Source organism: Streptomyces armeniacus, assembly GCF_003355155.1.
Taxonomy (GTDB): Bacteria; Actinomycetota; Actinomycetes; order Streptomycetales; family Streptomycetaceae; genus Streptomyces; species Streptomyces armeniacus.
This window is the reverse complement of record NZ_CP031320.1, coordinates 1,062,213-1,118,840: the sequence shown is the minus strand read 5'-3', so window position 1 is coordinate 1,118,840 and position 56,628 is coordinate 1,062,213. Positions and strand designations below refer to the sequence as shown.

51 protein-coding genes and 1 pseudogene (1 of these 52 cut by a window edge) are annotated in these 56,628 nt (G+C 72.6%); 37 read left to right on the top strand and 15 right to left on the bottom strand.

Annotation, left to right across the window (positions count from 1 at the left end; translation table 11 throughout):
* Positions 1-39: 39 nt before the first annotated feature.
* The 6 genes from DVA86_RS04790 to DVA86_RS04765 all read left to right on the top strand — a co-directional run bounded on the left by DVA86_RS04790 (position 40) and on the right by DVA86_RS04765 (position 6,534).
* On the top strand, positions 40-1,734 hold the full coding sequence (locus DVA86_RS04790) for an ABC-F family ATP-binding cassette domain-containing protein (RefSeq protein WP_208876065.1): 1,695 nt from the start codon (positions 40-42) through the stop codon (positions 1,732-1,734).
* A gap of 267 nt (positions 1,735-2,001) precedes the next feature.
* The gene (rplM, locus tag DVA86_RS04785) at positions 2,002-2,445 is read left to right on the top strand and encodes a 50S ribosomal protein L13 (protein ID WP_208876064.1); all 444 of its coding nucleotides are present in this window, start codon (positions 2,002-2,004) and stop codon (positions 2,443-2,445) included.
* A gap of 41 nt (positions 2,446-2,486) precedes the next feature.
* Positions 2,487-3,008, top strand: coding sequence for a 30S ribosomal protein S9 (gene rpsI, locus DVA86_RS04780; protein ID WP_208876063.1), 522 nt, complete (start codon positions 2,487-2,489; stop codon positions 3,006-3,008).
* Positions 3,009-3,145: 137 nt separating this feature from the next.
* Positions 3,146-4,504, top strand: coding sequence for a phosphoglucosamine mutase (gene glmM, locus DVA86_RS04775; protein WP_208876060.1), 1,359 nt, complete (start codon positions 3,146-3,148; stop codon positions 4,502-4,504).
* Between the two features lie 201 nt (positions 4,505-4,705).
* The gene (locus tag DVA86_RS04770) at positions 4,706-5,728 is read left to right on the top strand and encodes an ATP-binding cassette domain-containing protein (protein WP_208876059.1); all 1,023 of its coding nucleotides are present in this window, start codon (positions 4,706-4,708) and stop codon (positions 5,726-5,728) included.
* Entirely contained in the window at positions 5,725-6,534 is an 810-nt protein-coding gene (locus tag DVA86_RS04765) for an ABC transporter permease (RefSeq protein WP_208876057.1), read from the top strand. Before DVA86_RS04770 ends, DVA86_RS04765 begins: the two co-directional genes overlap by 4 nt.
* Positions 6,535-6,603: 69 nt before the next feature.
* Here DVA86_RS04765 and coaA read toward each other — a convergent pair whose 3' ends face one another.
* A complete protein-coding gene (coaA, locus tag DVA86_RS04760) occupies positions 6,604-7,575 on the bottom strand; it encodes a type I pantothenate kinase (protein WP_208876053.1) in 972 nt (323 codons plus the stop codon).
* A 201-nt stretch (positions 7,576-7,776) separates the two neighbouring features.
* Here coaA and DVA86_RS04755 point away from each other — a divergent pair, with 201 nt between their 5' ends.
* The 6 genes from DVA86_RS04755 to DVA86_RS04730 all read left to right on the top strand — a co-directional run bounded on the left by DVA86_RS04755 (position 7,777) and on the right by DVA86_RS04730 (position 13,720).
* Positions 7,777-8,022: a hypothetical protein gene (locus DVA86_RS04755; protein WP_208876052.1), complete on the top strand. Its 246-nt coding sequence runs from the start codon at positions 7,777-7,779 to the stop codon at positions 8,020-8,022.
* Positions 8,023-8,068: 46 nt separating this feature from the next.
* The gene (gene glmS / locus DVA86_RS04750; protein WP_208876050.1) at positions 8,069-9,916 is read left to right on the top strand and encodes a glutamine--fructose-6-phosphate transaminase (isomerizing); all 1,848 of its coding nucleotides are present in this window, start codon (positions 8,069-8,071) and stop codon (positions 9,914-9,916) included.
* A 25-nt stretch (positions 9,917-9,941) separates the two neighbouring features.
* Positions 9,942-10,310, top strand: coding sequence for a holo-ACP synthase (locus DVA86_RS04745; RefSeq protein WP_208876049.1), 369 nt, complete (start codon positions 9,942-9,944; stop codon positions 10,308-10,310).
* Positions 10,311-10,521: 211 nt separating this feature from the next.
* A complete protein-coding gene (locus DVA86_RS04740; protein ID WP_208876047.1) occupies positions 10,522-11,736 on the top strand; it encodes a helix-turn-helix domain-containing protein in 1,215 nt (404 codons plus the stop codon).
* 124 nt (positions 11,737-11,860) lie between these two features.
* Positions 11,861-12,328, top strand: coding sequence for an ATP-binding protein (locus tag DVA86_RS04735; RefSeq protein WP_208876045.1), 468 nt, complete (start codon positions 11,861-11,863; stop codon positions 12,326-12,328).
* Positions 12,329-12,601: 273 nt separating this feature from the next.
* Entirely contained in the window at positions 12,602-13,720 is a 1,119-nt protein-coding gene (locus DVA86_RS04730) for a ribosome-inactivating family protein (RefSeq protein WP_208876044.1), read from the top strand.
* A gap of 10 nt (positions 13,721-13,730) precedes the next feature.
* On the opposite strand, the gene DVA86_RS04725 is transcribed toward DVA86_RS04730, so the two are convergent.
* The 4 genes from DVA86_RS04725 to DVA86_RS04710 form a co-directional block, all read right to left on the bottom strand.
* Positions 13,731-15,140, bottom strand: coding sequence for a rhamnulokinase (locus tag DVA86_RS04725; protein WP_208884389.1), 1,410 nt, complete (start codon positions 15,138-15,140; stop codon positions 13,731-13,733).
* Positions 15,141-15,215: 75 nt separating this feature from the next.
* Entirely contained in the window at positions 15,216-17,276 is a 2,061-nt protein-coding gene (locus tag DVA86_RS04720; RefSeq protein WP_208876042.1) for a bifunctional aldolase/short-chain dehydrogenase, read from the bottom strand.
* Between the two features lie 5 nt (positions 17,277-17,281).
* A complete protein-coding gene (gene rhaI, locus DVA86_RS04715) occupies positions 17,282-18,442 on the bottom strand; it encodes an L-rhamnose isomerase (protein WP_208884387.1) in 1,161 nt (386 codons plus the stop codon).
* Positions 18,443-18,593: 151 nt separating this feature from the next.
* Positions 18,594-21,809 carry an alpha-L-rhamnosidase gene (locus DVA86_RS04710; protein ID WP_208876040.1) on the bottom strand — a complete coding sequence of 1,072 codons (3,216 nt, stop codon included), beginning with the start codon at positions 21,807-21,809 and terminating at the stop codon, positions 18,594-18,596.
* A 351-nt stretch (positions 21,810-22,160) separates the two neighbouring features.
* Between DVA86_RS04710 and DVA86_RS04705 the strand changes: the two genes are divergently transcribed.
* From DVA86_RS04705 to DVA86_RS04640, 14 genes are all read left to right on the top strand, one after another.
* Entirely contained in the window at positions 22,161-23,762 is a 1,602-nt protein-coding gene (locus tag DVA86_RS04705; protein ID WP_208876039.1) for a sugar ABC transporter ATP-binding protein, read from the top strand.
* Positions 23,759-24,799 carry an ABC transporter permease gene (locus DVA86_RS04700; RefSeq protein WP_208876038.1) on the top strand — a complete coding sequence of 347 codons (1,041 nt, stop codon included), beginning with the start codon at positions 23,759-23,761 and terminating at the stop codon, positions 24,797-24,799. The genes DVA86_RS04705 and DVA86_RS04700 overlap by 4 nt, the downstream gene beginning before the upstream one ends.
* The gene (locus DVA86_RS04695; RefSeq protein ID WP_208876036.1) at positions 24,796-25,776 is read left to right on the top strand and encodes an ABC transporter permease; all 981 of its coding nucleotides are present in this window, start codon (positions 24,796-24,798) and stop codon (positions 25,774-25,776) included. The genes DVA86_RS04700 and DVA86_RS04695 overlap by 4 nt, the downstream gene beginning before the upstream one ends.
* A gap of 38 nt (positions 25,777-25,814) precedes the next feature.
* The gene (rhaS, locus tag DVA86_RS04690; protein ID WP_208876035.1) at positions 25,815-26,927 is read left to right on the top strand and encodes a rhamnose ABC transporter substrate-binding protein; all 1,113 of its coding nucleotides are present in this window, start codon (positions 25,815-25,817) and stop codon (positions 26,925-26,927) included.
* Positions 26,928-26,960: 33 nt separating this feature from the next.
* Positions 26,961-27,284, top strand: coding sequence for an L-rhamnose mutarotase (locus DVA86_RS04685; RefSeq protein WP_208876033.1), 324 nt, complete (start codon positions 26,961-26,963; stop codon positions 27,282-27,284).
* A 13-nt stretch (positions 27,285-27,297) separates the two neighbouring features.
* The gene (locus DVA86_RS04680) at positions 27,298-28,872 is read left to right on the top strand and encodes an L-fucose/L-arabinose isomerase family protein (protein ID WP_208876032.1); all 1,575 of its coding nucleotides are present in this window, start codon (positions 27,298-27,300) and stop codon (positions 28,870-28,872) included.
* 15 nt (positions 28,873-28,887) lie between these two features.
* Positions 28,888-29,898: a LacI family DNA-binding transcriptional regulator gene (locus tag DVA86_RS04675; RefSeq protein ID WP_208884385.1), complete on the top strand. Its 1,011-nt coding sequence runs from the start codon at positions 28,888-28,890 to the stop codon at positions 29,896-29,898.
* Positions 29,899-30,100: 202 nt separating this feature from the next.
* A complete protein-coding gene (locus DVA86_RS04670; protein WP_208876031.1) occupies positions 30,101-31,042 on the top strand; it encodes a fumarylacetoacetate hydrolase family protein in 942 nt (313 codons plus the stop codon).
* A 90-nt stretch (positions 31,043-31,132) separates the two neighbouring features.
* Positions 31,133-32,581, top strand: coding sequence for an NAD(P)H-hydrate dehydratase (locus DVA86_RS04665; RefSeq protein ID WP_208876029.1), 1,449 nt, complete (start codon positions 31,133-31,135; stop codon positions 32,579-32,581).
* A gap of 326 nt (positions 32,582-32,907) precedes the next feature.
* Positions 32,908-33,924, top strand: a complete 1,017-nt coding sequence (locus DVA86_RS35145; RefSeq protein WP_245996344.1) for a L,D-transpeptidase — start codon at positions 32,908-32,910, stop codon at positions 33,922-33,924.
* Between the two features lie 76 nt (positions 33,925-34,000).
* Entirely contained in the window at positions 34,001-35,296 is a 1,296-nt protein-coding gene (gene alr / locus DVA86_RS04655) for an alanine racemase (RefSeq protein WP_208876024.1), read from the top strand.
* Positions 35,293-36,603, top strand: a complete 1,311-nt coding sequence (locus DVA86_RS04650) for an alpha/beta fold hydrolase (protein WP_208876023.1) — start codon at positions 35,293-35,295, stop codon at positions 36,601-36,603. The genes alr and DVA86_RS04650 overlap by 4 nt, the downstream gene beginning before the upstream one ends.
* Positions 36,604-36,616: 13 nt before the next feature.
* A complete protein-coding gene (tsaE, locus tag DVA86_RS04645; RefSeq protein WP_245997541.1) occupies positions 36,617-37,102 on the top strand; it encodes a tRNA (adenosine(37)-N6)-threonylcarbamoyltransferase complex ATPase subunit type 1 TsaE in 486 nt (161 codons plus the stop codon).
* Positions 37,103-37,245: 143 nt separating this feature from the next.
* Positions 37,246-37,491: a hypothetical protein gene (locus tag DVA86_RS04640; protein ID WP_208876022.1), complete on the top strand. Its 246-nt coding sequence runs from the start codon at positions 37,246-37,248 to the stop codon at positions 37,489-37,491.
* A 71-nt stretch (positions 37,492-37,562) separates the two neighbouring features.
* On the opposite strand, the gene DVA86_RS04635 is transcribed toward DVA86_RS04640, so the two are convergent.
* Positions 37,563-38,126 (bottom strand): hypothetical protein, encoded by a 564-nt coding sequence (locus DVA86_RS04635; RefSeq protein WP_245996343.1) that lies wholly within the window; start codon positions 38,124-38,126, stop codon positions 37,563-37,565.
* 160 nt (positions 38,127-38,286) lie between these two features.
* Here DVA86_RS04635 and tsaB point away from each other — a divergent pair, with 160 nt between their 5' ends.
* The 5 genes from tsaB (at position 38,287) to DVA86_RS04610 (ending at position 41,777) form a co-directional block, all read left to right on the top strand.
* Positions 38,287-38,946, top strand: coding sequence for a tRNA (adenosine(37)-N6)-threonylcarbamoyltransferase complex dimerization subunit type 1 TsaB (tsaB, locus tag DVA86_RS04630; protein ID WP_208876020.1), 660 nt, complete (start codon positions 38,287-38,289; stop codon positions 38,944-38,946).
* 68 nt (positions 38,947-39,014) lie between these two features.
* Entirely contained in the window at positions 39,015-39,584 is a 570-nt protein-coding gene (gene rimI, locus DVA86_RS04625; protein WP_281279354.1) for a ribosomal protein S18-alanine N-acetyltransferase, read from the top strand.
* On the top strand, positions 39,581-40,783 hold the full coding sequence (gene tsaD / locus DVA86_RS04620; RefSeq protein WP_208876018.1) for a tRNA (adenosine(37)-N6)-threonylcarbamoyltransferase complex transferase subunit TsaD: 1,203 nt from the start codon (positions 39,581-39,583) through the stop codon (positions 40,781-40,783). Before rimI ends, tsaD begins: the two co-directional genes overlap by 4 nt.
* Positions 40,780-41,040, top strand: a complete 261-nt coding sequence (locus DVA86_RS04615; RefSeq protein ID WP_208876017.1) for a hypothetical protein — start codon at positions 40,780-40,782, stop codon at positions 41,038-41,040. The genes tsaD and DVA86_RS04615 overlap by 4 nt, the downstream gene beginning before the upstream one ends.
* A 38-nt stretch (positions 41,041-41,078) precedes the next feature.
* Positions 41,079-41,777, top strand: coding sequence for a DsbA family oxidoreductase (locus DVA86_RS04610; protein WP_208876011.1), 699 nt, complete (start codon positions 41,079-41,081; stop codon positions 41,775-41,777).
* 125 nt (positions 41,778-41,902) lie between these two features.
* Here DVA86_RS04610 and DVA86_RS04605 read toward each other — a convergent pair whose 3' ends face one another.
* Complete coding sequence (locus DVA86_RS04605) at positions 41,903-43,213, bottom strand: class I SAM-dependent methyltransferase (protein WP_208876009.1); 1,311 nt, start codon at positions 43,211-43,213, stop codon at positions 41,903-41,905.
* A gap of 90 nt (positions 43,214-43,303) precedes the next feature.
* Between DVA86_RS04605 and DVA86_RS04600 the strand changes: the two genes are divergently transcribed.
* The 4 genes from DVA86_RS04600 (at position 43,304) to DVA86_RS04585 (ending at position 46,960) form a co-directional block, all read left to right on the top strand.
* Complete coding sequence (locus DVA86_RS04600) at positions 43,304-44,338, top strand: polysaccharide deacetylase family protein (protein ID WP_208876008.1); 1,035 nt, start codon at positions 43,304-43,306, stop codon at positions 44,336-44,338.
* A 173-nt stretch (positions 44,339-44,511) separates the two neighbouring features.
* Complete coding sequence (groES, locus tag DVA86_RS04595) at positions 44,512-44,823, top strand: co-chaperone GroES (protein WP_121518526.1); 312 nt, start codon at positions 44,512-44,514, stop codon at positions 44,821-44,823.
* Positions 44,824-44,916: 93 nt separating this feature from the next.
* A complete protein-coding gene (gene groL, locus DVA86_RS04590; RefSeq protein WP_208876006.1) occupies positions 44,917-46,542 on the top strand; it encodes a chaperonin GroEL in 1,626 nt (541 codons plus the stop codon).
* A 217-nt stretch (positions 46,543-46,759) separates the two neighbouring features.
* Positions 46,760-46,960, top strand: a complete 201-nt coding sequence (locus DVA86_RS04585; protein ID WP_208876004.1) for a hypothetical protein — start codon at positions 46,760-46,762, stop codon at positions 46,958-46,960.
* A 57-nt stretch (positions 46,961-47,017) separates the two neighbouring features.
* Here DVA86_RS04585 and DVA86_RS04580 read toward each other — a convergent pair whose 3' ends face one another.
* Both DVA86_RS04580 and DVA86_RS04575 read right to left on the bottom strand, forming a co-directional pair.
* A complete protein-coding gene (locus DVA86_RS04580; protein WP_208876003.1) occupies positions 47,018-47,791 on the bottom strand; it encodes an SDR family NAD(P)-dependent oxidoreductase in 774 nt (257 codons plus the stop codon).
* 54 nt (positions 47,792-47,845) lie between these two features.
* Positions 47,846-48,511, bottom strand: coding sequence for an MOSC domain-containing protein (locus tag DVA86_RS04575; RefSeq protein ID WP_208876002.1), 666 nt, complete (start codon positions 48,509-48,511; stop codon positions 47,846-47,848).
* A gap of 81 nt (positions 48,512-48,592) precedes the next feature.
* Between DVA86_RS04575 and DVA86_RS04570 the strand changes: the two genes are divergently transcribed.
* On the top strand, positions 48,593-49,480 hold the full coding sequence (locus DVA86_RS04570) for a LysR family transcriptional regulator (protein ID WP_208876001.1): 888 nt from the start codon (positions 48,593-48,595) through the stop codon (positions 49,478-49,480).
* Between the two features lie 324 nt (positions 49,481-49,804).
* Here the strand turns inward: DVA86_RS04570 and DVA86_RS04565 are convergent.
* A pseudogene (locus DVA86_RS04565) lies at positions 49,805-50,350 on the bottom strand (TerD family protein); the annotation flags it as partial.
* Positions 50,351-50,593: 243 nt separating this feature from the next.
* Here DVA86_RS04565 and DVA86_RS04560 point away from each other — a divergent pair.
* Complete coding sequence (locus tag DVA86_RS04560; RefSeq protein ID WP_208876000.1) at positions 50,594-51,118, top strand: DUF6643 family protein; 525 nt, start codon at positions 50,594-50,596, stop codon at positions 51,116-51,118.
* Positions 51,119-51,294: 176 nt separating this feature from the next.
* Here DVA86_RS04560 and DVA86_RS04555 read toward each other — a convergent pair whose 3' ends face one another.
* The 5 genes from DVA86_RS04555 to DVA86_RS04535 form a co-directional block, all read right to left on the bottom strand.
* Entirely contained in the window at positions 51,295-51,690 is a 396-nt protein-coding gene (locus tag DVA86_RS04555) for a DUF779 domain-containing protein (protein WP_208875999.1), read from the bottom strand.
* On the bottom strand, positions 51,690-53,213 hold the full coding sequence (gene exaC, locus DVA86_RS04550) for an acetaldehyde dehydrogenase ExaC (RefSeq protein ID WP_208875998.1): 1,524 nt from the start codon (positions 53,211-53,213) through the stop codon (positions 51,690-51,692). The genes DVA86_RS04555 and exaC overlap by 1 nt, the downstream gene beginning before the upstream one ends.
* 63 nt (positions 53,214-53,276) lie before the next feature.
* Entirely contained in the window at positions 53,277-54,575 is a 1,299-nt protein-coding gene (locus DVA86_RS04545) for a GAF domain-containing protein (protein WP_208875997.1), read from the bottom strand.
* Between the two features lie 128 nt (positions 54,576-54,703).
* On the bottom strand, positions 54,704-56,080 hold the full coding sequence (locus DVA86_RS04540) for a family 2B encapsulin nanocompartment shell protein (RefSeq protein ID WP_208875996.1): 1,377 nt from the start codon (positions 56,078-56,080) through the stop codon (positions 54,704-54,706).
* A gap of 100 nt (positions 56,081-56,180) precedes the next feature.
* A protein-coding gene (locus tag DVA86_RS04535) for a family 2B encapsulin nanocompartment shell protein (RefSeq protein WP_208875995.1) crosses the window boundary here: on the bottom strand, positions 56,181-56,628 show its end. It continues 968 nt past the right edge of the window; only the last 448 of its 1,416 coding nucleotides appear in the window; its start codon lies beyond the right edge, outside the window; it ends in the stop codon at positions 56,181-56,183.

Below are 56,628 nucleotides of genomic sequence, written 5' to 3'. Positions count from 1 at the left end.
GTTGGCCGTGCCGCCCGGTCACGGCGACAATCCGGCCCCATGGGACACGTCGAAGCGGCACACCTGGAGTACTTCCTGCCGGACGGCCGTGTGCTGCTCCGCGACGCCTCGTTCCGGGTCGGCGAGAGCACGTCCGTCGCCCTGGTCGGCGCGAACGGCGCGGGCAAGACGACGCTGCTGCGCATCATCTCCGGCGAACTCAGCCCGGAGAACGGCTCGGTGACGGTCAGCGGCGGGCTGGGCGTCATGCGGCAGTTCGTCGGTTCCGTACGGGACCGAGGGGCCTCCCCAAGCCCGCCAGGGCTGAGGGGACAGACGGTGCGGGACCTGCTGGTGTCCGTCGCGCAGCCGCGCATCCGGAAGGCCGCGCGGGAGGTGGACGACGCGGAGCTGGCCATGATGACCCGCGACGACGAGGCGGCCCAGCTCCAGTACGCGCAGGCACTCGCCGACTGGGCCGAGGCGCGCGGGCACGAGGCGGAGACGCTCTGGGACACCTGCACCACGCAGGCGCTCGGGGTGCCGTACGAGCGGGCGCAGTGGCGGCAGGTGCTCACCCTGTCCGGCGGCGAGCAGAAGCGGCTGGTGCTGGAGGCGCTGCTGCGCGGCACGGACGAGGTGCTGCTGCTCGACGAGCCGGACAACTACCTGGACGTGCCCGGCAAGCGCTGGCTGGAGGAGCGGCTGCGCGAGACCCGTAAGACGGTGCTGTTCGTCTCGCACGACCGGGAGCTGCTGGCCTGTTCCGCGGACAAGATCATCAGCGTCGAGCCGGGGCCAGCGGGCAGCGACGTGTGGGTGCACGGCGGCGGCTTCGGCACGTACCACGAGGCGCGCAGGGAGCGCTTCGCGCGGTTCGAGGAGCTGCGGCGCCGCTGGGACGAGCAGCACGTACAGCTGCGGCAGCTCGTCCAGCGGCTCAAGCAGAAGGCGTCGTACAACTCGGACATGGCGTCGCGCTACCGCGCCGCCCAGACCCGGCTGCGCAAGTTCGAGGAGGCCGGCCCGCCGCAGGAGCCGCCGCGCGAGCAGGACATCAGGATGCGGCTGCGCGGCGGGCGCACCGGCGTCCGCGCCGTGACCTGCGCGGGGCTCGAACTGACCGGCCTGATGAAGCCGTTCGACCTCGAGGTCTTCTACGGCGAGCGCGTCGCGGTGCTCGGCTCGAACGGCTCCGGCAAGTCGCACTTCCTGCGCCTGCTGGCGAGCGGCGGCAAGGGCTCGTACGAGGGCGAGAACCCGGAGGAGGACGCCGTGCCGCACACCGGCAGCTGGAAGCTCGGCGCGCGCGTCGTCCCCGGCCACTTCGCGCAGACCCACGCGCACCCGGAGCTGGAGGCCCGTACGCTCCTGGATGTCCTGTGGAAGGACCACGCGAAGGACCGCGGGGCGGCGATGAGCGCGCTGCGCCGGTACGAGCTGACGCGCCAGGCGGAGCAGCCGTTCGGCAAGCTGTCGGGCGGCCAGCAGGCGCGGTTCCAGATCCTGCTGCTGGAGCTGGCCGGCACCACCGCGCTGCTGCTGGACGAGCCGACGGACAACCTGGACCTGGAGAGCGCGGAGGCGCTGCAGGAGGGACTGGAGGCGTACGAGGGCACGGTGCTCGCGGTGACGCACGACCGCTGGTTCGCACGTACGTTTGACCGCTTCCTGATCTTCGGCGCGGACGGCCGCGTACGGGAGGTGGCGGAGCCCGTCTGGGACGAGGGCAGAGTGGCCAGGGACCGGTTTTGACCGCCGTACAGCGCGCCGGGTATCCTGCGGGTTCGTTATGTGTATTGGCTTGCTCATTCTCACGTGAGGGGCCCTTACACCGGCCCACCGGCCGATCACCAGCGATCAGCACTCGGTTGCGTCACCGATGTGCGGTCAGTGCTGCCGTGACCTGCGGGTGGCCTTGTCAGGACCCGTCCCCTCGGTCTTGGCGGGCCTGGGGAGACCCCTCGCCCGTCCTCGGCCCGGGGGTTCCATCACTGTAGAGAAGAAGCGAAGGCTACGACCGTGCGTACGTACAGCCCAAAGCCCGGCGATGTCCAGCGCCAGTGGCACGTCATCGACGCGCAGGACGTCGTCCTGGGCCGTCTGGCCACTCAGGCCGCCACCCTTCTCCGGGGCAAGCACAAGCCGGTGTACGCGCCTCACGTCGACACCGGTGACTTCGTCATCGTCATCAACGCCGACAAGGTGCACCTGTCCGGGAACAAGCGGACGCAGAAGCTGGCCTACCGGCACTCCGGTTACCCCGGCGGTCTGCGTTCCGTCCGGTACGACGAGCTGCTCGACAAGAACCCGCAGAAGGCAGTGGAGAAGGCCGTCAAGGGCATGCTCCCGAAGAACAGCCTGGGCCGTCAGATGCTCTCGAAGCTGAAGGTCTACGCGGGCGACCAGCACCCGCACGCTGCCCAGCAGCCGGTTCCGTTCGAGATCAGCCAGGTCGCGCAGTAAGTCCGGCCACCACCGAAGACGAAGAGAAACCAGGAGAACTCGTGGCCGAGACCACCGCCGAAACCCCCCTCGCTGACGAGACCGTCACCGAGGACGTCCAGGAATACACGACCGAGACCCCCGACGCCCCGGAGGAGTTCACCTCCGAGTCCCTCGCGTCCCGCTTCGGCGACCCGCAGCCGGCCGCCGGCACCGGGCGCCGCAAGAACGCCATCGCCCGCGTCCGCATCGTGCCGGGCAGCGGGAAGTGGAAGATCAACGGCCGCACCCTGGAGGGGTACTTCCCCAACAAGGTGCACCAGCAGGAAGTCAACGAGCCCTTCAAGGTGCTGGAGCTCGACGACCGTTACGACGTCGTCGCCCGTATCGCGGGCGGCGGCATCTCGGGCCAGGCGGGCGCGCTGCGCCTCGGCGTGGCCCGCGCGCTGAACGAGGCGGACGTGGACAACAACCGCGGCCCGCTCAAGAAGGCCGGCTTCCTGACCCGTGACGCCCGCGCCGTCGAGCGTAAGAAGGCCGGTCTGAAGAAGGCCCGCAAGGGCACGCAGTACAGCAAGCGCTGACCCTGGCGCTGGGCCGGCTGCACGCCGATTCTGTGGTGACGCCCCGGTGACACGTTCCGTGTCGCCGGGGCGTTTGCTTTGTACGTTGAGGGAAGCCGGAAACCATCCGGCGCCCGCGCGATTCGGAGGAACGACCAGTGGCACGACTCTTCGGTACGGACGGTGTGCGCGGCGTTGCCAACGGCAGTCTGACGGCCGAGATGACTCTCGGCCTGTCCGTCGCCGCGGCGCACGTGCTCGCCGAGGCGGGAACGTTCGAGGGCCACCGCCCGGTCGCGGTGGTCGGACGGGATCCGCGCGCGTCCGGGGAGTTCCTGGAGGCCGCCGTCGTGGCCGGACTGGCCAGCGCGGGCGTCGACGTGCTGCGGGTGGGCGTGCTGCCGACACCCGCCGTGGCGTACCTGACCGGCGCCCTCGGCGCCGACCTGGGCGTGATGCTCTCGGCCAGCCACAACCCGATGCCGGACAACGGGATCAAGTTCTTCGCACGCGGCGGCCACAAGCTCGCGGACGAGCTCGAGGACCGTATCGAGCAGACGTACCACCAGCACGCCGGCGGCCAGCCCTGGGACCGCCCGACGGGCGCCGGGGTCGGCCGCGTACGCGACTACGACGAGGGCTTCGACAACTACGTGGCCCACCTCGTGGGCGTCCTCCCGAACCGGCTCGACGGCCTCTCCGTGGTCATCGACGGCGCACACGGCGCCGCCTCCCGCGTCTCCCCGGAGGCCTTCGCCCGCGCGGGCGCCGCCGTGACCACGGTCGGCACGGACCCCGACGGGCTGAACATCAACGACGAATGCGGCTCCACGCACCTCGACGCGCTGCGCGCGGCCGTCGTGGAGCACGGCGCCGACCTCGGCGTCGCCCACGACGGCGACGCGGACCGCTGCCTCGCGGTCGACGCCGACGGGAACGAGATCGACGGCGACCAGATCCTCGCCGTACTGGCCGTGGGCCTGCGGGACGCCGGAGGGCTGCGGAAGAACACCGTGGTGGCCACCGTCATGTCGAACCTCGGCTTCAAGCTCGCCATGCGCCGGGAGGGCGTCGAGCTGCTGCAGACGGCCGTCGGCGACCGGTACGTGCTGGAGGAGATGAAGCGTGGCGGGTACTCGCTGGGCGGCGAGCAGTCCGGCCACGTGATCGTGCTGGACCACGCGACGACCGGCGACGGCACGCTCACCGGGCTGATGCTGGCCGCCCGCGTCGCGGCCACCGGCAGGCCGCTCGCGGAGCTGGCGGGCGTGATGGAACGGCTGCCGCAGGTCCTGATCAACGTGCCGGACGTGGACAGGTCCCGCGTCGACACCTCCGCCGAGCTGGCGACGGCCGTCGCCGAGGCGGAACGCGAGCTGGGCGAGACGGGCCGCGTGCTGCTGCGCCCGTCCGGCACGGAGCCGCTGGTACGGGTGATGGTGGAGGCCGCGGAGACGGAACTGGCCCGCTCGGTGGCGGACCGCCTGGCGGACGTGGTGAAGCGGGTGCTGGGGTAACCGGACGTGCCACTCCGGTGGTGTTCCCTTCCGCCGGACCCTCGCCGTCGTGGCTGCGCGCCGCGACGGCGTGTCCTCAAGCGCCGGACGGGCTGAAAAGCCCGGCTGACCGCTCCCTGCGCGGAATGTCAGTGGCTTGCGTCACAGTTGTGGGAGGAGTGAGCACCGACCCGGTCGCTCAGGAATCCAAGGGAACACGCCATGACGTACGCGATCCAGGCAGAGGGCCTGGCCAAAAGGTTCAAGGAGACACACGCGCTGGACGGCGTGGACCTCGCGGCCCGTACCGGCTCGGTGCTGGGGCTGCTGGGGCCGAACGGCGCGGGCAAGACGACCGCCGTCCGCATCTTCGCCACCCTGATCCGCCCGGACGCCGGGCGGGCGACGGTCGCCGGCCACGACGTCGTACGGGAGGCGGGCATCGTCCGCTCGCTCGTCGGGCTGACCGGGCAGTACGCCGCGGTCGACGAGAACCTGACCGGCACCGAGAACCTGCTGCTCATCGGCCGCCTCCTGGGGATACCCCGGCGTGAGGCCAAGGCGCGGGCGGCCGAGCTGCTGGAGCGCTTCCAGCTCAGCGACGCCGCCGGACGCGCGGTGAAGACGTTCTCCGGCGGCATGCGGCGCCGGCTCGACCTGGCGGCGAGCCTCGTCGGGCGGCCGCAGATCCTGTTCCTGGACGAGCCGACCACCGGCCTCGACCCGCACAGCCGCGGCGAGTTGTGGGACATGCTGCGGGGGCTCGTCGCGGAGGGCGTCACGGCGCTGCTGACCACCCAGTATCTGGACGAGGCCGACAAGCTCGCCGACGAGATCGTCGTCATCGACAAGGGCAAGGTCATCGCCGACGGCACACCCGACGAGCTGAAGTCGGCCGTCGGCGGCCAGGTGCTCCAGCTGCGGCCCGTGCACGCCGCCGACCTCGGCACGACCGCCGCGCTGGTGGCGGAGGCCGCGGGGCCGCAGACGCAGATAGAGGGCGAGCTGATCATCGCGCCCGTGAAGGAGCCGGGTCTGCTGCCCGCCGTGGTGCGGCGGCTGGACCGGGAGGGGATCGAGCTGAGCGAGCTGGCGCTGCGCCGGTCCTCGCTGGACGAGGTGTTCCTCGCGCTGACCGGCCACCGGGCCGAGCCGGAGGTCCCGGAGGACGAGACGGCCGCGGACGCCGCTGTCACCCCGGGCGCCGACGAGGGCGCGCTCGCACGGGCGGAGACGCGGTCATGACTGCGGCGACGCTGACCGCATCGCTGACCAAGACCGGCAGGGTGCGGCCGGGCGCCGGGATGCGGCAGACCGGGACGATGGCGTGGCGGTCCCTGGTGTCGGTCAAGCACAATCCGCTGGAGCTGGTCGACTACAGCATCACGCCGATCATGTTCGTGTTCCTGTTCACTTACGTCTTCGGCGGCCAGATGGCCGGTTCTCCCGAGGACTACCTGCAGTACGCGCTGCCGGGCATCATCGTGCAGAACACCCTGTTCATGAGCATGTACACCGCGATGGCGCTCAACAGCGACCTGACGAAGGGCGTCTTCGACCGGCTCCGCAGCCTGCCGATAGCCAGGTCCGCGCCGCTGTTCGGACGCATCACCGCCGACCTGGCGAAGCAGCTGTGGGCGATGCTGCTGATGATCGGCCTGGGCGCGGTGCTGGGCTTCCGGATCACCGGCGGAGTGGGCGGCTTCCTCGGCGCCGCGCTGCTGCTGATGGTGTTCGCGGCGGCGGTGTCGTGGAGCGCGGTGCTGATCGGGATGCTGGCGGGCGATCCGGAGAAGGTGCAGGTCTTCGCGTTCACGCTGATCTTCCCGATCACGTTCACGAGCAGCGCGTTCGTGCGGGTCGAGACAATGCCCGGCTGGCTGCAGGCGTGGGTCGACATCAATCCGGTCACGCACCTCTCCGACGCTTTCCGCGGCCTGCTCGTCGACGGCGGCATAGGTGAGCCCGTGCTGTGGTCGCTGGTGTGGGCGGCGGCGATAGCCGCGGTGTTCATCCCGCTGGCGATGCGGGCGTACCGCGCACGGGCGTGACGGGACGTACGGGCGTGAGTGACGGGACGTACGGGCATGACGCGCGCGGGGCGCGGTGGGGGCGCGGGGTCAGAGCTTGCGCAGTGACAGGCGCTCGACCTTGTGGTCGGGGCCCTTGTGCAGCTGGAGCGTGGCGCGGCCGCGGGTCGGGGCGATGTTCTGCCGCAGGTTCGGCTGGTTGATCGTGCGCCAGGTGTTCCGCGCGTAGTCCAGCGCCTCCTCCTCGGACACCTGCGTGTACTTCCGGAAGTACGACGCCGGGTCCTGGAACGCGGTCGCGCGCAGCTTGCGGAAGCGGTCCAGATACCAGCTGCGGATGTCGTCGGTGCGGGCGTCCACGTAGACGGAGAAGTCGAAGTAGTCGGACAGGGCCAGCCGGGTGCGGCCGTCCTTGCCGGGCAGCGCGGGCTGGAGCACGTTCAGCCCTTCGACGATCAGGATGTCGGGCCGGTCCACCACCAGCCGCTCGCCCGGCACGATGTCGTAGATGAGGTGCGAGTAGACGGGCGCGGACACCTTCGCCTTGCCGGACTTGACGTCCGCGACGAAGCGGATGAGCGCGCGCCGGTCGAACGACTCGGGGAAGCCCTTGCGGGACATCAGGCCGCGGCTGCGCAGCTCCGCGTTCGGCAGCAGGAAGCCGTCCGTGGTGACCAGCTCCACGCGGGGGTGCTCGGGCCACCGGGCGAGCAGCGCCCGCAGCAGACGGGAGACCGTCGACTTGCCCACGGCGACGCTGCCCGCGACGCCGATGACGAAGGGCGTGCCATGCTGGGCGCCGCTGCCGTTCGCGGCATCGCCGAGGAAGGTGTTGAGGGCGCTGCGCAGTCCGTGTGTCGCGCCGACGTACAGGTTGAGCAGGCGGGACAGCGGCAGATACACGTCACGGACCTCGTCGAGGTCTATCACGTCGCCGAGCCCGCGCAGCCGCTCGACCTCGGCGGCGGTCAGCGGCAGCGGCGTACGCTCCCGCAGCGCGCTCCACTCGCTGCGGGACAGATCGACGTACGGCTTCGCTGTCCTGGCGGTCTTCGTCGGCACGGTTCCATTCTGCGCGGACGGCGCGGACGTTCCCTGCCGGGGTGCCGGAAGGGTGTACGCGGGCCCGGGTTCGGGTCTACGTTCCGACGCACTCGTCAACGATCCGACCGACCGTTCCGACCGTTCCGACCGTTCCGACCGTTCCGACTGTTCCGACCGATCCAAGCGTTCCGACCGATCCGACCGATCCATGGGGAGACCGTGGCATCACTGATCGCACGCATCCGGCGGAGACGCCGAAGACCCTCCGCCGCCGCTCCCGCGCGCACCCGCTGCCCCGGCCGTGCGCAGGAGGAGATCGCCGCGGATCTGCCCGACGACGACCTCGGCGATGACCTGTCCGAGTCGCTGGACCTGTACGAGCTGGGCAGCAAGCCGCGGTGCGAGGAGGCCGAGTATCTGGAGCTGATGCAGGACGCGATCGAGCGGATCGCGTACGAGCGGTGACTGGTGCCGTGGTCGCTCCCGGACCGTGCCGTCGTAGGCTGCCCGCATGTGCGGAATCGTCGGTTACGTGGGAGGGCAGTCCGCCCTCGATGTGGTCATCGCCGGGCTGCGGCGGCTGGAGTACCGCGGCTACGACTCGGCCGGGGTCGCCGTGCTCGCCGACGGCGGGCTGGCGGCCGCGAAGAAGGAGGGCAAGCTCTCCAACCTGGAGAAGGAACTCGTCGAGCGCCCGCTGTCGAGCGGCCAGACCGGCATCGGCCACACCCGCTGGGCCACTCACGGCGCCCCCAACGACGCGAACGCGCACCCGCACCTGGACAACTCCGGGCGCGTGGCGGTCGTGCACAACGGCATCATCGAGAACTTCGCCGCCCTGCGTACGGAGTTGGCGGAGCGCGGCCACGAACTCTCCTCGCAGACCGACACCGAGGTCACCGCCCACCTGCTCGCCGAGTGCTACTCCGCGAGCGGCGACCTCGCCGAGGCGATGCGCCAGGTGTGCCGCCGCCTCGACGGCGCCTTCACCCTGGTCGCCGTCTCCGCCGACGACCCGGACGTCGTGGTCGGCGCACGCCGCAACTCGCCGCTGGTCGTCGGCGTCGGCGACGGCGAGAACTTCCTGGCGTCGGACGTCGCCGCGTTCATCGCGCACACCAGGGAGGCGATCGAGCTGGGCCAGGACCAGGTCGTGGAGCTGCGCCGGGACGCGGTCCAGGTGACGGACTTCGACGGCGTACCGGCCGACGTCCGCACGTACCACGTGGACTGGGACGCGTCCGCCGCCGAGAAGGGCGGCTACGACTACTTCATGCTCAAGGAGATCGCCGAGCAGCCGAAGGCCGTCGCGGACACGCTGCTCGGCCGCATCGACGCGAGCGGTTCGCTGACCCTCGACGAGCTCCGGCTGCCCGACTCCGAGCTGCGGGAGATCGACAAGGTGGTGATAGTGGCCTGCGGCACGGCCTATCACGCCGGGATGATCGCGAAGTACGCGATCGAGCACTGGACGCGTATGCCCTGCGAGACGGAGCTGGCCAGCGAGTTCCGCTACCGCGACCCGATCCTCGACACCCGGACGCTGGTCATCGCCGTCAGCCAGTCCGGCGAGACCATGGACACGCTGATGGCGCTGCGGCACGCGCGCGAGCAGGGCGCGAAGGTGCTGGCCATCTGCAACACCAACGGTTCCACGATCCCGCGCGAGTCCGACGCCGTGCTGTACACGCACGCCGGTCCGGAGGTCGCCGTCGCCTCCACCAAGGCGTTCCTCACCCAGCTCGTCGCCTGCTACCTGGTCGCGCTCTATCTCGGCCAGGTGCGCGGCACCAAGTGGGGCGACGAGGTGGGCGCCGTGATCCGGGAGCTCTCCGAGATCGGTACGCAGGTGGAGGAGGTGCTGACCACCATGGAGCCCGTACGGGAGCTGGCGCGCGGGCTCGCCGGCAAGAACACGGTGTTGTTCCTCGGCCGGCACGTCGGCTTCCCCGTGGCGCTGGAAGGCGCCCTCAAGCTCAAGGAACTCGCGTACATGCACGCGGAGGGCTTCGCGGCGGGTGAGCTCAAGCACGGGCCCATCGCGCTGATCGAGGACGACGTGCCGGTGGTCGTGGTCGTGCCGTCGCCCCGCGGGCGGTCCGTGCTGCACGACAAGATCGTCTCCAACATTCAGGAGATCCGGGCACGGGGCGCCCGTACGATCGTGATCGCCGAACGCGGAGACGAGGCGGTGCGTCCGTACGCGGACCACCTCATCGAGGTGCCGCACACCCCGACGCTGCTCCAGCCGCTGGTGGCGACGGTGCCGCTCCAGGTCTTCGCCTGCGAGCTGGCGACGGCCCGCGGAAACGAGGTCGACCAGCCGCGGAACCTGGCCAAGTCGGTGACGGTGGAGTGAGCGGCGGAACGAGGCGGTTCGCGCGGTGATCGTGGGGGTGGGGATCGACGTCGCCGAGATCGACCGGTTCGCGGCGGCGCTGGAGCGTACGCCGCAGCTGGCGGAACGGCTGTTCGTGACCGGGGAGTTGCTGCTGCCCGGCGGGGAGCGGCGCGGTGTCGCCTCGCTGGCCGCGCGGTTCGCGGCCAAGGAAGCCCTGGCGAAGGCGCTCGGCGCGCCGCGGGGGCTGCGCTGGACGGACGCGGAGGTCGTGACGGAGGACTCCGGCCAGCCCGTGCTGCTGGTACGGGGGACGGTGGCCGCGCGGGCCACGGCGCTGGGGGTCCGGCACTGGCACGTGTCGCTCAGCCACGACGCGGGGGTGGCGTCGGCGGTGGTCATCGCGGAGCGGTGACCACTTGAGCCCGTCCGGCGTTTGAGGACGGCCCTCGGCCACGATGGCGGTTCGCCGGGCCACCGGGCTGTCGGCCCACTTGCAGGCCGGTGGCCGGCCCGGTCCGTCCTCAAGCGCCGGGCGGGCTGGAAAAGCACAGGGGATAGCGATGAGCGGAGTGGCGCCCCGGGACGCGGTGCGCCCCGCCCCGGGAGCGGCGTACCGTGGCGGCGTGGCGAACGAAGACCTGGGGAGGATCCTGCGCCGCTTGCGCCGTCTGGCCTCCCTGACGCAAGAGGAGCTGGCCGAGCGCTCCGGCGTGTCCGTCGATGTGGTCCGCCAGCTCGAACAGCGGCGAAAACACTCGGCGCGGCTGCCCACACTGCACGCGTTGGCCAACGGTCTCGGAGTGGAACTGACCACGCTCCTGGGCGACCCGCCCGCGGTCTCCTCCACAGGGGAGAACGACGGACCACGCTTCGTGGCAGTACGCCGCGCCATCATGCCCGTGCTCTGGGGGCCGGTGCCGGGGCCGCCAGGGCCTGATTTCTCGCTGGAGCGTCTCCGTGAGCAGATCGCGGACGGCTGGACGCAGTACCACGCCGCCGAGTTCGACACCGTGATGAAGGCGCTCCCGGACCTTCTCTCGGATGCGCGTACTGCCACGGCTTCGGGCAACGACGACGATCGCAGGGCCGGTTGGGCAGCCCTGGGCAAGGCACTTCAACTCGCGGGACACGTCGCGGTGCGGATGGGCAAGACCGACCTTGCCCTGACGAGTCTGGAGCGTGCCGTCGACGCTGCGGGACGGTCCTCCGACCCACTGCTGCTGCCGATGATCGTCAACTCCACGGCATGGACGTATCAGCGGCAGGGCCGCCTGGAGGACGCGTTGAGCATCGCGCTCCGCGCCACCGAGGACATGGTGAACGCAGGCCGTGACGAGACAGCGGACGGTCTGAAGGTGTGGGGCGCCCTGACCATGAGCGCTGCCACCTCGGCCGCGCGGAGCGGCGACTACGAGCGCGCGGCGGCGATGATGGAGACGGCGGAGAAGGGAGCGGCACGGGTCTCGAAGCTGCCCGACGGTGGCGACAGCCGTATGGTCAGCGTCTTCAGCCCGTCGTCAGTCCGCATCGAACGCGTCCGGCTCGCTGTTCAGTACGGTCACCCGGAGGAGGCCTTGGCGCTGGCCAAGGGCATGCGGCTGAGCAAGGACACCCCGCCGTCCTGGCGGACGTGGCTGCTGCTGGACGTGGCACGCGCCCACACGGACATCGGGGATGCGGCCGGTGCCGTGAAGACTTTGGAGTCCCTGCGCCGGGTGGCGCCGACGTGGATGCAGCACCACACGTTGGCCGTGGCCATCGTGCGCGACTTGTGGGCGCTCCCCAACCATCCGCCGGGACTCCGGCCGTTGGCGGAATTCCTGGGGGTCGGCGAATAGCGTGCTGAAAGTGGGACGTTGCGCCCCTGTATGCGTTTCCTGCATGTCGCTTACATGAGCGGACAGTGCCCTGGTAGCCGCGTGACGGCCCCGGGGCTCGGCCGATCTGAGAAAGCAGACCGACATGCCGCGAACTACGACGCGGGCGCGTCCCACTGGATACCCCGGGTACAGCGAGACCCTGCCGCGAGAGCCGGAGAGCGCCGCCACCGCCCGACGACTGGTGCGCGTCGCGCTGAGTGTCCGGGGACTGGACGACCTTGCCGGGGATGGGGCCGTGATCGTTTCCGAGCTGGTGTCGAACGCGGTCCAGCACGCTCGGCGGCCATGCATCCGAGTCGCGATCGACCATCCTGGCGCGGCGCGGGTGCGCATCGGCGTCATCGACTTCTCGAAGGTGCCTCCGTCGCTTCAGGAGCCGGGCGCCGATGAGGAGAGTGGGCGCGGCCTCGCGCTCGTGGCGCAGCTGGCCGAGGACTGGGGCACCGACGTGCTCCCCTGCGGGAAGCGGGTGTGGGCGCTGTTGTGCGCAAGAGACGACGGGGAACACCGGCGTGCCCGTGAGGCGGCCCCGGTTCGCATTCTTGCCTGAGCCTGTCCGGCGTTTGAGGACGGCCCTCGGCCACGATGGCGGCTCGCCGGGCCACGGGATGTCGGCCCACCCGCGGGCCGGTGGCCCGTCCCGGGCCGTCCTCAATCGCCGGACGGGCCCGGCCGAACGCGGCCTGGTCCCCCGTCAGAGCTACCCCGCAATCGTCCTCTCGCGGGGGATTCTCCCGGGCGTGCCAGTCCGTAGCGTTTGAGCGCCCGCATTCGCGGGCCGACCGCTGTCACGCGCAGTGGCATCTCGACTTGGGGGAAGCACGTGACGCAGAACGCGACAGATGACAGGAGCAGGCTCCGTCGGCGTTGGGCGATTCTCACGGCGTGCGTCGTGGCACTGGCCGTGATCTCCACGACCGTCTACGCGCAGACGAAGCCCGACGACAAGGAGGACGACAAGGCCGCCGTCACGACACACGGCGCCGCCAACAAGCTCCCGGAAGGGGCAAAGAAGAAGGGGAACGAGAAGCGCGGTAAGCACGACCACGGCCACAAGGGCGAGCACCAAGGGGACAAGGACAAGAGTAAGGAGAAGGACAAGGGTAAAGACCAGGGCGAGGGCTCTGGCAACAACCTTGTGGACATTCGCCATGTGACCTGGAACCTGGGCTCCCCAAGCGAGGCCTGGTACGCAGACAACGCGCGTGTCTACGACAGGATGATCAATACGCTGCGCGCAGCGGCCGGTCCCATTTACCGGCAGGACATGCGCATAACGACGCAGGACCGACACCGGTATATCCAGCTCAACATCAACATCGGTGATGCTGGGTCCGTCGGACTGCTCTTCCAGGCACACAACATGTACCTCCTCGGGTGGGTACTTGATGAGCCGTTCACCAGCAACCAGACGCTATTCGCCCTCCGCAACACCGACTTGGGGGATCTCCGGGGTCGGTACGACCGCACCGAGGACACGAGGATAGGCGAAGACTACGGAAGCCTGAACATGACCGCTCCAAGTCGCGAAAGGCTTACGCTCGGCAGGCATGTCTTGATTGATGCCGCCGCGGCCTTGCAGAGTGCGAGGCCTGGATTCTTCGCCCCGGGCAGCGGAATAGACGATTCGGATTTGAGGCGAGCGCTGGGAACCCTTATCGTCGCGACAGCGGAAGCCGCTCGGTTCAGCACTCTCTCCCGGCAGATTACCGATGCGATCGAATCTGGCTCGAATCCACGGCTGACACAGCAGAACAACGAGCTCATCAACAACTGGAACGATGGCTCGCGCTTCGCGCTCGACATCACTCGCAACCACCAGGCGAACCCGGTTCGGCTCGGCAACCACGCAAGCTGGACCCGCACGTTTGCCGAGCTCGCAGCCGTACTCGCACTGGCTCACTACCTTCCGCCTGGGGGTAAGGGCGGGGGCACCAGGTGAACCGCAGGCGTCACCGCAGGCGGGCTTGGGCGGCGGACCAGGCCGAGCGGGGCGGCGTGGACGTCGGGGCGTAGTGGCGCAGGGGGAGCGACGACCGGAGTGTTCCCCGCAGCGACGCGAGGGACCCCCGCAGCGCTCCCGCCGCCCGTGCCTGGACCAGTACGTTCCCCAGCGCCGCCGCCTCCGCCGGGCCCGCGACGACCGGCAGCCCGCAGGCGTCCGCCGTCAGTTGGCACAACAGCTCGTTGCGGGCGCCGCCGCCGACGATGTGGACCGTGTCCACCTCGTGCCCCGTCAGCCGCTGCGCGTCCTCGACCGCCTGCCGGTGTGCCAGCGCCAGGGAGTCGAGCACGCAGCGCGTGAACTCCGCGGGCGTACGCGGCTCGGGCTGCCCCCCGCGGCGGCACGCCGCCGCCAGGCGCGCGGGCATGCAGTCCGGGGCGAGGAACTCCGGGTCGCCCGCGTCCACCACCGACCGCAGCGGGGTGGACCGCGCGGCCTGCCGCAGCAGTTCGTCCAGGCCGGGCCGGTGGCCTTCGGACTCCCAGGTGCGCAGGCACTCCTGGAGGAGCCAGAGCCCCATGATGTTGCGGAGGTAGCGGACGGTGCCGTCGACGCCGAGTTCGTTGGTGAAGTTGGCGCGGCGGCTGTCCTCCGTGAGAACGGGGGCGTCCAGTTCAAGCCCGGCGAGCGACCACGTGCCGGTGGCGATGTACGCGAAGCGGTCGTCCGCCGCCGGTACGGCCGCCACCGCCGACGCCGTGTCGTGCGAGCCGACGACGGTGAGCGGGACGCGTTCGGGACCGGTCAGCCCCGCCTCCGCCCGTATGCCCGGCAGGAGTTCGCCGCCGGGGTCGCCCGGTAGCCGCAGTGGCGGGAACAGCGACAGGTCGATGCCGAGCGGATCGGCGACCGTACGGGACCAGTCGCGCGTACGGGGGTCGATGAGCTGGGTGGTGGAGGCGTTGGTGAGTTCGGTGCCGCGCTCGCCGGTGAGCCAGTACGCGAGCAGGTCGGGGATCAGCAGCAGCTGGTCGGCGGCGGCGAGTTGGGCGGTGCCGCGGGCGGCGGCGAGCTGGTAGAGGGTGTTGAACGGGAGGTACTGCAACCCGGTGGCGGCGTACAGCTCCGCGGCGGGCAGCACTTCGCCGACGGCATCGGCCATGCCCTCCGTACGGGTGTCGCGGTAGTGCACCGGGTTGCCGAGGAGGGCGCCGTCGGTGTCGAGGAGGCCGTAGTCGACCGCCCACGAGTCGATGCCGACGGACGCGACGGGGCCCGCCGCGCGCAGCCCATCCAGGACGCCCTGGTACAGCGCGAGTACGTCCCAGTGCAGCGTGCCGCCGGTGCGTACGGGCCGGTTGGGGAAGCGGTGGACCTCCTGGAGGCCGAGTGAACCAGGCGCGACGCGGCCGACCATGACGCGTCCGCCGGACGCGCCGAGGTCGACCGCGGCGAAGGGGAGGTCAGGGGAGGAAGGAGCCACGCCGCGGCCTCAGCGGAGGAACGCCGCGGCGACACCCGCGTCCACCGGCAGGTGCGCGCCCGTGGTGTGCGTGAGGTCGCCGCCCGTCAGGGCGAAGACGGCGTTCGCGACGTGTTCGGGCAGCACTTCCCGTTTGAGCAGGGTGCGTCCGGCGTAGAACTCGCCGAGCTTCTCCTCCTCCACCCCGTACACGGCGGCCCGCTGCGCGCCCCAGCCGCCGGCGAAGATGCCGGAGCCGCGTACGACGCCGTCCGGGTTGATGCCGTTGACGCGGATGCCGTGGGCGCCCAACTCGGCGGCGAGCAGCCGTACCTGGTGCGACTGGTCGGCCTTGGCGGCGCCGTACGCGATGTTGTCGGGGCCGGCTACGACGCCGTTCTTGGACGCGATGTAGACGATGTCGCCGCCCATGCCCTGCGCCGTGAGCACCCGGGCGGCCGCGCGGGAGGTGAGGAACGAGCCGCGCGCCATGATGGAGTGCTGCCGGTCCCAGTCCTCCGCCGTGGTCTCCAGCAGCGGCTTGGACAGCGAGATCCCGGCGTTGTTGACCACCAGGTCCACGCCGCCGAAGGCGAGTACGGACTCCCGCAGGGCCGCGTCGACCTGCTCCTCCGAGGTGACGTCGACGGTGACGGGCACCGCCGTGTCAGGGCCGCCCAGTTCGCCCGCGACCGTGGCCGCGCTCTCCGCGTCGCGGTCGGCGACGACCACGCACGCGCCCTCCGCCGCCAGCCGGTGCGCGATGGCCCGCCCGATGCCCGAGCCGCCGCCGGTCACCAGCGCGACGCGGGTGGCGAGCGGCTTGGGCGCGGGCATGCGGCGCAGCTTGGCCTCCTCCAGCTCCCAGTACTCGATGCGGAACTTCTCCGGCTCCTCGATGGGCGCGTACGAGGAGACGGCCTCGGCGCCGCGCATCACGTTGACCGCGTTGAGGTAGAACTCGCCCGCCACGCGCGCCGTCTGCTTGGCCCGCCCGTACGAGAACATCCCGACGCCGGGCACCAGCACCACCGCCGGGTCGGCGCCGCGCATGGCGGGGGAGCCGGGGCCGGCGTGCCGCTCGTAGTAGGCGCGGTAGTCGGCGCGGTACGCCTCGTGCAGCTCGCGCAGCCGGGCCACGGTCTCGCCGTACGGCGTGTCCGGCGGCAGGTCGAGGACGAGCGGCCGCACCTTCGTCCGCAGGAAGTGGTCCGGGCAGGAGGTGCCGAGCGCGGCCAGCCGGGGGTGTTCGGTGCGGGCGAGGAAGTCCAGTACGGGCTCGGTGTCGGTGAAGTGTCCGACCTGCGGGTGGTCGGTCGAGGCGAGCCCGCGCAGTACGGGCGCCAGCGCGGCGGCCCGCTCCCGGCGCGCGTCCTCGTGCAGCGGCTCGTAGCCGGGGCGTACGGGCCCGAACGGCTCGGCCTTGCCGCGCTCGGCGAGGAACGCCTCGGCGGTGCGGATGATGTGCAGCGAGTTGCGTTCGCACTCCTCGGCGGTGTCACCCCAGGCGGTGATGCCGTGCCCGCCCAGGACGCAGCCGATGGCGCGGGGGTTGGCGTCCTTGACGGCGGCGATGTCCAGGCCGAGCTGGAAGCCGGGGCGGCGCCACGGCACCCAGGCGACGGTGTCGCCGAAGCACTCGGCGGTGAGCCGTTCGCCGTCGGCGGCGCAGGCCAGTGCGATGCCGGAGTCGGGGTGCAGGTGGTCGACGTGGGCGGCGTCGAGCAGGCCGTGCATGGCGGTGTCGATCGACGGTGCTGTGCCTTCTCCCCCCGGGAGCCATCCGCGCCCGTGGAGGCAGTGGTCGAACGCCTCCACCATCTCGTCCTCGCGCTCCACACCGGGGTAGCGGGCGCGGAGCGCGCGCAGCCGGTCCACGCGCAGCGCCGCGAGCCCGCCGGTGGTGAGGGTGCCCAGGTCGCCGCCGGAGCCCTTGACCCACATCAGCTCGACGTCGTCGCCGGTGACCGGGTCGGGCACGGCGGCCTTGGCGGACGTGTTGCCGCCCGCGTAGTTGGTGTTGCGCGGGTCGGCGCCGAGCCGGTGCGAACGCGCCAGCAGGGCCGCCACCTGGGGGTGTTCGTCGGTCATCCCGGTCACGCTCCCCATCCGGCCTGCTGCCCGTCCGCCCGCTCGGCGGTGATCTTCGCGGCCCAGCCGGAGCGGTGGTACGCCGCCACCGGGTCCGGGTCGATGCCCAGCTCCTCGCGTACGGACGCCAGCAACGGCCGTACGTCCGTGTTGTACGCGTCCATCAGCACCGCGTTGGCGCCCAGCACGTCGCCGGAGGTCTGGGCCTCGGCCAGGGCGGGGCCGTCCACGAGGAGCGCCTTGGCGGTGGCCTCCTGCACGTTCATCACGGAGCGGATGATCGCGGGGATCTTCGGCTCGATGTTGTGGCACTGGTCGAGCATGAACGCGGTCTGCGGGCCGAGGCCGCCGCCCCGCACCACCTCGTACATCAGCCGGAACAGCTGGAACGGGTCGGCGGCGCCGGCCATCAGGTCGTCGTCGGCGTAGAAGCGGGAGTTGAAGTCGAAGCCGCCGAGCTTCCCCTCGCGCAGCAGCATCGCCACGATGAACTCGATGTTCGTGCCCGGCGCGTGGTGCCCGGTGTCGACCACGACCTGGGCCTGCGGGCCGAGTTTGAGGCAGTGTGCGTACGCGGTGCCCCAGTCGGGCACGTCGGTGGCGTAGAACGCGGGCTCGAACAGCTTGTACTCGAGCAGCAGCCGCTGGTCCTCGCCCAGTCGCTGGTACACAGCGGACAGCGCCTCGGCGAGCCGGTCCTGGCGGGTCCGTATGTCGTCCTGGCCGGGGTAGTTGGTGCCGTCGGCGAACCACAGCTTGAGGTCGCGGGAGCCGGTGGCGTCCATGATGTCGACGCACTCCAGCAGGTGGTCCAGCGCCTTGCGGCGTACGGCCGGCTCGGCGTGTGTCACGGAGCCGAGCTTGTAGTCGTCGTCCTGGAAGACGTTGGCGTTGATGGTGCCGAGCCGCACGCCGCGGTCGCGGGCGTACGAGGCCAGCGCGGCGTAGTCGGCCACGCGGTCCCAGGGGATGTGCAGGGCGACGACGGGGGCGACGCCGGTGTGCTCGTGCACGCGCGCCGCGTCGTCCAGCTTCTCCTCGGGGCTGCGGGGCACGCCCGGCTGCGTGAAGACCTTGAAGCGCGTACCCGAGTTGCCGTACGCCCACGAAGGGGTCTCGATCCGCTGGGACTTGAGCGCGGCGCTGACGGCCGGCAGGTCTGGCACTGACATGCGTCTCCTCGTACGGAACCACGCGGGAGCCGGTGGCACATCATGAAATGAAACGATTCAGAAAAGCTAACCCCGCAGGTGACCCCCGTCAAGGAGGGCTGCGACGCCGCTCCTTGGCGCGCGCTCTCCTCGACGGGGCCCGCCCCTAACCGCCCGTGCCGAACCGGTGCCGGCCCGAGCCCACCGCGAACACCGCGCAGCCCTCCGCCGTCCGCACGAACTCGGCGCCGTCCCCGCGCGCCACGTCCTCCGCGCGCGCGGCGGGCACCCACACCTCGGCCGTCGCGTTGACCGGGACCGTCACGGTGAGTTCGAAGCGGTCCGCGCCGTCCCACGTCCACCGGGTGGCCACCGGCCCGTACGGCGACGCGTAGCGGCCGCTCGCGGACCGTACGCCGCCGCCGGGCCGGGGCCGTACGGTGATCTCCCGGAAGCCGGGGGAGCCGGGCGCGATGCCCGCGATGTTCTGGTACATCCACTCGCCGACGCAGCCGTAGGCGTAGTGGTTGAACGAGTTCATGCCCACGTCCTGGAAGCTGCCGTCCGGCTTGATCGAGTCCCAGCGCTCCCACATGGTCGTGGCGCCGTTGTCGATCTGGTAGCCCCAGGACGGGAACGTCCGCTGCTCCAGCAGCCCGTACGCGACGTCCGTACGGCCGGCCGCGGTGAGCGCGGGCAGCAGCCGCGGCGTGCCGAGGAAGCCGGTGGAGAGGTGGCCGTCGCGGGACTCGATCAGCTCGGTCAGCCGGCCGGCCGCGGCGCGCCGGGCGGCGGCGTCGGGCAGCAGGTCCATGGAGAGGGCGAGGACGTACGCGGTCTGGGTGTCGCCCTTGACACGGGCGCCGCCCTCGGTCACGTACGCCGTGTTGAACGCGTCCCTGATCCGCCCGAACAGCTTCTCGTACGGCCCCGGGTCCTCGCCCAGCGCCTTCGCCGTACGCGCCGCCAGGTCGGTGGCGTGCCCGAAGTAGGCCGTGCCGACCACGTCCTTGGGGGTCTCGTCCTCCGTGTTCAGCCAGTCGCCGTAGCCCTCGGCGGGGCGCAGCAGGCCGTCGCTGTGCTCCTCCAGATACGTGATCCACTTCCGTACGGCCGGCCAGTTCTCCTCCAGCACCCGCCGGTCCCCGTACGCCTGGTGCAGCGCCAGCGGCACGGTCACGCCCGCGTCGCCCCAGCCGGCCACGCCCTTGCCGACGGGGCCGATGTACGGGGCGACGTCCGGGTACGCGCCCGCGTCGTCCTGGCCGTCGCGCAGGTCCTGGAGCCACTTGGTGAGGAAGCGGGCGGACTCCATGTTGTACGCGGCGGTCGGCGCGAACACGTTGATGTCGCCGGACCAGCCGAGGCGTTCGTCGCGCGCGGGCGTGTCGGTGGGCACGGACAGGAAGTTGCCGCGCTGGCCCCAGGTGATGTTGCGGTGCAGCTGGTTGAGCATCGGCGCGTCGGTGGCGAAGTCCATGGTGAACGGCGCGGCCGTGTGCATCACCAGGCCCTTCACGGCGTTACGGGCCGGTGTGCCGGGGTAGCCGGTGACCTCGACGTAGCGGAAGCCGTGGAAGGTGAAGCGCGGCTGGTACGTCTCGGTGCCCGAGCCCTTGAGGGTGTACGTGTCGACGGGCCGCGCGGCGCGCAGGTTCGCGACGTACAGGCTGCCGTCCTTGTCCAGCACCTCCCCGTGCCGCAGCTGCACGGTGCGGCCGGCCTCGCCGGAGACGGTGAGGCGGACGCCGCCCACCATGTTCTGGCCGAGGTCGTACAGGAACACGCCGGGCTTCGGCTCGGTGACCTCGACGGGCTCGATCTCCTTCGTGATCCGCGTCGGCGCGTCCGTCATCGCCACCACGCTCGTCTCGATGCCGGAGGCCGCGGTGGCCCGCTGCCAGCCGGAGTCGTCGAAGCCGGGACCGGTCCAGCCGGGGGTCTCGCGGCGCGCGTCGTACTGCTCGCCCATCATCAGATCCGCCGTGAGCAGCGGCCCGGTGGCCGCGCGCCACTGCTCGTCGGTGCCGACGCTCTCGCTGCTGCCGTCCGCGTACACCACGTCCAACCGGGCGAGCAGCGCCGGGTGTTCGCCGTAGTGGTGCTGCCCGAACCAGCCGATGTTCCCCGCGTACCAGCCTGGCGCGAGGGTGACGGCGAGTGCGTTGCCGCCGCGGCGTACGGCGTCGGTGACGTCGTGCACCTGGTACGCGACGCGCTTGGCGTAGTCCGTCCAGCCCGGCGCGAGCTGGTCCTCGCCGACGCGGGCGCCGTTGAGGTGCGCCTCGTACAGGCCGAGCGCCGTGACGTACAGGCGGGCGCGCGCGACGCGCTTGCCGGGCAGCCGGAACGAGCGGCGCAGCTGTGCGGGCGACTGCTCGGGCAGCACCTTGCCCCACGGGTCGTCGCCCCAGGTGCCGACCCGGCGGGCCTCCTGCCAGCCGCTGTCGTCGTGGTCCGGGTCCTGCCAGCCGTCGCCGGGCGGCTCGTTCGTCGTACGCCATGTGCCTGCGGTGTCGAAGCGGACGGTGCCGCCCGCGGTCTCGGCCTCGAGGACGGCGAGCAGACCGGCGGGGCCCTGCTCGGAGTTGACGGCCTCGACGGCGAGGACGTTGGCGCCCTCGCGGAGCAGCCCGGTCACGTCGAGGAGCGCCGGGTGGCTCCAGCTCTTGTGCACGGGGTGGGCGTCGCGGGCGGCGATCTCGGTGCCGTTGACGTACGCGGTGAAGCCGTCGTCGACGGCCAGCACCAGGCGGGCGCGGCGTACTTCGCCGGACACCTCGAACGTGCCGCGGAAGTGGCGGGTGGCGGCGGGGACTTGGCCCACCTGGTCGTCCGGGTGCCAGACCCAGGGCGCGCCGGCCACGTCCGGGGGCGCGACGAGCGCGGCGGGGGCGCTGATCCAGTCGGCGTGCCACTCCTGCTCGTCCATCAGCCCGGTCTCCCACCAGCTGGGGCCGGACCAGGGGGAGGGGCCGCCGTCGGCGCCCCAGACGCGTACGGACCAGTGGTAGCGGGTGCGGGGTCGCAGCGCGGGACCGTCGTACGGGACGAGGACGGACTGGCGCGCGGTCTGCTTGCCGCTGTCCCACACGTCGGGGGAGCCGAGGCGGTCGGGGGAGGTGGCGACGCGGATCTGGTACGCGTGCTGGAGCACGCCCTCGCCGTCCGCCGCCAGCACCCAACTGAGCCGGGGGCGGGGCGAGTCCACGCCGAGCGGGCGGTCGGCGTACTCCGTGGTGGTGCTCCGGACGCGCAGGCCGGCGGCTGCGCCCGCGGGCGGCGCGGGGGCGGCCTGCGCGTCGGTGGCGAGCGTGCCGAGCGCCGTGCCCGCAGTGCCGGAAGCGGCAGCCGTGGCGATGAGACGGCGTCTGCTGATCATGGACCTGCACCTCCTGGAGCAAATAAAAACGATTCAGTTCAGTGCGCCAGGAACGTAGAGCTGTTCGGAGGTGACCGTCAAGACATCCGGCATGCAGGTTATTTACCTGCTGCGCACCCCCTTGACGGGGTCTCGGGGTGGCATTAGCTTCCCGGAATTGAATTGAAACATTTCATTTTCGCAGGCGAACGAGCACGGGAAACGACCGCCGCTGCCGAAGTGAGTGAGCCAAAGGGCGCGCCGGTGTCGAAAGCGATGAGACCAAGCGAGGAACGAGCGCAGAGTCGAAGAGTGTCGACACCGGGTACGAGCGCCCGGAGGCGAACGAACACGAAAGGGGAGAACCGCACCATGCCCCAGCCCGCACCGGCCGGAGCCGCCGCTCCGGTACTCGCGCTGAAGGAGGTGACCAAGTCCTTCGGCAGCGTGCGCGCGCTGCGCGGCGTCTCGCTCGAACTCCACGCCGGCGAGGCACACGCGCTCGCCGGCGAGAACGGCGCGGGCAAGTCCACGCTCATCAAGGCGCTCGCCGGGGTACACCGCCCCGACTCCGGCACGGTGCTCCTCGACGGCGCGCCCGTCGCGTTCCACGGCCCCGCCGACGCGCGCGCCGCCGGCATCGCGGTGATCTACCAGGAGCCCACGCTCTTCGCCGACCTCTCCATCGCCGAGAACATCTTCATGGGCCGCCAGCCGCGCCGCACCCTCCGCCGTATCGACCATACGGCCGTACGCGACGCCACCGCCGCCCTGCTGCGCCGTCTCGGGGTCGACCTGGACCCCGAACGGCCCGCCCGCGGGCTGTCGATCGCCGACCAGCAGATCGTGGAGATCGCCAAGGCGCTCTCCTTCGACGCGCGCGTGCTGATCATGGACGAGCCCACCGCGGCGCTCACCGGCACCGAGACCGACCGGCTGTTCGCCGTGGTGGAGACGCTGCGCGCGGAGGGCGCCGCGGTGCTGTTCATCTCGCACCGGCTGACCGAGATCTTCCGGCTCTGCCAGCGCGTCACCACCCTGCGGGACGGCGAGTTGGTGGCCTCCGAGCCGCTGGCCGGGCTCACCGAGGACGACCTCGTGCGCCGCATGGTCGGCCGCGACCTCGACGAGCTGTACGCGAAGCAGGACACCCGCACCGGCGAGACCGCCCTGACCGTACGGCGGCTCACCCGCGAAGGCGTCTTCCACGACGTGTCGTTCGAGGTCCGCCGCGGCGAGATCGTCGCCCTCGCCGGGCTGGTGGGCGCCGGGCGCAGCGAGGTGGTGCAGGCCGTGTTCGGCGTGGACCGCGCGGACGCGGGCGAGGTGGAGGTACGGGGCACGGCGCTGCGCCGCGGCTCGCCGACGGCCGCGATGGACGCGGGCCTCGCCCTCGTGCCCGAGGACCGGCGGCAGCAGGGCCTGGTGATGGAGATGTCCATCGAGCGGAACATCGGCCTCACCGGACTCGACCGCCTCGGCCGCGGCGGCCTCGTACGGCGGGCGGGCGAACGGGCCCGCGCCACCGACTGGGCGGCCCGGCTGCGGCTCAAGTTCGACCGGCTGTCCGACACCGCGGGCGTGCTCTCCGGCGGCAACCAGCAGAAGGTCGTCCTCGCCAAGTGGCTCGCCACCGAGCCGGGCGTGCTGATCGTGGACGAGCCGACCCGCGGCATCGACGTCGGCACCAAGGCCGAGGTGCACCGGCTGCTCTCCACGCTCGCCGCCGACGGTCTCGCCGTCCTGATGGTCTCCTCGGACCTGCCCGAAGTCCTGGGCATGGCCGACCGGGTGCTCGTCATGCACGAGGGCCGGCTCGTCGCGGAGATACCGCGCGCCGAAGCCACCGAGGAGTCGGTGATGGCGGCGGCGACGGGACGTACGCGGGCGGGCGCGCGTACGGACACAGAGGCGCGTACGGACGCGGGCCCGGGTACGGAAGCCGGCGCCCGTACAAAGGAGGGCACGCCGTGAGCACCAGCACCCTCAAGCCGCCGCCCGCCCCGCAGGCCCCGGCCGAACGCCCCCGGCGCTCCCTCGCCGAGACCGTCTTCCGCGTCCGCGAACTCAGCATCGGCGGCGCCCTCGTCCTGCTCATCCTCGGCACCTGGCTGGCCAACCCCTCCTTCCTGGACAGCCAGGGCGTCAAGGACCTGCTGCTCAACTCCGCGATCCTGGTGCTGCTCGCGACCGGCCAGTCCGTCGTCGTGCTCACCCGCAACATCGACCTGTCCGTCGGCTCCGTCGTCGGCCTCAGCGCCTTCGCCTGCGGCAGTTTCGTCTCCGGCAGCGACCACAGCGCGGTCACCGTGCTGCTGCTCGGCACCGGACTCGGCGTGCTGTGCGGTCTCGTCAGCGGGGCGCTGGTGAGCTTCGGCCGGGTGCCCGCGCTGGTCGTGACGCTCGGCATGCTGTACGTCATCCAGGGCATCGGCCACGCCTGGGCGCACGGCGACCAGATCAACGCCGCCGACGTCCCGCAGGGCGTGCTCGACCTGGGCAGCGGCAGCGTGCTGGGCGTGCCGTACCTGCCGCTGATCTCCGCCGTGGTGCTCACCGGCACCGCGTACTACCTGCGGACCTACCGCGGCGGCCGCGAGCTGTACGCCATCGGGTCCAGCCCGGAGGCCGCCCGGCTCGCCGGCATCCCCATCCGGCGGCGGGTGCTGGCCGCGTACGCCTTCTCCGGCGCGGTCGCCGGGTTCGCGGGCGCGCTGTGGCTGGCCCGCTTCGGGACCGTCGTGGCGGACGCCGCCAACGGCTGGGAACTCACCGTCGTCAGCGCCGTCGTGGTCGGCGGTCTCGCCATCACCGGCGGCGTCGGCACTGTCTGGGGCGCGGCGCTCGGCGCGCTGCTGCTCACCACCATCGGCAGCGCGCTCGTCGTGCTCAAGGTCAACCCGTTCTGGGAGCAGGCCATCACCGGCGTGCTGCTGCTGGCCGCGATCTGCGCCGACCGCGTCGTACGGCACCGCACCACCGAGGCGCTGCGGAAGAGGAGGCGGCCATGAACAAGTACGTGCGGTACCTCCGCTGGGACACCGGCCTCGGCATCCTGCTCGTCGCCGTCCTGCTGGCGGGCGCGGGCAGCACCGAGGGCTTCGCGGAGACGACGAACCTCTCCGCCGCCCTCAACGACACCGCCGAAATCGCCCTGATCGCCCTTCCGATGACGCTGCTCGTCGTCGCCGGGCAGGTCGACCTGTCCGTCGCCTCCATGCTCGGCCTGTCCAGCGCGCTCGCCGGCGCGCTCTGGGACGCGGGCTGGGCGTTCGAACTCATCGTGCCCGTCTGCCTCCTGGTCGGCGTGCTCGGCGGGCTCCTCAACGGCTGGCTCGTCACCCGCGTCGGACTGCCCTCGCTGGCCGTCACCATCGGCACCCTCACGCTCTACCGCGGCCTGGCGTCCGTCGTTCTCGGCAACAAGGCCGTCGCGGACTTCCCCGACACGTATGCGCAGTGGGCCTCGTACACCGAGACGGTGCCGGGCACCTTCGTGCCGTACCCGATCGCGCTGTTCGCCGTGCTCGCGGTGGTGGCCGCGGTGGTGCTGCACTGCACCGGGTTCGGGCGGTCGATGTTCGCCATCGGCGCGCAGGAGCAGGCCGCGTGGTTCGCGGGCGTACGGGTCAAGCGGATCAAGCTGGTGCTGTTCGCGGTGACGGGGTTGATGGCCTCGTTCGCCGGCATCGTCTACACCCTGCGCTACGGCAGCGCACGCGCCGACAACGGGCTCGGTCTCGAACTCGTCGTCATCGCCTCCGTGCTGCTCGGCGGCGTCGACTTCAACGGCGGCAAGGGAACGCTCGGCGGCGCCGTCGCCGGCGTGCTCCTCATCGGCGTACTCAACAACCTCCTCACGCTGAACGACGTGTCCAACGAGATCCAGGTCATCGTCACCGGGGCGCTTCTGATCGTCTCCGTGCTGACGCCCCGGGTGATCGCCGTGCTCGGCGAGCGGCGGCAGCGCCGTACGGCCGCGCCCTGACCGCCCCCTTCCCGTCTCCCTGCTGAAAGGCCCCCGCCATGCGACCGCACACCCGCACCCGATTCCGCACCCGTTTCCGTACCCGTACGGTCGCCGCGACCGCCGTCGTCTGCGCCCTGTCCGTGGCGCTCGCCGGCTGCTCCGGCACCACCAAGGACGACGCGAAGGACGACGCGGCGAACGCCAAGGAAGACGCCCAGAACGCCAAGGCCGACCCCGACGCGCCGCTGAAGAAGGGCCTCAAACTGGCCTTCCTGCCGAAGCAGATCAACAACCCGTACGAGAAGATCGTCGACGAGGCGGGCATCAAGGCCGCCGAGGAGTACGACGGCGAGGCCAAGGAGGTCGGCCCGTCCGACGCCAAGGCGTCCTCCCAGGTCAGCTACATCAACACGCTCGTACAGCAGCGGCAGGACGCCATCCTCATCGCCGCCAACGACCCCAACGCCGTCTGCGGCCCCCTCAAGCAGGCCATGAAGCAGGACATCAAGGTCGTCGCGTACGACTCCGACACCAGCAAGGACTGCCGCCAGCTGTTCATCAACCAGGCCAGCTCGGAGGACATCGGCCGCAGCCTCGTCCAGCACACGGCCGAGCAGCTCGGCCACAAGGGCCAGATCGCGATCCTGTCGGCGACGCAGAACGCCACGAACCAGAACGCCTGGATCGAGTTCATGAAGGACGAGCTGAAGAAGCCCGCGTACAAGGACATGAAGCTGGTCAAGACCGCGTACGGGGACGACGACGACCAGAAGTCGTTCCAGGAGACGCAGGGCCTGCTCAAGGCGTACCCGAAGCTGAAGGCCATCATCTCGCCCACCACCGTCGGGATCGCCGCCGCCGCCCGCTACATCGGCGGCTCCTCGTACAAGGGCAAGGTCGTGCTCAACGGCCTGGGCACGCCCAACCAGATGCGGAAGTACGTGAAGAACGGCACCGTCGAGCAGTTCTCCCTGTGGGACCCGGAGAAGCTCGGCTACCTCGCCTCGTACGCCGCCGCCGCGCTCGCCTCCGGGCAGATCACCGGCAAGGAGGGCGAGCGGTTCAAGGCGGGCGAGCTGGGCGAACGGACGGTCGGCAAGGACGGCGAGGTCATCCTCGGGCCGCCCACGGTCTTCGACAAGAAGAACATCGACGACTTCGACTTCTGAGCACCCGGCGAACATGACGGCGGAGGGACACGTATGCAGCGCGTCTGCTTTCTGCTCCGGGTCCGGGCCGACCGGATCGACGAGTACCGCGAGCGGCACGCGGCCGTCTGGCCCGAGATGTGCGCGGCGCTCACCGCGAGCGGCTGGCACAACTACTCGCTCTTCCTGCGCGACGACGGCCTGCTCGTCGGCTATCTGGAGACCGAGGACTTCGAGGCCGCCCAGGCCGCGATGGCACGGACCGAGGTCAACGCGCGCTGGCAGGCCGAGATGGCGCCGTTCTTCGAGTCGCTCGACGACGGCACCGGCCCGGACGAGGCGATGCGGCCGCTGACCGAGGTGTTCCACCTCGCGTAGGAGGGAGCAGGGCATGACGAAGGAGAACGCGCACGCGGACACGTACGGGAGCGCGGGCGGGGAGGCGTACGAGGAGGCCAGGGAGGCCGGGGCGGCCGTCCCCGTACGCACGCCCGCCGTCGCCCGCCGCCCCCGCGTCGGCCTGGTCGCGGGCGGACTCGGCGCGTACTGGCCGCAGTTCCCCGAACTGCTGCCCCAACTGCGGCGCTCCGCCGCCCGCGTGGCCGAGCGGATGCGCGGGCTGGACGCCGAGGTGGTCGACGTCGGCTTCATCTCCGACGCCCGCGAGGGCGCCGAGGCCGCCGACAAACTGCGCGCCGCCGACTGCGACCTGATCGTCGGCTTCCTCACCACCTACATGACCGCCACCATGCTGGTCCCCGTCGCCCAGCGCGGCGGCGCTCCCGTCCTGCTGATCAATCTGCAGCCGACCGAGGCCATGGACCACGCCTCGTTCGACACCGGGCAGTGGCTCGCGTACTGCGGGGCCTGCCCGCTGCCCGAGATGGCCAACGTCTTCGAACGCGTCGGCGTGCCCTTCCGCTCCGTCAGCGGCCACGTCGAGGACGAACGCGCCTGGCAGCGCATCGCCCGCTGGATACGCGCGGCAGGCGTACGGTCCGCGCTGCGCGGCGGGCGGCACGGGCTGATGGGGCACCTCTACCCCGGGATGTACGACGTCTCGACGGATCTGACGATGGTGCCGGGCACGTTCGGCGGCCATGTGGAGGTGCTGGAGTTCGACGACCTGCGGGTACGGGCCGAGGCCGCCGCCGACGCGGGCGTGGCGGCCAAACTCGCCGAGACCCGCGACGTGTTCACCCTCGACGACACCGTCGCCGAGGACGACCTCGCCTGGGCCGCCCGCGTCGCCTGCGGGCTCGACCGCCTGGTGGCGGACTACGACCTCGACTCACTGGCGTACTACCACCGCGGCCTCGACGGCGAAATCCACGAACGGCTCGGCGCCGGGATGATCCTCGGCGCCTCACTCCTGACGGCGCGCGGCGTGCCGGCCGCGGGCGAGTACGAGCTGCGTACGTCGCTGGCCATGCTGATCTGCGACCGGCTCGGCGCGGGCGGCTCGTTCACGGAGCTGCAGGCGCTCAACTTCCGGGACGGCGTCGTGGAGATGGGCCACGACGGCCCCGGCCACCTCGCCATCGGCGAGCACCGCCCGCTGCTGCGCGGCCTGGGCGTCTACCACGGGAAGCGCGGCTGGGGCGTCTCCGTCGAACTCGACGTACGGCACGGGCCGGTCACGCTCGTCGGCGTCGGCCAGACCCGCGACGGCCGCTACCGGCTGATCGCCGCCGAGGGCGAGGTCGTCGGCGGCCCGCTGCTGCGCATCGGCAACACCACCTCGCGCGTCGACGTCGGCGCCGACCCCGGCGAGTGGACGGACGCCTGGAGCGCGAGCGGCGTCGGCCACCACTGGGCGCTGGCCACCGGGCGGCTGCTGCCCGACCTGCGCGCCTTCGCGGACCTCACCGGTACGGAACTGGTCGAGGTCGGCACGGGCGCGGGCGCACCGTACGGCCCCGGAGCCGGTGCGGGGCCCTGGGCCGGTCCGCACTGCGTAGCATGAGCGCTCGTGGCGAGCATGGTGGGCATCAAGGACGTGGCGCGGGCGGCGGGCGTCTCCGTGGGCACGGTCTCCAACGTGATCAACCGCCCCGACATGGTGGCGGAGGAGACCCGCGACCGGGTGCGCTCCGCGATACGCCGGCTCGGCTACGTACGCAGCGAGTCGGCCCGCCAGCTGCGCGCCGGCCGCAGCCGGATCATCGCGCTGCTGGTGCTGGACATGGCCAACCCGTTCTTCGTGGACGTCGCCTCCGGCGCGGAACGTGCCGCACGCGCCGCCGGGCTCGGCGTGATGCTGTGCAACAGCGCGCAGAGCGCCGCCGAGGAGGCCGACTACCTGTCGCTGTTCGCGGAGCAGCGCGTACGCGGCGTCCTCGTGACACCGGCCGACGACTCCGGCCGTAACCTCGCCGACTTCGAGCGGCACGGCATCGCGTTCGTCAGCGTCGACCGCGCCGTGCCGAGCAGCGAGGGCTGCTCGGTGTCCGTGGACGACGTACGGGGCGGTGGACTGGCCATACGGCATCTGCTGGACCAGGGGCACCGCGAGATGGCGTATGTCAGCGGCTCGATGTCGCTGACCCAGTGCCGCGACCGGTACGCCGGCGCCCGCCGCGTCCTGCGCGGCTCCCGCTCGGGCGCGCAGCTGCGGCACGTGGAGGTCGAACGCCTCGACGTGGCCGCCGGACGCGACGCGGGCGCGCGCCTGCTGGGCATGTCGCCCCGGCCGACCGCCGTGTTCTGCGCGAACGACCTGCTGGCACTCGGCGTGCTCCAGGCGCTGTACGGGGCGGGGGTCTCGGTGCCTGAGGACATCGCGCTGGTCGGGTACGACGACATCGAGTTCGCCGCTGCCGCGGCGGTGCCGCTCACGTCCGTACGGCAGCCCGCGTACCGGATGGGGCGGGCGGCGGCCGATCTGCTCATCGAGGAGACGGGCGACGACGCGGCGGAGCACGAGCACCAGCGGATCGTGCTCCAGCCCGAACTGGTCGTGCGCGAGAGCAGCATGTCCAGCGCGGGCTGAAAACCGGCCCACCTGGCCGGTCGCTGTCGTGGACGCCAAGCGGCAGCGGATATTCCTGTGCACCTCGACCGTTCCGAAGAGGCACCATCCCAGCAGGAACGGTTCCACAAGATCCACCCCCCACAGGAGTACCCATGCCTTACGCACGCGTCGCCCGCAGAGCCCCGAACGAACCGCCCCGCCGCGGCACCGAGGGGCCGCAGTGAGGTTCGCGACCTTCCGCAAGGCGGGCGCCGTCCACGTGGGGATGGTGGACGGCGACACCGTACGCTCGCTGGCGGAGCTGGACGCGGCGCGGCCGGTGACCACCATGACGGACGTCATCGACAGGTTCGGCGAGCTGTACGACCGGCTCAACGACTGGCCGCACGCCCGCCGGGACGGCGTACGCGGCGCGGAGCCGTACCCGCTCGACGACGTCGAACTCCTCGCCCCGCTCCCCGCACCCCACCGCAACCTCCTCTGCGTCGGGAAGAACTACGCCTCCCACGCCAGGGAGTTCGACCGCAGCGGCTACAGCGCGACGCCCTCCGGCGGCGTCCCCGGCGCGCCCATCGTGTTCACCAAGCCGCCGGAGTCCGTGATCGGCCCGTACGCGCCGATCCGGCTGCCCCGCGGTGTCACCGGCTGTCTCGACTACGGAGCCGAACTCGCCGTCGTCATCGGCAGACGGGGCCGCGGCATCCGGGCACAGGACGCGCACCGGCACATCTTCGGGTACACCATCCTGAACGACGTCACCGCGCGCGATCTCCAACTCCGGCACGGCCAGTGGTTCCTGGGCAAGGCCCTGGACGACTCCAGCCCGATGGGCCCGTGGATCGTCACCGCCGACGAGACCGACGGCACGGCCGCGCTCGGCGTACGGTGCTGGGTCAACGGCGAACTCCGCCAGCAGGCCGACACCGGCGAACTCGTCTTCGGCATCCCGGACTTGATCGCCACGCTCTCGGCCGGCATGACGCTGTACCCCGGCGACGTCATCGCCACGGGCACCCCCGCGGGTGTCGGCGCGGGCTTCGACCCGCCCCGCTTCCTCGCCGCGGGCGACACCGTACGGGTGGAGATCTCCGGCATCGGCACGCTTACCAACCCGGTGGCCGAGGTGGCGGCCGGGGCCGCGACGGAAGGAGCCGACGTGTGACGGACACGGCGGGCCCGCGGACGGCCGTGTGGCCGCAGCGGCCCGCCCCGCCGGCACCCGTACGCGCCTCCCCTTCGTCACACTGGACGCATGAGGACTGCGTACAGCGTGGAAACCGTACGGAACGCGGAGCGGGCGCTGATGGCGCTGCTGCCCGAGGGAACGCTCATGCAGCGCGCCGCCGCCGGGCTCGCCGCCGCCTGCGCCGGGCTGCTGGACCGGGTGTACGGCGCCCGCGTCGTGCTGCTCGTCGGCAGCGGTGACAACGGCGGCGACGCCCTGTATGCCGGCGCGCGACTCGCCCGCCGCGGCGCGGGCGTCACGGCGGCACTGCTCTCGCCCGACCGCACGCACGCGGGCGGCCTGCGCGCCCTGCGCGCGGCGGGCGGACGCGCCGTACCGGCGGCGGACGCCGCCCCGCTCCTCGCCGGTGCGGCACTCGTCGTCGACGGGATCGTCGGCATCGGCGGCAAGGGCGGCCTGCGGCCCGACGCCGCCGGACTGGTGCGGGCCGTCGAGCAGTCCGGCACACCCGTCGTCGCCGTCGACCTCCCCAGCGGAGTCGACGCCGACACGGGCGAGGTGCACGGCCCCGCCGTACGCGCCCACGCGACCGTGACCTTCGGCGCGTACAAGCCCGGCCTGCTCATCGACCCCGCACGCGAGCACGCCGGCGCGCTGCGGCTCGTCGACATCGGCCTCGCACCGCACCTGCCGCCCGTACCCGAGGCGGAGGCGCTCCAGCACGCGGACGTGAACGCGCTGCTGCCCCGGCCCACCGCGGAGAGCGACAAATACCGGCGCGGCGTCGTCGGCGTGGCGGCCGGTTCGGCGCGCTACCCGGGGGCCGCCGTCCTGGCGGTCGCCGGGGCGCTGCGCGGGGGCGCGGGAGCCGTACGGTACGTCGGGCCGGGCACGGAGGCCGTCGTACGGCACTTCCCCGAGACCCTGGTCTCGACGGGCGGGCCCGCGAAGGCCGGCCGCGTACAGGCATGGGTCGTCGGGCCCGGCCTCGGCGACGGGCAGGAGCCGCGCGAGACCGTCGACGAGGTGCTGGCCTCCGGCGTACCGGTCCTCGTGGACGCCGACGGGCTCCGCCTCCTCGACCACGACGCCGTACGCGCCCGTACGGCCCCGACCCTGCTCACCCCGCACGCGGGCGAGGCCGCGTCCCTGCTCGGAAAGCCGCGCGAGGAGGTCGAGTCGCAGCGCCTGGCGTCCGTACGGGAACTGGCGGAACGGCTGCGGGCGACGGCGCTCCTGAAGGGCTCCACCACGCTCGTCGCCTCACCGGACGGCGCGGGCCCCGTACGGGTCAACCCGACCGGCACCGGCTGGCTCGCCACGGCGGGCAGCGGCGACGTGCTGTCCGGGGTCACCGGCGCGCTGCTGGCGGCGGGCCTCCCGCCCCTGGACGCGGCCTCGGCCGGCGCGTACCTGCACGGCCTGGCCGCCCGCCAAGCGGCCCCCCCGCCCACGGCCTCCACGGTCGCCTCGACGCTCCCGACCGCCTGGCGCTCCATCACACGGGAGCCGTAACGCCGCCGCTTCCCGCCTTCCGGCCGCGCGGTGGGTTCGGCACCGCCGATCTCCACCGTGCTGGTTGCGCGCCGTCGCGGCGGGATGAGGGTGCGACCCTGCTCGGGCAGGGGGCCGGTGGGCGGTGGCCGCAACCCCTTCCCGCCGCCGCGGTGGGTGAGCGCGGCGGACTGGGTCCGGCGGCATGTGCGACGGCGGTCGGGACACGTACGGCACAAGCGGCACAAGCGCCGCCGTGTGGGCTCACCGGGGGAAAACCTGGGGCGGCGGGGTGGTTTCCGCCCCCGCCGCGCGGCGCGCGAGAGCCCTCCGTGCATGCGTACAGCGTGCGCACACGAATCCAAGCCCAGAAGCTCGGCGCGGCCGTACTCGCCGCAGCCATCGCCGTACCGCTCGCCCTCGGCAGCGCGAGCGCCGCCAGCGCCGCAAGCGCCGCAACCGGGGACGGGCCCGTCCCGCGTGGCCCGGTCCCCGAGGAGAGCCTCGTACCCGGATACCCGCTGGAGCCCAAGCAGCCGTACCAGCGGATCACCCCCGACCAGGGCATGTTCCCGCCGGACGGTGACGCTCCCGACAACGCCGCTCGCGGCGACGACAACGCCGCCCCCGCCGACAACCGCGCCGCCCCCGGCGACGAGAGCCGGGCCCGCCCCGAGCGCAGGACGCCCGGCGCGGAGTACGCGGTGCCCAGCGCGCTGATCGAGTACGTGCCGCGGGGCGAGCAGATCCAGGACCGTGCCGCGAAGCCGCGTATGCCGCGCTGTTCGCGTTCGACGGGGCCGTACCAGCGGTTCGTCGAGCGGTATCTCAAGCTGAAGGTCGACGGCAGGCAGTCGCCGTCCGACTGCCTGGCGATCCAGAAGTACCAGACCGCCGTCGGCATCTACCCGAACAGCGGCTTCGCCGGTCCCGTCACCTGGAAGGTGATGACGCTGCGCTGGGCGCAGAAGCATCCGGACCGGCTGCGCGGGTGCCCGACGGCGCGCGGCAAGGTCGTGTGCATGGACCTGAACCGCCAGCTCCTGTGGGTGACGAACAACGGCAGGATGGTCTACAAGCCGGTCCCGGTCCGTACCGGCAAGCCGGGCTACGAGACCCGTACGGGCTGGAACCGGATCACGAACCGGGTCCGGCACGAGTGGTCGCGGCTGTACGAGTCGCCGATGCCGTTCAGCCAGTACTTCAACGGCGGCCAGGCCATCCACGGCGTCTACGACGACCTCTACACGACGTCCGGCTCCCACGGCTGCGTGAACCTCGAGTACCAGGACGCGGCCCGGCTGTGGAAGCTCCTGCGCCAGGGCGACCGCGTGTACAGCTGGGGCCGGAAGCCCAACCCGTAGGGGCGGAACGGCGGCGGGGAAACCGGGGCGGTCGCCGGTGGCACCGTACGGCCGTGCGGGTTGAGAGACTGGCCGGATGAACGACCAGTCCACCGGGCCACGGACCGCCCCCACGGCGCCCCCCGCGGCACCCGACACGGCGCCCGCACCCGGCCGCGCCGCCCCCGTACGTGTCCGCGCCGAGGTCGACCTCGGCGCGGTGCGCGCCAACGTACGGGCGCTCCGCGCCCGCGCCCCGCGCGCGGAGCTGATGGCCGTGGTGAAGGCGGACGGGTACGGGCACGGGCTGCTGCCGTGCGCCCGTGCCGCCCGCCGGGCCGGGGCGTCCTGGCTGGGCACCGCGGTGCCCGAGGAGGCGCTGGCGCTGCGCGCCGCGGGCGACCGGGGCCGGGTGCTGTGCTGGCTGTGGACGCCCGGCGGGCCTTGGCGCGAGGCGATCGAGGCGGACGTCGACGTGGCGGCAAGCGGCCGCTGGGCGCTGGACGAGATCGTGGCGGCGGCGCGCGCGTGCGGCCGTACCGCCCGCGTACAGCTCAAGGCCGACACGGGGCTCGGCCGCAACGGCTGCCAGCCCGCCGACTGGCCCGACCTGGTCGCCGCCGCGCGTGCCGCCGAGGCGGAGGGCGCCGTACGGGTCACCGGCATCTGGTCGCACTTCGCCCGTGCCGACGAGCCGGGCGACCCGTCGATCGCGGCCCAGCTGGACGCGTTCCGTACGGCGCTGGAAACCGCCGAGCGCGCCGGACTCGCCCCCGAGGTGCGGCACATGGCGAACTCGCCCGCGACCCTCACGCTCCCCGAGGCGCACTTCGACCTCGTACGCCCCGGGGTGTCCGTGTACGGCCTGTCGCCGTCGCCGGAGGTCGGCGTCGCGGCGGATCTCGGGCTGCGGCCCGCGATGACGCTCAGCGCGTCCCTCGCGCAGGTGAAGCGGGTGCCGGCCGGGCACGGGGTGAGCTACGGGCACACGTACACGACCCAGGGCGAGACCACCCTCGCGCTCGTGCCCGCCGGCTACGGCGACGGCGTCCCGCGGCACGCGTCCGGCAGCGGGCCCGTACTGGTCGCGGGGAAGCTGCGGACGGTCGCGGGGCGGGTGGCGATGGACCAGTTCGTGGTGGACCTGGGCGGGGACAGGGCCGAAGTGGGCGACGAGGCGGTGCTGTTCGGGCCGGGGGACCGGGGCGAGCCGACGGCGGAGGACTGGGCGCGCGCGGTGGGCACGATCTCGTACGAGATCGTCACCCGGGTCGGCGCCCGCGTGCCCCGCGTGTACGTGGGGGAGGGCGCGCAGGCCGCGGGGCACACGGACGACGGGGACGGCGCGGGCGACGCGGGCGACCGTACGAGCACGGAAGGCGTGCCGGGATGAGCGAGCAGCCGGGCGGTGGCGGGAGCCCCGGGAGCGGAGGCTGGGTACGGCACGCGGGCGTGGCCGGGGCGGCGATAGGGCTGCTCGCGGCGGGCGTGGCGGTCGAGCGGCTGACCGTGAACCGTACGGTGCGCCGCCGGGCCCGCGCCGCACTGGACGCGGCGGGCCCGTACGGCTCGCTGCGCGGCACCCCCGGCACGGCGGTCGCGGCGGACGGCACGGAGCTGCACTACGAGATCGACGAGATCGACGAGATCGACGAGGCCGACGAGGCCGACGAGACCGACGGCGAGCTCGATGGGGCCGACGCGCCGGGGGCGGCCGACGCCACCCCCGGCGTCACCGTCGTCTTCTCGCACGGCTACTGCCTCAGCCAGGACTCCTGGCACTTCCAGCGGGCCGCGCTGCGCGGAGCCGTCCGTTCCGTGTACTGGGACCAGCGCAGCCACGGCCGTTCCGCCCGTGCCGCGGCCGGGGAGCCGGTCAGCATCGACCGGCTCGGGCGGGATCTGAAGGCCGTGCTGGACGCGGCGGTGCCCGAGGGCCCGGTCGTCCTGGTCGGGCACTCGATGGGCGGCATGACGATGATGGCGCTGGCCGACCAGTACCCCGGCTTCGTCGCCGAACGGGTCGCCGGTGTCGCCTTCATCGGTACGTCCGCGGGCGGGCTCACCGAGGTGACGTACGGGCTGCCCGCGGTCGGCGCGCGTGCCGCGCGGCGGGTCCTGCCCGGCGTGCTCAGGGCGCTGGCGGCGCAGACGGAGCTGGTCGAACGGGGGCGGCGGGCGACTGCGGACCTGTTCGCGGGGCTGGTCAGGCGGTACTCGTTCGGCAGCCCCGGTGACGTGGACCCCGGGGTGGCGCGGTTCGCCGAGCGGCTGATCGAGGCGGTGCCGGTCGATGTGGTCGCCGACTTCTATCCGGCGTTCGCGGAGCACGAGAAGGCGGCGGCGCTGCCGTACTTCGGCGACGTGCCCGCGCTGGTGCTCGCAGGCGACCGTGACCAGCTCACCCCGCACGGGCACAGCGAGAGGATCGCCGCGGCGCTGCCCGGCGCGACGCTGGTCGTCGTGGAGAACGCCGGGCACCTGGTGACGCTGGAACGGCCCGAGCTGGTCGACGAGCAACTCGCCGGACTGCTCGCCCGCACGCGTACCATCCGGTCGCATGGAAGCACCGCACCACCGGACAGCCCTCCCGCAGCAGGCAGCTCCGCAGCAGACGACCCGGCAGCAGACAACCCCTCAGCAGACACCCCCGCGCCCGGCGCGGGACGCCGGTCCCGTGCGCGCCGCCGTCACCGTTGAGACCCCGGAGCGGATGCGGGAGCTGGGGCGGCGGCTGGCGGGGCTGCTGCGCCCCGGCGATCTCGTCCTGCTGACGGGGCAGTTGGGCGCAGGCAAGACCACCCTGGCGCGCGGTCTGGGCGAGGGCCTGGGCGTACGGGGGGCCGTGACCTCGCCGACGTTCGTCATCGCGCGCGTGCACCCGCCGCTGGACGGCGGCCCCGCGCTGGTGCACGTGGACGCGTACCGGCTGGGCGGCGGTCTGGAGGAGATGGACGACCTGGACCTCGACGTGTCGCTGACCGACTCCGTGGTCGTGGTCGAGTGGGGCGAGGGGAAGGTCGAGGAGCTGTCCGAGGACCGGCTGCACGTGGTGATCGACCGCACCACCGGCGCCGGGCCGGAGCCCGCGGGGCCTGAGTCCGCCGGGCCGGGCGCCGCCGAGCGGGACGTACGCGAGGTCACCGTCATCGGGACCGGTGCGCGCTGGGCGGACGTGGATCTGAGCGTTCTGGCGTAGCCCGTACGGCCGCCGGGTGCGGGCGGGGGAAGTTGCCGACAGGATACCGACAGGGCGTCGGCAAGCAGTTGCGTACGCGGCGCGAGCCGTGGTCCTATGGAGGTCGAGAGTCTAGTTAGGTCTGCCTAACTTCAGGAGGGCCCATGCCGGCTGGAGAGCGGGAACACCCGCGTACGCGGAAGCAGCCGCAGCCGCAGCCGTCGCCGTCGCCGTCGATGAGCGAGGTGCTGGCGTCCTGCGCCGCGGCGGACGCCGTGTCCACGCCGCCGGAACGGCCCGCCCGGCCCGCGTCCGAATCCGCCTCCGAGCCGGCGTCCGACGAGGAGAAGCACGCGGCCGCCGGACACGCCGGACACGGCACCGCGCAGCGGGGCCGCCGCGCGGCGTAGCGGGCAGGGGCGCGGACGGCCGCGCTGTCACTCGTTCTGGCGGTATCGGAGCGCGGTACACGCCCACGGGCTCAGGGAACGACGACGACCTTCGTGCCCGTCGTCGCGAACAGCCACATCGCCTGGCCGTCCTTCTCCCGCTCGCGGATGCCGCCCGTCTTCTCGTCGGACTCCGGGTCGGGCGTGGACCCGTCCAACGCCGAGCTGAAGCCGATGACCGTGCCCTCGACGTTCGCGAAGCGCACCACGTTCTCCACCGGGACGCCGTCCGAGCCCGTGACGTGCCGGGTGCGTGTGGTCACGCGGTACGTGTCGGGCGGCGGGCTGACCGAGCTCGGCCAGACCTCGAACGTGCGCTGCACCTTGTCGCCCGCGCCGATCAGCCAGACGCGCTTGCGCTTCAGGGAGTAGACGACGCGTTCTCCGCTGCCGGAGCGGGCCGGGACCGCCGTCTCCTGCTTGGCCTTGTCGGAGGTCGTCGGGGAGGCGGAGGAGCCGGGCCGCTTCGCAGCCGGGGACACGCCGTCCATGGCGGCGGACGCCTGGTAGGCGAAGAAGCCGACGACGCCCAGCGCCGCCGCGGTCAGCCAGGCCACGGCCTTCCCCGGTCTGCCACCGCTGTTGCGTGCGCCCACCGTGCCGTCACCTCTCCGTGTGCCTGTTCCGGGGTTGACGGTAGCAGCCGGTACGGAGGCGGGCGGACCGTCCGCGGACACCCGCGGAGGCGCCCGCCGCGCGGCCCCCGACCCGTACCGCGCGGACAACGCGCGGCCCCGCCCGCCGTACGCTGGAACCGTGCTGCTGCTCGCTCTCGACACCGCCACGCCCGCCGTCACCGTCGCCCTGCACGACGGCGAGCGGGTCCTCGCCCACTCCGCCCAGGTCGACGCCCGCCGCCACGGCGAGCTGCTGCTGCCGGCCGTCGACCGCGTGCTGCGGTCGGCGGACCGCGAGCTGCGGCAGGTCACCGCGATCGTCGCCGGGGTCGGCCCGGGCCCGTACACGGGGCTGCGGGTGGGGCTGGCCACGGCCGAGGCGTTCGGTGCCGCGCTCGGCATCCCCGTACACGGGCTGTGCACGCTGGACGGCATCGCGTACTCCTCCGGGCTGGACACCCCCTTCGTGGTCGCGACGGACGCGCGGCGCAAGGAGGTGTACTGGGCGCGGTACGCCGACTCCCTTACGCGTGTGGGCGACCCGGCCGTCGACCGCCCGGACGACATCGCCGGGGAGGTGGCCGGGGTGGCGGCGGTCGGCGTGGGGGCGCGGCTGTACGAGAGCACGTTCACGGGCGTGCGTACGGACCTGCCCGAGCACCAGTCCGCCGCCGCGCTCGCGTCGCTCGCCGTGGGGAGACTCGCGGCCGGGACGGAACTGCTCCCGCCGCGGCCGCTCTACCTCCGCCGTCCGGACGCCCAGGTGCCCGCCAACTACAAGGTGGTCACGCCCAGGTGAGCCCGGAGCCGTACCAGCCGCACGGAGCCGCCCCGACTCCGGCGGCGGACCCGCGGACGCGCCTCCGGCTGCGCGAGATGCGCTGGTGGGACATCGAGCCGGTGGTCGCGCTCGAACGCGAGGTGTTCCCGGAGGACGCCTGGTCCGAGGGCATGTTCTGGTCGGAGCTGGCGTACGCGCGGGGCGCGCACGCCACCCGGCGCTACCTCGTGGCCGTCGCGCCCGACGGGACCCTGGCGGGGTACGGCGGCCTCGTCGCGGTGGACGGCACCGGCGACGTCCAGACCCTCGGGGTGCTGCCGGCGTACCGGGGCACGGGCCTCGGCGCGCGCCTGCTGGACGCGCTCCTGTCCGCGGCCACGGCCGACTTCGGGTGCCACGAGGTGCTCCTCGAGGTACGGGTCGACAACCACCCCGCCCGCCGCCTGTACGAGCGCTTCGGCTTCGTGCCCATCGGCGTGCGGCGCGGCTACTACCAGCCGGGCAACGTCGACGCGCTGGTCATGCGGAACGGCCGCCCGGCGGAGCCCCGGCACGGGCCGCGCGCCGGCACGGGACCCCACGCGGCCACGGGACCCGACAACGTGGCGCCCGGCGCCGTAACGAACGCACCACCCGGAGACGAGCGGAAGCCATGACAGACGAACCCCTGGTCCTCGGCATCGAGACCTCCTGCGACGAGACCGGCGTCGGCGTCGTCCGCGGCCGTACGCTGCTCGCCGACGCCGTCGCGTCCAGCGTCGACGAGCACGCGCGGTTCGGCGGCGTCGTGCCCGAGATCGCCAGCCGCGCGCATCTGGAGGCGATGGTTCCGACCATCGAACGGGCCCTGGCCGAGGCCGGTGTCTCGGCGCGCGACCTGGACGGCGTCGCCGTGACGGCGGGGCCGGGGCTCGCGGGCGCGCTGCTCGTCGGCGTCTCGGCGGCCAAGGCGTACGCGTACGCGCTGGGCAAGCCCCTGTACGGGGTCAACCACCTGGCCTCGCACATCGCCGTCGACCAGCTGGAGCACGGCGCGCTGCCGGAGCCGACCATGGCGCTGCTGGTGAGCGGCGGCCACTCGTCGCTGCTGCTGGCACCGGACATCACGGCGGACGTACGGCCGCTCGGCTCGACGATCGACGACGCGGCGGGCGAGGCGTTCGACAAGATCGCCCGCATCCTCCAACTCGGCTTCCCCGGCGGCCCGGTGATCGACCGTTACGCACGCGAGGGCGACCCTGCGGCCATCGCCTTCCCGCGCGGGCTCACGGGGCCGCGCGACGCGCCGTACGACTTCTCGTTCTCCGGCCTCAAGACCGCCGTCGCGCGCTGGGTCGAGGCCCGGCGGGCGGCGGGCGAGAACGTGCCCGTCGCGGACGTGGCGGCCTCGTTCCAGGAGGCGGTCACGGACGTGCTCACGCGGAAGGCGATCCGCGCCTGCCGCGACGAGGGCGTCGACCACCTCATGATCGGCGGGGGAGTGGCGGCGAACACCCGGCTCCGCGCGCTCGCCGAGGAGCGCTGCGCGGACGCGGGGATCACGCTGCGCGTGCCGCGTCCCAAGCTGTGCACGGACAACGGCGCGATGGTCGCGGCGCTCGGGGCCGAGATGGTCGCGCGCGGGCGTTCGGTCTCGTCCTGGGACCTGCCCGCGGACTCCTCGCTGCCGGTGACGGAGCCGCACGTACCGGGCACCGCCGCGCCCGCGCCCTCTCCCGTACCGGCGTCGGCGTCGCCTGAGTCCCAGCCCGTGGCCGCCCATGCGGACGGGCACGGGCACGGCCACGCGCATGCGCATGTGCATGCGCACGACCATGTCCACGAACTCAGCAGAAAGAACCTCTACGACTCATGACTGTCGCACTGATGTGGGAGGCCAAGGCCCCCGAGGGACGGGACCGCGAACTGCTGTCCTGGTGCCGCGGGCACCCCCTCGCCCCGGCGCCCCTGCGTCGCGAGACGTACTCCGCGCCCGGGGGCAGGGTGCTCGTCATCACCTGGTGGCACGCGGCCCTCGACGCCGACCTGCCCGAACTCCCCGATCCCCCGGCCGAGCTGACGGCACGGCCCGTACACCGCTGGCGTTTCGAGCAGGTGCAGCCGAACGACTGAACCGCGCGGACCGCGCCCGTACGAGGAGGCACGCACGCATGACCCCGACAGGCATCGCCAGCCCCGACCCCGGAACGGTCACCGTCTGGTCCGACATCGGCTGCCCCTGGGCCAGCCTCGCCCTGCACACGCTGCGCGCGGCGGCGGCCGAACGCGGCCAGGACGTGCTGATCGACCACAGGGCGTTCCCGCTGGAACTGTTCAACAACATGCCCACGCCGAAGTACATCGTGGAACCCGAGACGATCGTGATCGGCGCGCGACGGCCCGAACTGGGCTGGCGGGTCTGGTCGAAGCCCGAGTGGACCTACCCGTCCGCGATGCTGCCCGCCATGGAGGCCGTACAGGCCGCGAAGGACCCGGCGGTCGGCGGCCTGCGCGGCAGCGACGAACTGGACGCCGCGCTGCGGCACGCCTTCTACGTCGAGCACCAGTGCGTCAGCATCCACCCGGTGATCCTCCGGCTGGCCGAGAAGTGCCCGCACGTGGACGCCGCCGAGCTGGCGAAGGCGCTGGAACGGGGCGCGGGCCGGGCCGAGATGTACGCGCACTGGCGCATCGCGCAGGGGCCCGAAATCCAGGGCAGCCCGCACCTGTTCAGCGCGGACGGCTACGACGCGCACAACCCGGGCGCGGTCTTCGAATGGACGGGCGACCCCATCGAGGGCGGCCTCCCCCGCCTGGACGCCTACGACCCCTCATGGGCCCCCACCCTCCTCGACCGCCTGCCCCGCTGAGCGAGCTCCAGCCCGTCCGGCGCAATCCCAGCCCGTTCGGCGTTTGAGGACGGCCCCCGGCCACGGGGCACCGGCGGTGGGCCGCTGAGCCGCGGGGCCACGGCGGCGGACGGTGCCCGGCGGCGTCAGACCGCCGGGTGCCCGAGCAGCATGCTCGGCGCACCGGCCACCCGCGTGAGGAACACGGTCGCGGACCCCGCCCCCCGCGGCTTCACCTTCCGCCGCAGTTCCTCCGGTTCGACCGCCGAGCCGCGCTTCTTCACGGTCAGCGTGCCGACCTCGCGCTCGCGCAGCAGCGCGCGCAGCCGCTTGAGGTTGAAGGGGAGCACGTCGGTGATCTCGTACGCGGTGGCGAATGGCGTCCGTACGCGCTCGTCGGCGGTGACGTACGCGATGGACGGGTCGATCAGCCGCCCGCCCGTCTCCCGTACGACCTCGGCGACGAGGTGGGCGCGGATGACGGCGCCGTCCGGCTCGTAGAGGTACCGGCCGACCGGCCCGACGGGCGGCGCCTCGTACGGCGCCCCGCCACCGGCGCCCGCGCCGCCACCACCGGCGCCACCCGCCCCCGCACCCGCCCCGTTCAGCGAGTCACCACGCGGCAGCAGCGTGGCCCGCACGGCGGGGGCGCCGCCCCGCGCCCCAGACCGCGCACCGCCGAACCACAGCACCGCCTCCTTCACGTCCCCCGCGTGCGAGACCCACTCCGCCTCGGCGTCCTCCGGCAGCGCCTCGTGCGGTACGCCCGGCGCGATCTTCAGCGCGGCGGCGTCCGCCGCGCGGGCGGTCTCGACGGCCCAGCTCAGCGGCGGCGCGTACGCCTCCGGATCGAAGATCCGCCCGCCGCGGCCACCGCGCCCGCCCCGGCGCGCGGGGTCCACGAACACGCCGTCGTACGCGCTCGTGTCGACCTCCGTGACATCCGCGCACCGCACCTCGACGCGTGCGGTGAGCCCGAGCGCCGCCGCGTTGGCGCGTGCCACCGCGCAGGTCAGCGGGTCGCGGTCGACGGCCAGTACGGCGATGCCCGCGCGGGCCAGTTCGATCGCGTCGCCGCCGATGCCGCAGCACAGGTCGGCGATACGGCGTACGCCGCGCGCCGCGAAGCGCTCCGCGCGGTGCGCGGCCACGGCGGTACGGGTCGCCTGCTCGACGCCGTCCGGCGTGAAGTACATGCGGGCCGCGTCCCGCGCCCCGAACTTCGCCGCCGCCCGCTGGCGCAGCCGCGCCTGCGCCAGCGCGGCGGTGACCAGCGCGGCGGGGTGGTCGCGGCGCAGCCGGGTGGCGACGGCGAGTTCGTGCGCGGGGTCGTAGTCCCGCAGTTCGGCGAGCAGCCGCTGCCCCTCGTCGGTGAGCAGCGCTTCGAACGAGGTCAGCGGGGTCGGGGAGGCGTCGCCGGTCGGAGCCGGCGTGTCGGGTACGGCCACACGGGCCATTCTCCCCGCCGCGCCGGAACGCCGTACGGGCGCACGCGGGGTCCGGTGACACGATCCGGCGTTATGCGCGTAATCCTACAAAAGGGAAATATGCCTTGGCGGGCGTCGAGGCGGGCACTGCTCGCCTCGACGCTCGCGCTGCTCACGGCGGTCGCCCCCGCGGTGGACGTACGGGCCGCCGGCACCGGAGTGCCGCCGGACGGCGCCGGCCCCGGCGCGCATCCGGCCGCGGACCGGCAGGCGGGCCCCCTCCGCCCGCTCCTCGGCCCGCCGCAGCCCCTCGTCGACGACCCCCGTCCCGGGCCCGGCGAGGCCGCGCCCAAGCTGCTGCCCGAGGCCGCACCTGCCGCCCCCGGGCTGGCGCTCGCGTCCGCGCAGCGCAGCCAGGCCCTGTCCTCCGCCCAGGCGCTCGCAAGCCACGCCGAACGCGTCCAGCAGCGCCTCGCCGCCTACCGCCGCTGGGGCCTGAAGCGCCCGCTGCCCGCGCCCGCCGCGCCGCCCGCGCTCAAGCCGCGCGTACGCGACGCCAAGGTCGTCTCGCGGGTGCCGACCGACGACAAGGTCATCTTCCTGACCATCGACGACGGCACTGTCAAGGACCCCGAATTCCTGGATCTCGTACGCGAGATGGACCTGCCGGTGACCTCGTTCCTGACCGACGAGGAGTCGCGCCCCGGCGCCGGGTACGAGTACTTCCGCGAGCTGGAACGCCTCGGCGGGACGACGCACAACCACACGCTGCACCACCCGTTTCTGCCGGCGCTCTCGTACAAGCGGCAGCGCAAGGAGATCTGCGGGCAGCAGGAGAACCTGAAGCGGGAGTTCGGCGGCCCGGAGCCGCGGCTGTTCCGGCCGCCGTACGGGGAGTACGACAAGGACACGCTGCGTGCCGCGCGGAAGTGCGGCGTGGACGCGGTCGTGCTGTGGGGGATGGAGGCGTGGGCGGACCGCGTCGACTTCCAGGAGCCGGGCCGGCGGCTCTACCCCGGCGCGATCATCCTCACCCACTACCGCGGCCCGGCCGAGTGGGGCGACGGCGGCACCATGGCCGACATGACCCGCAGACTGCTCCGGCTCGCCGCAGATCAGGGCTATTCCGTGGGTCGGCTGGAGGACTATCTCTGAGCGCCTGGCACTCTAGTTGACGGAGTGCTAATCGAGGCATAATGTCAAGGCTGGCACTCCCCGCCGGGGAGTGCCAGAAGCGACGGGCAGACCGGCACCCGCGACGACGGTTCTGGCCAGCGCCAACCAGACATGCGTACCCCGCTGAGATCTCCGAAGGGGGAGGTCGGATCGTGACGACCGCCACCAGCTCCAAGGTTGCCATCAAGCCGCTCGAGGACCGCATTGTGGTCCAGCCGCTCGACGCCGAGCAGACCACGGCCTCGGGCCTGGTCATTCCGGACACGGCCAAGGAGAAGCCCCAGGAGGGCACCGTCCTGGCCGTCGGCCCCGGGCGCTTCGAGGACGGCAACCGGCTTCCGCTCGACGTCTCCGTCGGCGACATCGTGCTGTACAGCAAGTACGGCGGCACCGAGGTGAAGTACCACGGCGAGGACTACCTCGTTCTCTCGGCGCGCGACGTTCTCGCGATCGTCGAGAAGTAATTCACCCAAGCCGAAGATTGCCTGATCTGCGCCCTGGAACCCGCGAGAGCCGGGGCCGGGGCGCAGTTCGTTTGAGAGGACCCAACAGCTCCCATGGCCAAGATTCTTAAGTTCGACGAGGACGCCCGCCGCGCCCTCGAGCGCGGTGTGAACCAGCTTGCGGACACCGTCAAGGTGACCATCGGCCCCAAGGGCCGCAACGTCGTCATCGACAAGAAGTTCGGCGCCCCGACCATCACCAACGACGGCGTCACCATCGCCAGGGAGGTCGAGGCCGAGGACCCGTACGAGAACCTCGGCGCCCAGCTGGTGAAGGAGGTGGCGACCAAGACCAACGACATCGCGGGTGACGGCACCACCACCGCCACCGTGCTGGCCCAGGCGCTCGTACGCGAGGGCCTGCGCAACGTCGCGGCCGGCGCCTCCCCGGCTGCCCTGAAGAAGGGCATCGACGCCGCGGTCAAGGCCGTCTCCGACGACCTGCTCAAGTCCGCCCGCCCGATCGACTCCAAGGAGGACATCGCCGCGGTCGCCGGGCTGTCCGCCCAGGACAGCCAGGTCGGCGAGCTGATCGCCGAGGCGATGGACAAGGTCGGCAAGGACGGTGTCATCACCGTCGAGGAGTCCCAGACCTTCGGCCTGGAGCTCGACTTCACCGAGGGCATGGCCTTCGACAAGGGCTACCTGTCGCCGTACATGGTCTCCGACCAGGAGCGTATGGAGGCCGTCCTGGACGACCCGTACATCCTGATCCACCAGGGCAAGATCAGCTCCATCCAGGACCTGCTGCCGCTGCTCGAGAAGATCATGCAGGCCGGTGGCTCCAAGCCGCTGCTGATCATCGCCGAGGACGTCGAGGGCGAGGCGCTGTCCACGCTCGTCGTCAACAAGATCCGCGGCACGTTCAACGCCGTCGCTGTCAAGGCGCCCGGCTTCGGCGACCGCCGCAAGGCGATGCTCGGCGACATGGCCACCCTCACGGGTGCGACCGTCATCGCCGAGGAGGTCGGCCTCAAGCTCGACCAGGCCGGTCTGGACGTGCTGGGCACCGCCCGCCGCGTCACCGTCACCAAGGACGACACGACGATCGTCGACGGCGCCGGGAACAAGGCCGACGTCGAGGGCCGCGTCGCCCAGATCAAGGCCGAGATCGAGGCCACGGACTCCGACTGGGACCGCGAGAAGCTGCAGGAGCGGCTGGCCAAGCTGGCCGGCGGCGTCTGCGTGATCCGTGTCGGTGCCGCGACCGAGGTGGAGCTCAAGGAGAAGAAGCACCGTCTCGAGGACGCGATCTCCGCGACCCGCGCCGCGGTCGAGGAGGGCATCGTCGCCGGCGGCGGCTCCTCGCTCGTGCACGCCGCGAAGGTCCTGGAGGGCTCGCTCGACAAGCAGGACGACGAGGCCACCGGTGTCGCCGTCGTGCGCCGCGCCGTCGTCGAGCCGCTGCGCTGGATCGCCGAGAACGCCGGCCTCGAGGGCTACGTCATCACCTCGAAGGTCGCCGAGCTCGAGAACGGCCACGGCTTCAACGCCGCCACCGGCGAGTACGGCGACATGGTCAAGGCCGGCGTCATCGACCCGGTCAAGGTGACCCGTTCCGCCCTGGAGAACGCGGCGTCGATCGCCTCGCTGCTGCTCACGACCGAGACCCTGGTCGTCGAGAAGCCGGCCGAGGAGGAGGACGCCCCGGCTGGCGGCGGACACGGCCACTCGCACTGAGCCGTAGCAGGGCACAGGCGACCCGCGGTCGCGCGGTGCCGATGGTGAGGCCCGGTTCTCCCGTACGGAACGTGTACGGGAAGCCGGGCCTCACCCGTTGCGCGGGGGACGCCGGGGCCTCGCACGGCGCGGGCCAACTGCGCATGAACCCAAGGGGCTTCGGGCAGGCGCCGGCAGAATGGGCAGCAGTGGAGCAACCGGTGACACCGCGGAGGACATGGTGACTGAACTGTCGATCGTGCTGGCGGTGCTGTTCCTGCTCGTCGGGATGTACTCCGGCTGGCGCGGCTCCAGGTCCAACACCGGCTCCGGCTCCGGGACCAGCGGCGGTGGCGGCGACCCTGGCGGCATCGACGGCGGCGGTTTCGACGGCGGTGGCGGTGGCGGAGGCGACGGCGGTGGTGGCGGCGGGGGCTGAGCGAGCCCCTCGCCGTTCGGCGCGCCGCCCCGGCCCCGTCGTCCGGTGCTGCGCGCGCTACTTCGGGCCGTAGCGGCGGCGCGTCGAGGACGTGGCGCGCGAGAGCACGCGGCTCGGGGCCAGCTTCGCCAGGCCCGTCATGGCCTTGTACCGCGGGTCGGGCACGGACAGTTCACGCCCGCGGGCCAGGTCCGCCAGCGCCGCGTCCACCACGCGGCTCGCGTCCAGCCACATCCAGCCCGGCACCTGCCCCGTGTCCAGGCCGGCCCGGTCGTGGAACTCCGTCCGTACGAAGCCGGGGCACAGGGCCATCAGCCGTACGCCCGTGCCCGCCAGGTTCCGCGCCGCCCCCTGCGTGAACTGGACGATCCACGCCTTCGACGCGCTGTACGTGCCGTTCGGCACGAACGCCGCCACGGAGGCGACGTTGACCACGCCGCCCCGCCCCCGTTCGCGCATCGCCTCGGCCGCCGCCGTCGTCGAGCGCAGCACCGCCTCGCAGTGCACGCGGAGCATCGTCAACTCGTCCGCGAGAGGCACCTCCAGGAAGCGGCCCTTGGTGCCGAAGCCCGCGTTGTTCACGAGCAGGTCCACCGGGCGCGCGCGGTCGCCGAGGCGCTGTTCGAGGGCGCTGATGCCGTCCTCGGTCGCGAGGTCGGCGGTCAGCACGGACACCTCGACGCCGTGCTGGTCGTGCAGTTCGGCGGCCTGCGTGCGCAGCCGTTCGGTTTTCCGCGCGGCCAGCACCACGTCGTGCCCGTCCCGCGCCAGCCGCCGCGCGAACGCGGCGCCGATCCCCGACGTCGCGCCCGTGATCAATGCAGTCGTCATACGGGGAACGCTATCTGCCCCGCGTCCCCCTCACGCGCCGCCTCGCGTACCCCCTCACGCGCCGCGCCGCAGCGCCCGTTCCCGCGACTCGTGGGGCAGGGCGTCGCCGGCCGCGAGCATCCGTTGCAGCAGTTCCGGTTCGGTGGTGAGGGCGCGGAACCAGAACGCGACCGACACCTCGTGCTCCGGCCTGTGCACCACCTGGACGGCGTCGCCGGCCCGCACCTCGCCGGGCTCGATCACCCGCAGGTACGCGCCCGGCGCCGCCCGCTGCGTGAAGCGCTTGATCCAGCCGCGTTCGCCGAGCCAGCCCGCGAACGTACGGCACGGTATGCGGCCGCAGCTGACCTCCAGCAGGGGGCCGCGGTCCGGGTCGCCGACGCGCCAGCGCTCGCCGACGCGGGCGTCGTTCACGCTGCCGCCGGTGGTGGTGAGGTTCTCGCCGAAGACGCCGTTCGGCAGCTCGCGGCCGAGCTCGGCGGCCCAGCCGTCCAGGTCCTCGCGCGCGAACGCGTACACCGCCTGGTCGTCGCCTCCGTGGTGCCGCCAGTCGCCGATGGTGTCGCCGGCCAGGCCGCTGCCGCCGGAGCCCTTGGGGCCTGGCGCGGAGACGCGGACGGGGTGCGGTGCGGGCCGTTTGTCGATTCCGGTGACGCGTCCGGCGGAGTCGGTGTACTCCGCGGTGTGCGGCCTGGCGAGATTCACTGACAGCAGCTTCATCCGCCCACGCTAGCCAGCCGCCGGCCAAAGCCGCTAACGGTATTTCTCCGCCTCCCCCAAGCCGGTCTTATGCTCGGGGGCATGATCGAGGCTCGCCATCTCCGCGTGCTGCGCGCCGTGGACCGTACGGGGTCGTTCTCGGCCGCCGCCCGCCGGCTGGGCTGTACGCAGCCCGCGGTCAGCCAGCAGATGAAGGCCCTGGAGCAGTCCGCGGGCACGCCGCTGCTGGTGCGCTCCGGCCGCGAGATGCGGCTGACCGAGGCGGGCCAGGCGCTCGTACGGCATGCCGCCGGCATCCTGGCCGGGCTCACCGCCGCCGAGGAGGAGGTGGCGGCGCTGGCGGGGCTGCGGGCGGGGCGGGCCCGGCTGGTCTCGTTCCCGAGCGGCAGCTCGACGCTCGTCCCCACGGCCGTCGCCGCGATGCGGAACGACCACCCCGGCACCCGTGTCTCGCTGGTGGAGGCGGAGCCTCCGGGGTCGGTGGAGATGCTGCGTGCGGGGGACTGCGAGATCGCGCTCGCGTTCCGCTACGAGCCCTCGCCCGAGTGGGACGACCTGGTCGTACGCCCGCTGCTGGCGGACCGGCTGGTGGGGCTGGTCCCGGCGGAGCACCGGTTCGCGGACGCGCCGGTGGTGGGCATCGGCACCCTCGCCGAGGAGCCGTGGATCGCGGGCTGCCCGCGCTGCCGCGCCCATCTGGTGGACGTGTGCGAGCGCGCCGGTTTCACCCCGCGGATCGACTTCGCGACCGACGACTATCCGGCGGTCGTCGGCCTGGTGGGCGCGGGTCTGGGCGTGGCCGTGCTGCCGGAGCTGGCCGTCCGCTCGGTGCGTACGCAGGGCGTCGCGACGGTGCGGCTGGAGCCGGACGTACGGCGGGAGGTCGTGGCGCTGACCCTGCCGGACCTGGCGAGGGTGCCCGTGGTCGGCGGGATGCTGGACCGGCTGGAGACAGCGGCACGGGGCTGAGGGCTGAACGGGCGGGGCGGGGGGTTGGTGGTGCCCGGGGCTGCCCTTCGTGGAGGTGGGGTGTGGGCCCGCCGCATGCGTGCTGGCCGGATGGGCTCAGGAGTTGCTCGATCTGCCGGAAGTTCTCGTCGCGGGTGCCGGTGACGGTCGCATGCTTTACCTCGGCGGTGATCTGGCGCTGCGGCCCGCGGCAGCGGGTGAACACCGCGGCGCACAGGGGCAGCGTGACGCCGGGGAAGAGGCGGGTGGTTTTTTTCGAGGCACCGGCACCCCACGGGATCTACCCGTAGGCCTTCGTGTGCAGCGTAAGATGTGTATAAGCGACGGCGCCTGGGGCGCGGCCGGTGCCTGCGGCTCGTCCACGCTGATGCCGAAGTCCGTTGCCAGCCCGGCCAGTCCGGTGTCGTAGCCCTGGCCGACGGCGCGGAACTTCCAGCTGCCCTGCCTGCGGTACAGCTCGCCCAGCACGAACGCGGTCTCGCTGCTGGCGTCCGTGCTGTCGAACCGCGCGAGTTCGGCGCCGCCCGCCGCGTCCAGCACCCGTACGTACAGTCCCGGCACCTGCCCGAAGCTGCCGCTGTCGGCCGAGGCCGCGACGACGATCGTCTCGATGGCCGGCTCGACGCGCTCCAGCGCGACGGAGAGGCCGTCGGTCACCGTCGCCCCCTCGGTGCGCTTGCCCTCGTGCCGGACGGCGCCCACCGGGTCCTGCGGCTGGTTGTAGAAGACGAAGTCGGCGTCGGACCGTACCTTGCCGGAAACCAGCAGCAGGGCGGAGGCGTCCACGTCCGGCACTCCGGGACCGGCGTGCCAGCCCAGCTCCACCCGTACGGCCGGGGCCGGTACGGGAACGTTGGTGCCCTTGCGCATGGTCATAGGTGATCCCCTCGTGCTCAGCTCATACGGCGTGCGGCAGCGGCGTGACGCCCGGCCCAACCTATTCCACCCCGCCCACGCAGGCGAGAAGCGGTCTCTTTACACGATCTGAACACGACGGTGCGACCGATTTTCCCGGATTCGTTCGCATTGTGTCCGCGCAGCCACTCCGAGCACGCAAAATGACCCTCTTACCGGACTCCCCAACTAGCACATCTTGGGCTTAACTTATGGGCTATGACCTCCCCCCGCGGTACCTACGGCGGCGGTTACTACGCTGCGCCACCCTTCCCTGACACTCCGATCTACGACATGCTCGTCGCCGAGCGGGGCACTCCGCAGATCGCTCCCATCCGGGTGCCGGCCCAGTACGAGTCCAGCGGCTATCTGCCCGCACTGCCCGCGCCCGCGCTCCCGGCCCTGCCCTCGGGGTCCGGTTCCGGTTACGGCCAGCAGCAGCAGACGCCGCCGCACGGCTATCCGACCGCGGGCCAGCCCGCGCCGCAGCCGATGCCCCTGCAACAGGCCCCGATGCCGTACGTCCCGCAGCAGCAACAGCCGGGCGGGCGCGGGCCGCAGGGCCAGCCGGGCTATCCGGGCCACCCCGGCATGGGCGGTCAGCAGCCGCCCCAGCACCAGCAGCCCCAGCGGCCGCAGCCGCAGATGCGCCCGGTCGCGCCGCCGCGTCCGGCCGCGCCGCGGCAGATGCCCAACACCTACGAGGACCAGTACGGACGTCCGTACCCCGGCAGGGGGTACTGACCGGCACGCGACAACGCGCGGCGCAAACGGCCGACGGGGGGCGGAGCACGACTGCGGGGTCAACACCCGCCTGCCCTGGGCCGCTTGCGCCGCGCGTTGCTGTGTTCCGGCGCGCGTTGCCGTGTTCCCGGCGGCGGCACCGCCGTGCCCGCGCCGTCCACGGGCACGACGGTGGTTCAGGGAGTCCGTCCGGAGGGCGAGGGAGGCGCGTCCGCGCCGAGGTCGGCGTCCTCCAGGAGCCGCGAGCGGATCAGGAACCGCACCCCCTCGGGGGCCTCCAGCGAGAACCCGGCGCCGCGGCCCGGCACCACGTCCACGGTGAGGTGCGTGTGGCTCCAGTACGCGAACTGGGCGGCCGACATCCAGAACGGCACCAGCCCCGGCACGCCCTCCACCCACAGCTCCTCCAGCAGCACGTCGGAGGCGCCCGTACGGAGTTCGCCGAGGGGGAGGCACATCGGCGAACTCCCGTCGCAGCAGCCGCCGGACTGGTGGAACATCAGCGGCCCGTGCCGGCCGCTGAGCTGCCGGAGCAGCTCGGCGGCCGCGGGGGTCACCTCGACACGGGGCATCAGAACAGCCCGAGTTTCTTCGGGGAGTAGCTGACGAGGAGGTTCTTCGTCTGCTGGTAGTGGTCGAGCATCATGCGGTGGTTCTCGCGGCCGATGCCCGACTGCTTGTAGCCGCCGAAGGCCGCGTGCGCGGGGTAGGCGTGGTAGCAGTTCGTCCACACGCGGCCGGCCTGGATGGCGCGTCCGGCGCGGTACGCGGTGCCGCCGTCCCGGGTCCAGACGCCCGCCCCGAGGCCGTACAGCGTGTCGTTGGCGATCTCGACGGCGTCGGCGAAGTCGGCGAAGCCGGTGACCGCGACGACGGGTCCGAAGATCTCCTCCTGGAACACGCGCATGTGGTTGCCGCCCTCGAGGACGGTGGGCTGGACGTAGTAGCCGCCCTCGAGCTCGCCGCCGAGCTCGGCGCGCGCGCCGCCGGTGAGCACGCGGGCGCCCTCCCGTTCGCCGATGTCCAGATAGGAAAGGATCTTCTCCAGCTGGTCGTTGGACGCCTGGGCGCCGACCATCGTGCCGGTGTCCAGCGGGTGTCCCTGCACGATCTTCTCGGTGCGCTGTACGGCCGCGGCCAGGAAGTCGCGGTAGTGGCCCCGCTGGATCAGGGCACGAGACGGGCAGGTGCAGACCTCGCCCTGGTTGAGGGCGAACATGGTGAAGCCCTCGAGCGCCTTGTCCAGGAAGTCGTCGTCCCGGTCGGAGATGTCGTCGAAGAAGATGTTGGGGCTCTTGCCGCCGAGTTCGAGGGTGACCGGGTTCAGGTTCTCGGCGGCGTACTGCATGATCAGCCGGCCCGTGGTGGTCTCGCCGGTGAACGCGACCTTGGCCACGCGCGGGCTGCTCGCCAGCGGCTTGCCGGCCTCGAACCCGAAGCCGTTGACGATGTTGACGACGCCGGGCGGCAGCAGGTCGGCGACGAGGCTCAGCCAGAAGTGCAGCGAGACCGGGGTCTGTTCGGCGGGCTTGATGACGACGGCGTTCCCGGCGGCGAGCGCGGGCGCCAGCTTCCAGGCGGCCATCAGGATGGGGAAGTTCCACGGGATGATCTGCGCGACGACGCCGAGCGGCTCCTGGAAGTGGTACGCGACGGTGTCCTCGTCGATCTGGGACAGCGAGCCCTCCTGGGCGCGGAGGGCGCCCGCGAAGTACCGGAAGTGGTCGACGGCCAGGGGGATGTCCGCGGCCAGCGTCTCCCGTACGGGCTTGCCGTTCTCCCAGCTCTCGGCGACCGCGAGGCGCTCCAGGTTCTCCTCCATGCGGTCGGCGATCCGGTGGAGCACCAGCGCCCGGTCGGCGGCGGACGTACGGCCCCAGGGGCCCGCGGCGGCGTGCGCGGCGTCCAGGGCGCGTTCGACGTCGTCGGCGGTGCCGCGGGCGACCTCGGTGAACGGGGCTCCGGTGACGGGCGTGGGGTTCTCGAAGTAGCCGCCCTGCTTGGGCGCCACGTACGTGCCGCCGATCCAGTGGTCGTAGCGCGCCTGGTAGTCGACGATCGCGCCTTCGGTTCCGGGTGCGGCGTACCGGCTCATGTCCCTGGCCTCCCTGACGGGTGTCACCGCGCGCTGTGTGGGAATGCGCGGCTGCCGGGGACGCTAGAGGTGCGGACGTTGCGTATACGTTGCGTACGTCTCGCTCAGCCCGAACGCACGGCGCAGTGCCCGAACACGTGCCGCGGTGGGGGCGCGCAGCGGGTCGTGCGCGGGGCGGGCCGCGAGCAGCGCCTCCCACGCATCCAGGTCGTCCTCGCCCCAGGGGCTGTGCACCCATGTCTCCAGCAGCTCCGGGCGCGGCACGGTGAGCAGCCGCTGGCGCAGCCGGTCCTCGAGGGTGCGGCGCAGCCGTATGATCCCCGGCGCCTCGGAGAGGGGCAACAGCGGGCCGCGGTAGGCGGCGAGGGCGGCGCCCGTGTCCGCGGCGTCCAGCGCGTCGGTGACGGCGGCGAAGTCGGTGCCGAGGGGTTCCCGCAGCCGGTACGGGCGGGAGGCGAGGAGGGGACCCAGCAGCTGCCGCAGGCGGGAGAGTTCGGCGCGCAGGGTGACCGGGTTGACGTCGCGCTCGCCGTACAGCTCCAGGCTGAGCCGTTCGCCGGTGAGGCCCTCCGGGTGCGCGGAGAGCAGCAGCAGGATCTCGCTGTGCCGCCGCCCGAGACGTACGGGTGCGGCGCGCCCGCCGCGCAGCACGGCCTCGTCCCGGCCGAGTGCCTGCAGCAGCGGCGTACCGCCGTCGGCGCCGGTGCCGGCACGGGCGAGCTGAGATTCGGCGGCGCGGGCGGTGGCCTGGACGAGGGCGAGGCTCTGCGGGGCGGCGAGGTGGTCGCCGCCGGTGATGTCGACGGCGCCCAGCAGGCGGCCGGTGTGTGGGTCGTGTACGGGGGCGGCGGCGCAGGTCCAAGACTGCACGGCGCGGGAGTAGTGCTCCGCGGCGAAGATCTGCACGGCGTGGTCGAGGGCGAGCGAGGTGCCGGGGGCGTTGGTGCCGACGGCCCGTTCGGCCCAGTGGGCGCCGGCGACGAAGTTCATCCGCTCGGCCCGGCGCCGTACCTGCGGGTGGCCCTCGACCCACAGCATGCGGCCCGTCTCGTCGCAGACGGACAGCAGGTGGGCGCCGTCGTCGGCTATGGTCCCGAGCAGTTCGCGGATGAGCGGCATCACGCGGGCCAGCGGGTGCTCGGCGCGGAACGCGGAGAGCTCGGCGCCGGCCAGGTCGACGCGGGCGACGCTCTCCGGGCGCACCAGCGCCCCGGCGCACCGCCGCCACGAGTCGGCCACCACATTGCGTACCGGTTCGGCGATCGGCGCGCCCCGCAGGAACTCCTCGTGCGCTCGCCGCAGCAGCCCGTCCCGCTCGGCCGGGTCCGCTCCCGCCTCGAGCGCCAGCCATGGATTTCGCACCCCGTCATGTTCCTGCACGGAGCGTCAGCAGGCAACGCTTCACACGGCGGCGCCCGTGACGTGCTATAGGGCAGCCGGTGCGGCGGGGCCGGCCGGCGGTCCGCAACGTCCCGCCGGCCGGCCCCGGTTCAGACCTCGACGTCCTCCAGGATGCCGAGTGCGTCCGGGACGAGCACCGCGGCGGAGTAGTACGTGCTGACGAGGTACGAGAGCAGCGCGCGCTCGTCGATGCCCATGAAGCGGACGTTGAGGCCCGGTTCCAGCTCGTCCGGGATGCCGGTCTGGCGCAGTCCGACGACGCCCTGGTCGTCCTCTCCGGTGCGCATCGCGAGGACGCTGGTGACGCCGTCGGTCACCGGGATCTTGTCGCAGGGCAGCAGCGGGATGCCCCGCCACGTACGCACCCGGGTGCCCTCGAACTCGGTTTCCGGCGGGAGGATGCCGCGGCTGCTGCACTCGCGGCCGATGGCGGCGATCGCACGCGGATGCGCCAGCAGGTAACGCGTCCTGCGGCGGCGGGAGATCAGCTCGTCGAGGTCGTCGGGGGTGGGCGGCCCGGAGCGGGTGGGGATCCGCTGCTTGAGGTCCGCGTTGTGCAGCAGCCCGAACCCGCGGTCGTTGACCAGGTCGTGCTCCTGGCGCTCGCGCAGCGCCTCGACGGTCAGCCGCAGCTGCTCGCCGACCTGGTCCATCGGGCCGTTGTGGATGTCGGCGATTCTCGTGTGCACGCGCAGCACCGTCTGCGCGACAGCGAGCTCGTACTCGCGGGGCTCCGGCTCGTAGTCGGCGAACGTGCCGGGCAGTTCGGGCTCTCCGGTGTGGCCCGAGCTGAGCGCGATGTCGGCCTCGCCGCGGCGGTTCCGGGGCGGGAGGGGGCGCGAGGTGTGGCGCTCGAGGTGCGCGCGGAGCGTACCGGAGCGCTCCGCGAGCTCCCGGATTCCGGTCAGCGGGAGGGTCAGCACGGTGCAGCGGGTGACCGCCGTCAGCGAGTACGGCCAGCTGCCCGGCTCGGGCGTGAGGACCTGGTCGCCGTCGTGGTCGCCGTCTGCGAGGGTGCCGAGCAGATTCTCCGCGCCGTACGGGCCGGTGCCCGTACGGCGCAGCTTGCCGTGCGCGAGGAGGACCAGCTGCTCGACCGGGGCGCCGCCGGCGGCCACGGTGTCGCCGGGCGCGTACTCGCGCTGCTCGCAGCGGTCGGCGAGGGCGCGCAGCACGTCCGGGTCGTCCAGCGCCCGCAGGTGCGGGATCTCGCGCAGCTCGGCGGGGATGACCCGGACGTCGGTGCCGGTGGCGACGAACTCGACCCGGCCGTCGCCGAGTGTGTGGGTGAGCCTGCGGTTCACCCGGAAGCTGCCGCCCTTCGTCTCCGTCCAGGGGAGGACGCGCAGGAGCCAGCGCGGGGAGATCCCCTGCATCTGCGGGGGCGTCTTGGTGGTGGTCGCCAGCTTGCGTGCGGCGGCGGTGGAGAGACTGGTGTACGCGGTGGGGCCGGGGTGTGTGGTCATGGACGGGTGGTGGGCCTTCCGTTCGGGACGTGCGGGCGTTCCGGCCGCGGTGCGGGCGGGCGTTCACCGGGGGGTCCCGGCGCGTTTCCGCGCCGCGCCGTCACCGTCCGACTTCCACGTCCTCGAGAATTCCCAGGGCGTCCGGGACCAGTACGGCCGTCGAATAGTAGGCACTCACCAGATAGGAGATGATGGCCTTCTCGCTGATCCCCATGAAACGCACCGAGAGGCTCGGCTGGAACTCGTCCGGAATTCCCGTCTGGTGCAGCCCGACAACGCCCTGCGCTTTCTCGCCCGTGCGCATCGCCAGCACCGACGTGGTGCCCGCGGCGCTCACCGGGATCTTGTTGCAGGGCAGGATCGGCACACCGCGCCAGGCGGGCACGGCGTGCCCCTCGAAGTCGACGCTCCCGGGGTGGATGCCCCGGCTCGTGCACTCCCGTCCGATGGCGGCGATCGCCTTGGGGTGCGCGAGGATGACGCTGGGGTCCTTCCAGACGGTGGCGAGGAGTTCGTCGAGGTCGTCGGGAGTGGGCGGGCCGGAGCGG

What these genes read in the sequence shown, in the direction of transcription:
- DVA86_RS04585 (WP_208876004.1), top strand. Translation starts at nt 46,760, where the DNA reads ATGGTGACTGAACTGTCGATCGTGCTGGCGGTGCTGTTCCTGCTCGTC.
- DVA86_RS04685 (WP_208876033.1), top strand. Translation starts at nt 26,961, where the DNA reads ATGCAGCGCGTCTGCTTTCTGCTCCGGGTCCGGGCCGACCGGATCGAC.
- DVA86_RS04705 (WP_208876039.1), top strand. Translation starts at nt 22,161, where the DNA reads ATGCCCCAGCCCGCACCGGCCGGAGCCGCCGCTCCGGTACTCGCGCTG.
- DVA86_RS04665 (WP_208876029.1), top strand. Translation starts at nt 31,133, where the DNA reads ATGAGGACTGCGTACAGCGTGGAAACCGTACGGAACGCGGAGCGGGCG.
- DVA86_RS04790 (WP_208876065.1), top strand. Translation starts at nt 40, where the DNA reads ATGGGACACGTCGAAGCGGCACACCTGGAGTACTTCCTGCCGGACGGC.
- DVA86_RS04710 (WP_208876040.1), bottom strand. Translation starts at nt 21,809, where the DNA reads ATGATCAGCAGACGCCGTCTCATCGCCACGGCTGCCGCTTCCGGCACT.
- DVA86_RS04675 (WP_208884385.1), top strand. Translation starts at nt 28,888, where the DNA reads ATGGTGGGCATCAAGGACGTGGCGCGGGCGGCGGGCGTCTCCGTGGGC.
- DVA86_RS04765 (WP_208876057.1), top strand. Translation starts at nt 5,725, where the DNA reads ATGACTGCGGCGACGCTGACCGCATCGCTGACCAAGACCGGCAGGGTG.
- DVA86_RS04555 (WP_208875999.1), bottom strand. Translation starts at nt 51,690, where the DNA reads ATGCCCCGTGTCGAGGTGACCCCCGCGGCCGCCGAGCTGCTCCGGCAG.
- exaC (WP_208875998.1), bottom strand. Translation starts at nt 53,213, where the DNA reads ATGAGCCGGTACGCCGCACCCGGAACCGAAGGCGCGATCGTCGACTAC.
- DVA86_RS04640 (WP_208876022.1), top strand. Translation starts at nt 37,246, where the DNA reads ATGCCGGCTGGAGAGCGGGAACACCCGCGTACGCGGAAGCAGCCGCAG.
- DVA86_RS04735 (WP_208876045.1), top strand. Translation starts at nt 11,861, where the DNA reads ATGCCGCGAACTACGACGCGGGCGCGTCCCACTGGATACCCCGGGTAC.
- groL (WP_208876006.1), top strand. Translation starts at nt 44,917, where the DNA reads ATGGCCAAGATTCTTAAGTTCGACGAGGACGCCCGCCGCGCCCTCGAG.
- DVA86_RS04605 (WP_208876009.1), bottom strand. Translation starts at nt 43,213, where the DNA reads ATGGCCCGTGTGGCCGTACCCGACACGCCGGCTCCGACCGGCGACGCC.
- rhaS (WP_208876035.1), top strand. Translation starts at nt 25,815, where the DNA reads ATGCGACCGCACACCCGCACCCGATTCCGCACCCGTTTCCGTACCCGT.
- DVA86_RS04615 (WP_208876017.1), top strand. Translation starts at nt 40,780, where the DNA reads ATGACTGTCGCACTGATGTGGGAGGCCAAGGCCCCCGAGGGACGGGAC.
- DVA86_RS04770 (WP_208876059.1), top strand. Translation starts at nt 4,706, where the DNA reads ATGACGTACGCGATCCAGGCAGAGGGCCTGGCCAAAAGGTTCAAGGAG.
- DVA86_RS04540 (WP_208875996.1), bottom strand. Translation starts at nt 56,080, where the DNA reads ATGACCACACACCCCGGCCCCACCGCGTACACCAGTCTCTCCACCGCC.
- tsaE (WP_245997541.1), top strand. Translation starts at nt 36,617, where the DNA reads ATGCGGGAGCTGGGGCGGCGGCTGGCGGGGCTGCTGCGCCCCGGCGAT.
- DVA86_RS04610 (WP_208876011.1), top strand. Translation starts at nt 41,079, where the DNA reads ATGACCCCGACAGGCATCGCCAGCCCCGACCCCGGAACGGTCACCGTC.
- alr (WP_208876024.1), top strand. Translation starts at nt 34,001, where the DNA reads ATGAACGACCAGTCCACCGGGCCACGGACCGCCCCCACGGCGCCCCCC.
- DVA86_RS04725 (WP_208884389.1), bottom strand. Translation starts at nt 15,140, where the DNA reads ATGGTCGGCCGCGTCGCGCCTGGTTCACTCGGCCTCCAGGAGGTCCAC.
- DVA86_RS04560 (WP_208876000.1), top strand. Translation starts at nt 50,594, where the DNA reads ATGACCTCCCCCCGCGGTACCTACGGCGGCGGTTACTACGCTGCGCCA.
- DVA86_RS04600 (WP_208876008.1), top strand. Translation starts at nt 43,304, where the DNA reads ATGCCTTGGCGGGCGTCGAGGCGGGCACTGCTCGCCTCGACGCTCGCG.
- DVA86_RS04570 (WP_208876001.1), top strand. Translation starts at nt 48,593, where the DNA reads ATGATCGAGGCTCGCCATCTCCGCGTGCTGCGCGCCGTGGACCGTACG.
- DVA86_RS04695 (WP_208876036.1), top strand. Translation starts at nt 24,796, where the DNA reads ATGAACAAGTACGTGCGGTACCTCCGCTGGGACACCGGCCTCGGCATC.
- DVA86_RS04580 (WP_208876003.1), bottom strand. Translation starts at nt 47,791, where the DNA reads ATGACGACTGCATTGATCACGGGCGCGACGTCGGGGATCGGCGCCGCG.
- tsaD (WP_208876018.1), top strand. Translation starts at nt 39,581, where the DNA reads ATGACAGACGAACCCCTGGTCCTCGGCATCGAGACCTCCTGCGACGAG.
- glmS (WP_208876050.1), top strand. Translation starts at nt 8,069, where the DNA reads ATGTGCGGAATCGTCGGTTACGTGGGAGGGCAGTCCGCCCTCGATGTG.
- DVA86_RS04720 (WP_208876042.1), bottom strand. Translation starts at nt 17,276, where the DNA reads ATGACCGACGAACACCCCCAGGTGGCGGCCCTGCTGGCGCGTTCGCAC.
- DVA86_RS04680 (WP_208876032.1), top strand. Translation starts at nt 27,298, where the DNA reads ATGACGAAGGAGAACGCGCACGCGGACACGTACGGGAGCGCGGGCGGG.
- DVA86_RS04650 (WP_208876023.1), top strand. Translation starts at nt 35,293, where the DNA reads ATGAGCGAGCAGCCGGGCGGTGGCGGGAGCCCCGGGAGCGGAGGCTGG.
- DVA86_RS04575 (WP_208876002.1), bottom strand. Translation starts at nt 48,511, where the DNA reads ATGAAGCTGCTGTCAGTGAATCTCGCCAGGCCGCACACCGCGGAGTAC.